This window comes from Streptomyces sp. M41(2017), from assembly GCF_002078175.1.
Taxonomy (GTDB): domain Bacteria; phylum Actinomycetota; class Actinomycetes; order Streptomycetales; family Streptomycetaceae; genus Streptomyces.
Window position 1 is genome coordinate 3,493,097 of record NZ_MWFK01000001.1, and the last position, 57,036, is coordinate 3,550,132.

General features: G+C 68.8%; 58 protein-coding genes and 1 tRNA gene (2 of these 59 only partly in view). 45 read left to right on the forward strand and 14 right to left on the reverse strand.

All coding sequences use genetic code 11. The features are described 5' to 3' along the window. From B0675_RS15485 to B0675_RS15510, 6 genes are all read right to left on the reverse strand, one after another. Positions 1–419: the beginning of a penicillin-binding transpeptidase domain-containing protein gene (locus B0675_RS15485; protein WP_081219405.1), read on the reverse strand. It extends 1,057 nt beyond the left edge of the window; 419 of the gene's 1,476 nt are visible here — the first part of the coding sequence; it begins with the start codon at positions 417–419; its stop codon lies beyond the left edge, outside the window. Beyond that, positions 416–1,792 (reverse strand): FtsW/RodA/SpoVE family cell cycle protein, encoded by a 1,377-nt coding sequence (locus B0675_RS15490; RefSeq protein ID WP_081219406.1) that lies wholly within the window; start codon positions 1,790–1,792, stop codon positions 416–418. The genes B0675_RS15485 and B0675_RS15490 overlap by 4 nt, the downstream gene beginning before the upstream one ends. A gap of 88 nt (positions 1,793–1,880) precedes the next feature. Further along, complete coding sequence (locus tag B0675_RS15495) at positions 1,881–2,390, reverse strand: SH3 domain-containing protein (RefSeq protein ID WP_081219407.1); 510 nt, start codon at positions 2,388–2,390, stop codon at positions 1,881–1,883. 71 nt (positions 2,391–2,461) lie between these two features. Further along, positions 2,462–3,745, reverse strand: coding sequence for a HAMP domain-containing sensor histidine kinase (locus B0675_RS15500; RefSeq protein ID WP_081219408.1), 1,284 nt, complete (start codon positions 3,743–3,745; stop codon positions 2,462–2,464). Then, positions 3,742–4,566, reverse strand: a complete 825-nt coding sequence (locus B0675_RS15505; protein ID WP_081219409.1) for a hypothetical protein — start codon at positions 4,564–4,566, stop codon at positions 3,742–3,744. Before B0675_RS15505 ends, B0675_RS15500 begins: the two co-directional genes overlap by 4 nt. Before the next feature lie 274 nt (positions 4,567–4,840). Next, on the reverse strand, positions 4,841–5,347 hold the full coding sequence (locus B0675_RS15510) for a dual specificity protein phosphatase family protein (protein ID WP_081219410.1): 507 nt from the start codon (positions 5,345–5,347) through the stop codon (positions 4,841–4,843). Positions 5,348–5,444: 97 nt separating this feature from the next. On the opposite strand from B0675_RS15510, the gene B0675_RS15515 reads away from it, so the two are divergent. Then, positions 5,445–6,248, forward strand: coding sequence for a nuclease-related domain-containing protein (locus B0675_RS15515; RefSeq protein ID WP_081221814.1), 804 nt, complete (start codon positions 5,445–5,447; stop codon positions 6,246–6,248). Positions 6,249–6,368: 120 nt separating this feature from the next. Here B0675_RS15515 and ligD read toward each other — a convergent pair whose 3' ends face one another. Then, positions 6,369–7,250, reverse strand: coding sequence for a non-homologous end-joining DNA ligase (gene ligD, locus B0675_RS15520; RefSeq protein WP_081219411.1), 882 nt, complete (start codon positions 7,248–7,250; stop codon positions 6,369–6,371). 62 nt (positions 7,251–7,312) lie between these two features. Here ligD and B0675_RS15525 point away from each other — a divergent pair, with 62 nt between their 5' ends. Continuing rightward, positions 7,313–8,503 carry a Ku protein gene (locus tag B0675_RS15525; RefSeq protein ID WP_081221815.1) on the forward strand — a complete coding sequence of 397 codons (1,191 nt, stop codon included), beginning with the start codon at positions 7,313–7,315 and terminating at the stop codon, positions 8,501–8,503. 253 nt (positions 8,504–8,756) lie between these two features. On the opposite strand, the gene B0675_RS15530 is transcribed toward B0675_RS15525, so the two are convergent. From B0675_RS15530 to B0675_RS15540, 3 genes are all read right to left on the reverse strand, one after another. Further along, positions 8,757–10,520 (reverse strand): beta-ketoacyl-[acyl-carrier-protein] synthase family protein, encoded by a 1,764-nt coding sequence (locus B0675_RS15530; protein WP_081219412.1) that lies wholly within the window; start codon positions 10,518–10,520, stop codon positions 8,757–8,759. Positions 10,521–10,999: 479 nt separating this feature from the next. Then, on the reverse strand, positions 11,000–11,866 hold the full coding sequence (locus B0675_RS15535; RefSeq protein ID WP_081219413.1) for a transferase: 867 nt from the start codon (positions 11,864–11,866) through the stop codon (positions 11,000–11,002). Beyond that, complete coding sequence (locus tag B0675_RS15540; protein ID WP_081219414.1) at positions 11,863–13,152, reverse strand: glycosyltransferase family 4 protein; 1,290 nt, start codon at positions 13,150–13,152, stop codon at positions 11,863–11,865. The genes B0675_RS15535 and B0675_RS15540 overlap by 4 nt, the downstream gene beginning before the upstream one ends. Positions 13,153–14,444: 1,292 nt before the next feature. Here B0675_RS15540 and B0675_RS15550 point away from each other — a divergent pair. The 3 genes from B0675_RS15550 to B0675_RS40555 all read left to right on the forward strand — a co-directional run bounded on the left by B0675_RS15550 (position 14,445) and on the right by B0675_RS40555 (position 17,016). Next, the gene (locus B0675_RS15550) at positions 14,445–15,671 is read left to right on the forward strand and encodes a DUF262 domain-containing protein (RefSeq protein ID WP_081219416.1); all 1,227 of its coding nucleotides are present in this window, start codon (positions 14,445–14,447) and stop codon (positions 15,669–15,671) included. A 41-nt stretch (positions 15,672–15,712) separates the two neighbouring features. Next, entirely contained in the window at positions 15,713–16,165 is a 453-nt protein-coding gene (locus B0675_RS41000; protein ID WP_143661073.1) for a HEPN domain-containing protein, read from the forward strand. A 36-nt stretch (positions 16,166–16,201) separates the two neighbouring features. After that, positions 16,202–17,016, forward strand: a protein-coding gene (locus B0675_RS40555; RefSeq protein WP_107482636.1) for an IS5 family transposase whose coding sequence is annotated in 2 segments (ribosomal slippage) — positions 16,202–16,583 and positions 16,583–17,016 — 816 coding nt in all. Because the reading frame shifts where the segments join, the coding sequence is not laid out codon by codon here. A gap of 568 nt (positions 17,017–17,584) precedes the next feature. Here B0675_RS40555 and B0675_RS15565 read toward each other — a convergent pair. The 3 genes from B0675_RS15565 to B0675_RS15575 form a co-directional block, all read right to left on the reverse strand. After that, positions 17,585–18,358 (reverse strand): type II toxin-antitoxin system death-on-curing family toxin, encoded by a 774-nt coding sequence (locus B0675_RS15565; protein ID WP_179165307.1) that lies wholly within the window; start codon positions 18,356–18,358, stop codon positions 17,585–17,587. Between the two features lie 584 nt (positions 18,359–18,942). Next, entirely contained in the window at positions 18,943–19,599 is a 657-nt protein-coding gene (locus B0675_RS15570) for a YdcF family protein (RefSeq protein WP_081219419.1), read from the reverse strand. Between the two features lie 2 nt (positions 19,600–19,601). Continuing rightward, on the reverse strand, positions 19,602–20,390 hold the full coding sequence (locus B0675_RS15575) for a GntR family transcriptional regulator (protein WP_081219420.1): 789 nt from the start codon (positions 20,388–20,390) through the stop codon (positions 19,602–19,604). Positions 20,391–20,552: 162 nt separating this feature from the next. On the opposite strand from B0675_RS15575, the gene B0675_RS15580 reads away from it, so the two are divergent. From B0675_RS15580 to B0675_RS15635, 14 genes are all read left to right on the forward strand, one after another. Then, positions 20,553–20,882: a hypothetical protein gene (locus tag B0675_RS15580; protein WP_081219421.1), complete on the forward strand. Its 330-nt coding sequence runs from the start codon at positions 20,553–20,555 to the stop codon at positions 20,880–20,882. Between the two features lie 2 nt (positions 20,883–20,884). Then, positions 20,885–22,222 carry an FtsK/SpoIIIE domain-containing protein gene (locus B0675_RS15585; RefSeq protein WP_081219422.1) on the forward strand — a complete coding sequence of 446 codons (1,338 nt, stop codon included), beginning with the start codon at positions 20,885–20,887 and terminating at the stop codon, positions 22,220–22,222. Positions 22,223–22,304: 82 nt separating this feature from the next. Next, positions 22,305–22,478: a hypothetical protein gene (locus B0675_RS41380; RefSeq protein WP_179165308.1), complete on the forward strand. Its 174-nt coding sequence runs from the start codon at positions 22,305–22,307 to the stop codon at positions 22,476–22,478. Between the two features lie 73 nt (positions 22,479–22,551). Continuing rightward, positions 22,552–23,217: a DUF2637 domain-containing protein gene (locus B0675_RS15590; RefSeq protein WP_081219423.1), complete on the forward strand. Its 666-nt coding sequence runs from the start codon at positions 22,552–22,554 to the stop codon at positions 23,215–23,217. A 14-nt stretch (positions 23,218–23,231) separates the two neighbouring features. After that, positions 23,232–23,420 (forward strand): mobile element transfer protein, encoded by a 189-nt coding sequence (locus B0675_RS15595; protein WP_081219424.1) that lies wholly within the window; start codon positions 23,232–23,234, stop codon positions 23,418–23,420. An 8-nt stretch (positions 23,421–23,428) separates the two neighbouring features. After that, positions 23,429–23,584, forward strand: coding sequence for a hypothetical protein (locus B0675_RS40560; RefSeq protein WP_107482637.1), 156 nt, complete (start codon positions 23,429–23,431; stop codon positions 23,582–23,584). A 23-nt stretch (positions 23,585–23,607) separates the two neighbouring features. Next, entirely contained in the window at positions 23,608–23,916 is a 309-nt protein-coding gene (locus B0675_RS15600) for a SpdD protein (RefSeq protein WP_081219425.1), read from the forward strand. Between the two features lies 1 nt (position 23,917). After that, the gene (locus B0675_RS15605) at positions 23,918–24,151 is read left to right on the forward strand and encodes a hypothetical protein (RefSeq protein ID WP_081219426.1); all 234 of its coding nucleotides are present in this window, start codon (positions 23,918–23,920) and stop codon (positions 24,149–24,151) included. Positions 24,152–24,244: 93 nt separating this feature from the next. Continuing rightward, positions 24,245–24,427: a hypothetical protein gene (locus tag B0675_RS15610; protein ID WP_081219427.1), complete on the forward strand. Its 183-nt coding sequence runs from the start codon at positions 24,245–24,247 to the stop codon at positions 24,425–24,427. Positions 24,428–24,432: 5 nt separating this feature from the next. Beyond that, positions 24,433–24,645 carry a hypothetical protein gene (locus B0675_RS15615; protein WP_081219428.1) on the forward strand — a complete coding sequence of 71 codons (213 nt, stop codon included), beginning with the start codon at positions 24,433–24,435 and terminating at the stop codon, positions 24,643–24,645. Next, complete coding sequence (locus B0675_RS15620; RefSeq protein WP_081219429.1) at positions 24,642–25,292, forward strand: DNA cytosine methyltransferase; 651 nt, start codon at positions 24,642–24,644, stop codon at positions 25,290–25,292. The genes B0675_RS15615 and B0675_RS15620 overlap by 4 nt, the downstream gene beginning before the upstream one ends. Next, a complete protein-coding gene (gene repSA / locus B0675_RS15625; protein WP_081219430.1) occupies positions 25,289–26,683 on the forward strand; it encodes a replication initiator protein RepSA in 1,395 nt (464 codons plus the stop codon). Before B0675_RS15620 ends, repSA begins: the two co-directional genes overlap by 4 nt. An 11-nt stretch (positions 26,684–26,694) precedes the next feature. Further along, the gene (locus B0675_RS15630; RefSeq protein ID WP_081221816.1) at positions 26,695–26,865 is read left to right on the forward strand and encodes a helix-turn-helix domain-containing protein; all 171 of its coding nucleotides are present in this window, start codon (positions 26,695–26,697) and stop codon (positions 26,863–26,865) included. Continuing rightward, positions 26,862–28,235 (forward strand): tyrosine-type recombinase/integrase, encoded by a 1,374-nt coding sequence (locus B0675_RS15635; RefSeq protein WP_081219431.1) that lies wholly within the window; start codon positions 26,862–26,864, stop codon positions 28,233–28,235. The genes B0675_RS15630 and B0675_RS15635 overlap by 4 nt, the downstream gene beginning before the upstream one ends. A 233-nt stretch (positions 28,236–28,468) precedes the next feature. On the opposite strand, the gene B0675_RS15640 is transcribed toward B0675_RS15635, so the two are convergent. Beyond that, positions 28,469–28,540 (reverse strand) — tRNA-Arg (locus tag B0675_RS15640). Between the two features lie 151 nt (positions 28,541–28,691). Between B0675_RS15640 and B0675_RS15645 the strand changes: the two genes are divergently transcribed. The 26 genes from B0675_RS15645 to B0675_RS15770 form a co-directional block, all read left to right on the forward strand. Next, positions 28,692–29,210, forward strand: coding sequence for a response regulator (locus B0675_RS15645; RefSeq protein ID WP_081219432.1), 519 nt, complete (start codon positions 28,692–28,694; stop codon positions 29,208–29,210). 432 nt (positions 29,211–29,642) lie between these two features. Beyond that, positions 29,643–30,674, forward strand: a complete 1,032-nt coding sequence (nrtL, locus tag B0675_RS15650; RefSeq protein WP_081219433.1) for an ArgS-related anticodon-binding protein NrtL — start codon at positions 29,643–29,645, stop codon at positions 30,672–30,674. A gap of 19 nt (positions 30,675–30,693) precedes the next feature. Beyond that, positions 30,694–32,085 carry a diaminopimelate decarboxylase gene (gene lysA / locus B0675_RS15655; RefSeq protein ID WP_081219434.1) on the forward strand — a complete coding sequence of 464 codons (1,392 nt, stop codon included), beginning with the start codon at positions 30,694–30,696 and terminating at the stop codon, positions 32,083–32,085. Positions 32,086–32,228: 143 nt separating this feature from the next. Further along, complete coding sequence (locus tag B0675_RS15660; protein WP_081219435.1) at positions 32,229–33,521, forward strand: homoserine dehydrogenase; 1,293 nt, start codon at positions 32,229–32,231, stop codon at positions 33,519–33,521. A gap of 6 nt (positions 33,522–33,527) precedes the next feature. Then, on the forward strand, positions 33,528–34,586 hold the full coding sequence (gene thrC, locus B0675_RS15665; protein ID WP_081219436.1) for a threonine synthase: 1,059 nt from the start codon (positions 33,528–33,530) through the stop codon (positions 34,584–34,586). A 396-nt stretch (positions 34,587–34,982) separates the two neighbouring features. Beyond that, complete coding sequence (gene thrB, locus B0675_RS15670; RefSeq protein WP_081219437.1) at positions 34,983–35,912, forward strand: homoserine kinase; 930 nt, start codon at positions 34,983–34,985, stop codon at positions 35,910–35,912. A 388-nt stretch (positions 35,913–36,300) separates the two neighbouring features. Continuing rightward, positions 36,301–38,358, forward strand: a complete 2,058-nt coding sequence (gene rho / locus B0675_RS15675) for a transcription termination factor Rho (RefSeq protein ID WP_081219438.1) — start codon at positions 36,301–36,303, stop codon at positions 38,356–38,358. A 188-nt stretch (positions 38,359–38,546) separates the two neighbouring features. Continuing rightward, positions 38,547–40,292 carry a trypsin-like serine protease gene (locus B0675_RS15680; protein ID WP_241539793.1) on the forward strand — a complete coding sequence of 582 codons (1,746 nt, stop codon included), beginning with the start codon at positions 38,547–38,549 and terminating at the stop codon, positions 40,290–40,292. 210 nt (positions 40,293–40,502) lie between these two features. Further along, entirely contained in the window at positions 40,503–41,642 is a 1,140-nt protein-coding gene (locus B0675_RS15685) for an LCP family protein (protein WP_081219440.1), read from the forward strand. 203 nt (positions 41,643–41,845) lie between these two features. Next, the gene (gene rpmE / locus B0675_RS15690) at positions 41,846–42,067 is read left to right on the forward strand and encodes a 50S ribosomal protein L31 (RefSeq protein ID WP_081219441.1); all 222 of its coding nucleotides are present in this window, start codon (positions 41,846–41,848) and stop codon (positions 42,065–42,067) included. A gap of 165 nt (positions 42,068–42,232) precedes the next feature. Next, positions 42,233–43,309 carry a peptide chain release factor 1 gene (gene prfA, locus B0675_RS15695; protein ID WP_081219442.1) on the forward strand — a complete coding sequence of 359 codons (1,077 nt, stop codon included), beginning with the start codon at positions 42,233–42,235 and terminating at the stop codon, positions 43,307–43,309. A 79-nt stretch (positions 43,310–43,388) separates the two neighbouring features. Further along, entirely contained in the window at positions 43,389–44,228 is an 840-nt protein-coding gene (prmC, locus tag B0675_RS15700; RefSeq protein WP_081219443.1) for a peptide chain release factor N(5)-glutamine methyltransferase, read from the forward strand. A gap of 101 nt (positions 44,229–44,329) precedes the next feature. Continuing rightward, positions 44,330–44,977 carry an L-threonylcarbamoyladenylate synthase gene (locus B0675_RS15705; protein ID WP_081219444.1) on the forward strand — a complete coding sequence of 216 codons (648 nt, stop codon included), beginning with the start codon at positions 44,330–44,332 and terminating at the stop codon, positions 44,975–44,977. Positions 44,978–45,029: 52 nt separating this feature from the next. Then, on the forward strand, positions 45,030–45,677 hold the full coding sequence (locus tag B0675_RS15710; protein ID WP_081219445.1) for a protein-tyrosine-phosphatase: 648 nt from the start codon (positions 45,030–45,032) through the stop codon (positions 45,675–45,677). A gap of 94 nt (positions 45,678–45,771) precedes the next feature. Further along, positions 45,772–47,010, forward strand: a complete 1,239-nt coding sequence (gene glyA / locus B0675_RS15715; RefSeq protein WP_081219446.1) for a serine hydroxymethyltransferase — start codon at positions 45,772–45,774, stop codon at positions 47,008–47,010. Between the two features lie 129 nt (positions 47,011–47,139). Then, positions 47,140–48,495 (forward strand): MraY family glycosyltransferase, encoded by a 1,356-nt coding sequence (locus B0675_RS15720; protein WP_081219447.1) that lies wholly within the window; start codon positions 47,140–47,142, stop codon positions 48,493–48,495. Positions 48,496–48,792: 297 nt separating this feature from the next. Next, on the forward strand, positions 48,793–49,230 hold the full coding sequence (locus B0675_RS15725) for a hypothetical protein (protein WP_081219448.1): 438 nt from the start codon (positions 48,793–48,795) through the stop codon (positions 49,228–49,230). 225 nt (positions 49,231–49,455) lie between these two features. Next, entirely contained in the window at positions 49,456–50,277 is an 822-nt protein-coding gene (gene atpB / locus B0675_RS15730; protein WP_081219449.1) for a F0F1 ATP synthase subunit A, read from the forward strand. A gap of 74 nt (positions 50,278–50,351) precedes the next feature. Next, positions 50,352–50,582, forward strand: a complete 231-nt coding sequence (atpE, locus tag B0675_RS15735; protein ID WP_024884520.1) for an ATP synthase F0 subunit C — start codon at positions 50,352–50,354, stop codon at positions 50,580–50,582. 41 nt (positions 50,583–50,623) lie between these two features. After that, on the forward strand, positions 50,624–51,169 hold the full coding sequence (locus B0675_RS15740) for a F0F1 ATP synthase subunit B (protein WP_081219450.1): 546 nt from the start codon (positions 50,624–50,626) through the stop codon (positions 51,167–51,169). Continuing rightward, positions 51,166–51,987, forward strand: a complete 822-nt coding sequence (locus tag B0675_RS15745; RefSeq protein WP_081219451.1) for a F0F1 ATP synthase subunit delta — start codon at positions 51,166–51,168, stop codon at positions 51,985–51,987. Before B0675_RS15740 ends, B0675_RS15745 begins: the two co-directional genes overlap by 4 nt. Positions 51,988–52,113: 126 nt before the next feature. After that, a complete protein-coding gene (gene atpA / locus B0675_RS15750; RefSeq protein WP_081219452.1) occupies positions 52,114–53,703 on the forward strand; it encodes a F0F1 ATP synthase subunit alpha in 1,590 nt (529 codons plus the stop codon). 21 nt (positions 53,704–53,724) lie between these two features. After that, positions 53,725–54,639 carry a F0F1 ATP synthase subunit gamma gene (locus tag B0675_RS15755; protein WP_081219453.1) on the forward strand — a complete coding sequence of 305 codons (915 nt, stop codon included), beginning with the start codon at positions 53,725–53,727 and terminating at the stop codon, positions 54,637–54,639. Next, positions 54,639–56,075 carry a F0F1 ATP synthase subunit beta gene (atpD, locus tag B0675_RS15760; protein ID WP_081219454.1) on the forward strand — a complete coding sequence of 479 codons (1,437 nt, stop codon included), beginning with the start codon at positions 54,639–54,641 and terminating at the stop codon, positions 56,073–56,075. The genes B0675_RS15755 and atpD overlap by 1 nt, the downstream gene beginning before the upstream one ends. Positions 56,076–56,203: 128 nt before the next feature. Then, a complete protein-coding gene (locus tag B0675_RS15765) occupies positions 56,204–56,578 on the forward strand; it encodes a F0F1 ATP synthase subunit epsilon (RefSeq protein ID WP_081219455.1) in 375 nt (124 codons plus the stop codon). Between the two features lie 159 nt (positions 56,579–56,737). Next, positions 56,738–57,036, forward strand: the 5' portion of a protein-coding gene (locus B0675_RS15770) for a DUF2550 domain-containing protein (protein ID WP_081219456.1). Its footprint extends 148 nt past the window's final position; 299 of the gene's 447 nt are visible here — the first part of the coding sequence; it begins with the start codon at positions 56,738–56,740; its stop codon lies beyond the right edge, outside the window.

Below are 57,036 nucleotides of genomic sequence, written 5' to 3' on the forward strand. Positions count from 1 at the left end.
CCGTTGAGGGTGGTGACCACCTTGCCGCCCGGGTTCCGGGCCCGCGTGAAGTCGTTCCACAGCGGGAACGGGTCGAGCATCGGGTCGGCGCCGGACAGCACGCCGTCCTCCGTGCCCTCCAGCAGCGTCGTCCCGTAGACCTGGGAGGCGAACCCGGTGACCGGCGCGAACAACGGGCCGTCCCGGTAGGTGCGTTCGTAGCGGAGCTGCTCACCGGTGTCCTTGGATCCGGTGACCGTCCTGCCGTCGACGACGATGTCCCCGCGCGGCTGGCCGTAACGGGCGATCGCCTGACGGCGGTTGGCCGGGTTCCCGTCGTACGACGGGGCCTGGACGACCTGGACGCGGGCGGCGTTGACCAGCAGCGCCACCAGCAGCACGGCGCACAGCCCGACGGCCCGCCGGATGTACTTCGTCATGGTGTCTCCGTCCCGTCGTACTGACCGCGGGCGCTGTCGCTGATCCGGATCAGCAGCGCCACGATGATCCAGTTGGTGACGACCGAGGAGCCGCCCTGGGCCAGGAAGGGCATCGCCATGCCGGTCAGCGGGATCAGGCCGGTCACCCCGCCCGCGATCACGAAGACCTGGAGGGCCACGATCGAGGCGAGCCCGATGGCGAGGAGCCGTCCGAAGGGATCGCGCACCGAGAGTCCGGCGCGGTAGCCGCGTTCCACGAGGAGCGCGTAGAGCAGGAAGATCGCGGACAGGCCGACCAGCCCCGTCTCCTCGCCCGCGGTCGCGAGGATGAAGTCGGACTTGGCGGCGAAGCCGATGAGGATCGAGTGCCCGAGCCCGAGGCCGGTGCCGAGCAGCCCGCCGGAGGCGAACGCGAAGAGGGACTGGGCCAGCTGGTTGGGGCCGTCGCCCGCGGTGATCGAGGCGAAGGGGTCCAGCCAGTCCTCCACCCGGCTGTGCACGTGCGGCTCCAGCCGGCCGACCGCCACCGCGCCCACGGAGGCCAGCACGAGCCCGACCGCGATCCAGCCGGTCCGGCCGGTGGCGACGTACAGCATGATCACGAACAGGCCGAAGAACAGCAGCGAGGTCCCGAGGTCCCGCTCCAGGATCAGGACCACGACGCTCAGCAGCCAGATCGCCACGATCGGGCCGAGCACACGGCCGGTGGGCAGCTGGAGCCGCCGGAACCGCCAGATCTGCCGGCCGCTGTACGCGAGCGCGTTGCGGTTTGCGGCGAGGTAGCCGGCGAAGAACACCGCGAGCAGCACCTTCGCGAACTCGCCCGGCTGGATGGAGAACCCGGCGATCCTGATCCAGATGCGGGCGCCGTTCACCGCCGGGAAGAAGATCGGCAGGACGAGCAGGGCGAGCGCGCTGACCACCGAGACGTAGGTGTAGCGCTGCAGGACTCGGTGATCGCGCAGGAAGAGCACGGCCACGATGAAGAACGTGACACCGAGCGTCGACCAGACGAGCTGGATCGGCGCCGCCTGGTCGTCCGGGGTCTCCAGGTCCAGCCGGTAGATCAGCACCAGACCCAGGCCGTTGAGGAGGACGCCGATGGGCAGCAGCAGCGGATCGGCGTACGGGGCCCGCAGCCGCACGGCCACATGGGCGAGGAGCGCGAGCACACCGAGCCCGGCGCCGTAACCGGCGGCGCCGGGCGGGACGGTGCCGTTCTTGGCGAGACCGACAGCGCAGTATCCGTAGACGCTGAGCAGGACGGCGAGGACGATGAGGGTGAACTCGACGCCACGGCGCCTGGGCAGGCGTACAGCGGGAGGGGCCGGTTCCACCGCCACGGCCGTTCCGGACATTCCGGGCTGGGTCATGTCCGGAACGTAGCAAGTGGCCGACCTGATGTCCCGTTATGAACTGACAAACCGGCCGTACCGGTTCACCTGTGCGGGTGCCGGACCGTCAGCACCAGCGCGGTGCCGCACCGATGTTGTCGATGTAGCGGGCGGCGCCCCAGGCCCAGGTGCCGTCGGTGAGGAGGTACCAGAGCGGGTTGCCGTCGACCTTCTGGCCCGGGGTCTTGCAGTAGATCGAGACGATCTCGCCCTGCCGCGCGACCCGGATCAGCTGGCTGCCGCGGTTGGGCGCGCTGCGCAGGGCGAGGCCGCCGCGCGCGGTGATCCGGCCCTTGTACTGGCGCGGGTTGTCCTGACGGCCGTCACCGCGCCCGTTGGCGGTCTCGCGGCCGCCGCCACCGCCGCCGTTGTTCGACTCGCGGCCGTCGCCGTTGCCTGCACCGGCACCCGCACTGTTGTTGTTCCACTCGTGGCTGCCGGTGCCACTGCTGCTGTTGCTGTTGTTCGCGAAGCCGCCCTCTCCGTCGGCGAGGGCGGGGCCGGCCGCCGTGAGCGCGACCATGCTGCCGGCGGCGAGAGCTACGGCGATTCGGGTGTGCGTGGACCGCAGGGACATGGGGTGCTCCTCCAGAAAGGGGGCGAAGCTGACTAATCGCCACATTAGGAGGGGGAGCCGAGGACCGCAGGTCACACTCCGCCATCGGGGACGCCGGGCTCTTCCCGCCCGTCCTGAGGGAGCGTCAGCGTCGCCACCGCACCCCCGTCCGGCGCGTTCGCGAACTCCAGACGCGCCCCCAGGACCTCCGCCTGGCCGAGCGCGATGGTCAGCCCGAGCCCGTGACCCCTCGCGCCGCCCTCGGTACGGAAACGCTGCGGCCCGTGCTCCACGAGGTAGCCCGGATAGCCCTCGCCGTGATCCCGGACCGTCACGACCGGCCCGTCGACCGTCAGCACCACCGGCCCCGCGCCGTGCTTGTGCGCGTTCGCCACCAGATTCCCCAGCACCCGCTCCAGCCGCCGCCGGTCCGTCTCCACCCGTGTCGCCCGCACCACGCGCACCTCGGTGTCCGTCCCCGACGCCCGCACCACCCGCTCGGCCAGCGGGACAAGCGGCTCCGAGTCCAGCTCCAGACGCTCCCTGCGGGCGTCGAGCCGCGAGATCTCTAGAAGGTCCTCGGTCAGGGTGCGCAGCGTCGCCACCCGGTCGAGCACCAGCTCCGTCGGCCGCCCCGGCGGCAGCAGCTCGGCCGCCGCGTGCAGCCCGGTCAACGGCGTCCGCAACTCGTGCGCCACGTCCGCGGTGAACCGCTGCTCACTCAGCAACTTGCGCTGCAACGACGACGCCATCGTGTCGAGCGCGCCCGCCACCGCCGCCACCTCGTCCTGCGCCCGCCGCGGATTCTGCGCCCGCCGGTCGTCGACCCGCGCGTCCAGGTCACCCGCGCTGATCCGCCGTGCCACCCGCGCCGTCGCGTGCAGCCGCCGCGTCACCCGTGTCACCGCGAACGCGCCGACCAGCAAGGTCGCCCCGATCGCCAGCGCCGACGACCACACGATCGCCCGGTCCAGGGCGTCGATGGTGTGCGCGCCCTGGGCGTAGTCGTACTGCACGGCCAGCGCCCGGCCGCCGTCGGCGGGCCCGGCGGCCCACATCGTCGGATGCGTGTCGTGCTCGCCGACCATCGAACCGCGCCGGCCCGCCACCGCCAGCTCACGCAGCCGCGCCGGCAGCGCGGGCGGGTCCACGGCGGCGCCCGGCGGCAGCCGGTCGCCCGCCTCGTGCGCCGCCGTGACGTCCGTGAGCCGGTCGAGCGCACGGTTCCGTGCCTCGCCCACGGTCTGGTCGGTCACGGACACGTGCACGAGGACACCGAGCAGGGCGGCGAGCCCGCAGCACATCACCGCGATGAACGCGGCCGCCTTCCACGTCAGCGTGGCCGTCCAGTCCGGCAGCCGCAGCCGGGGGCTCATGAACCGCTCGCGGACGGACTCACGGCCGGACTCGCGGACGGCGAGGCCGACGGGGAGGGCCCGGGGGAATGCGTGGGGGAGGGGATCAGAGGTGGCGGCGGGGCGTGCGAACCCCGCGGCGTCGGCGGACCGACCCGCAGGATCTCGTCGCGCGTCGCCAGCATCGCGTTCTGGTGCGCATCCCAGGACCAGACCGTACGGAACTCGTAGCCGGGCAGTGTCGACGGCGACCGGATGATCACGTCCCGGCCGGCCAGCTCCACGCTGACCACGCTGTCCGAGGTGCCCATGACCTCCACCAGCCTGTGGTGCAGGAACGTGTAGACGCGCACCGCCAGCTGGTCCTTCGGGAAGCGGATGCCGAGCACCAGGTCGTCCTTGCCGTCCCCGGTCAGGTCGCGGTAGTACGCCTGGAGGATCGGACACTTCTTCCCCTGCGCCCCGCGCTCACCGCAGTCGTCGAGCTGCTTGACGGTCTCCGCGTACGGCGCGTGCGGCCCGGTGTAGTCGTCCGGATGGGCGGCCACCTCGGCGCGCACCACGGCGACCGGATCGACCTTGTGGATGTCGTCACCGGGCGCGGTGACGCCCTTGACGGTCTCGGTGTCCGCCTCCCCGTAGTCGATCGCGGGGGTCGAGGCGGGCGCGAGCTGCGGCCACAGCCTGCTCGGACCCACGGCGGTCGGCGTCGCACCCGCGCCGCGCAGGTCCCCGGAGTCCCCGCAGGCCGTCAGGGCGACCGCCAGCACGACGGTGACCGCGGTTCCGAGAACGGCACGCGCCGGCCCGGAGGCCGTACGCGCGCGGCGGCTGTGGATCACTGCGCTCCTGCGTCCGGGCCGACCGTCCGGGGGTGCGGGCGCGCCGCTGCCCCACCTGGCCGACGAAGAGAATGCTGCCGTCGGGGCGGCGGCCGTCCTCGACGGACCCGCCCCGGACGTCTGGGCACGACCCCGGACGGCCGGTCGCCCCGTACACCTTATTCATACGGAAGTCCTTTTTGTTCACCCGGACCCCGAGGCACCCCGCGCCGTCGACAGGCGGATGCCCGCTCGGCCCGCCGCCCCGCGCGCACCGCCGATCCCGTGAGCGCCGCTACTCCGCGAGCTCCTCGAGAAGCCGCGCCGTGGTGAGCCCGGCCCGCAGGTACTCCACGAACAGCTGGTTGTGCAACGCCCACGGCGAGCGCCGGGCCCTGATCAACCGGATCGCGTCGTCGGCGGAGTGCCCGGCGAGGACGAGCGCGTGCGCGACGACCAGCCCCGACCGGTTGTACCCGTGATAGCAGCGGACCAGCACCCGCCGCCCGTCCTCCAACGCGTCGTCCGCCGCCCGCGCGAGCCGCATGACTCCCGTCAGCTGCGTCCCGTCCAGCGGCCCGTCGGGAATCGCCCACACATGGTGCTCGACGCCCGGGTCGGGCCCGTGCCCCGGCAGCCGCAACAGCGTCAGGACCAGGTCGAACTCGTCCCGTACGACCACGGCCTCGGCCGCTCCGGCCCGTCCCGCGAACTGGTGCCCGCCCATCCACAGGCCCGGCACGATCTCGCTCCACGGGCTGTCCGGAGCCGGAACATCCGGATGCTTTCTGCGACCCCGCAACGGCGCCTCCCACCCAACTCCCCCAACTCCCCTCAAAGGTAACCGGGTTCTTGCCCCTGGAGCACCCCGCCTGTTCCCATGGACGGGGGTGATGGGCATGAACCGACTGCGCGTCGTACCGGCCCGGCGCCACGGACAGGACCGCCTGTACGTGTGCGGGACCGACGGAAGGAACGTCGCCTGGTACGACCGTGAGGCGGCCCGGGTCAACCTGCTGAGCGAGGACCGGCGCGACGACGTCCTGCACGCACTGGGCCCCTTCCTCACCGGCCCCGTGACGATCGGCCCGCCCCCTGTCCCGACCCCGGCCGAGCTGGCCCGGCTGACCCTCCACCCGGACGACGACCTCGCGCCGAACCGGCCCGGCGAGGCACTGGTCGTCGACCTCGACCGCGACCCCGGCCCCCCGCACCGCCTGCGCCCCGACCCGCGCCGCCGGGCACTCGCGGCCGAACAGGCCGTCGGCGCGGCCCTGGACGCCCTGGAAGGCGGCGGCTGGCACACCCTGCACTCGCTCCCGCTGCCCGGCGGCGACCGTGTCCACCACTTGGTCGTGGGGCCCGCCGGACTTTTCTGCGTGCGTGCCCTGCACGCCCGCGGACGACGCGTCCTGGTCGCCGACCCGATGGTCACCGTCGGCCGCGGCGAACCCCAGCCGCTGCTCCGCCGGGTGCGCGCGGACGCCGACCGTGCCGCGCACGCCCTGACCGCCCAGGTCCACGCCGTCCTCGCGGTGGTCGAGGCGGGCCGGCTCGACGTCCTGGCCGCACCGCGGCGGATCCGCGTCCTGCGCGACACCGACCTGCCCGGTCTCGCCCGGCTCGGCGGGGTCCTCAAGCCCGCCGACGTGGAGGCGCTGCACGCGATGGCCCGGGACCGTCACACCTGGCTGCGGGTGTGAGCGGGCGGGGGCGCGCCGGGCCCCCGAGGCCGAGGCCACTGTCGCCGCCGTCCCTGATGCCGCCGTCGCTCCCGTTCCCGTTGCTGCCGCTGCCGCTGCCGCTGCTCCCGCCGCTGCCGCTCAGGGCAGCGGGTGCCTGTGCTCCGGGTCGAGCAGCGGTGCCATCAGGTCGCCGAACCCGGCCACGCGCTCGGTGACGTCCTGCGCCCGGAACACCAGGGCCGCCGGCTTCCGGCACCCCTCGACCTCCTCCCAGGTCACGGGTGCCGACACCGTCGGCTCGTCCCGCGCCCGCAGCGTGTAGGGCGTCGCCGTCGTCTTCCGGCCCGCGTTCTGACTCCAGTCGACGAACACCTTGCCGGGCCGCAGGCTCTTCGTCATCCGGTGCACGACCAGCCGGGGCAGTGCCTTCTCCGCCTCCACGGCCAGATCCTTCGCGTAGTCGCTGACCTCGTCGGACGGCGTCGGCGCGACGGTGGCCAGCAGGTGCAGCCCCTTCGAGCCGGACGACTTCGCGTACGCCTCGAACCCGTCCGCGGCGAGCCGCTCACGCAGCCACAGCGCGACCTCGCAGCAGTCCACGACCGACGCCGGCGCCCCCGGGTCGAGGTCGAACACGATCCGGTCGGCCACCCCGGGCGTACCGATCGTCCACTGCGGCGTGTGGAACTCCGTCACGAGGTTCGCCGCCCACATCAGCGACGCCAGGTCCTGGAGGAGGACCATCCGGGCCGGCCCCTCGGTGCGGGGCACCTCGGCGGTCCTGACCCAGCCGGGCGTACCGGGTGGCACGTTCTTGGTGAAGAACACCTGCCCGTCGGGCCCGTCGGGATAGCGCAGAAAGGAGACGGGCCGGTCGCGCAGGTGGGGGAGAAGCACGTCCGCCACCGTGGCGTAGTAGTGCAGCACCTCGCCCTTGGTGAACCCGGTGGCCGGATACAGCACCTTCTCCAGGTTGCTCAGCGCGAGCCTTCGCCCCTCCACCTCCGTGATCGGCGTCATACGATGAGAATCCCACGAAAACGGTACAAAAACGGCTCACGGTGATCGGAAGGGTGCGGCACGTGCGATCCATATGGAACGGCGCGATCTCCTTCGGCCTGGTCAGCATCCCCATCAAGCTCATGAACGCCACGGAGAGCCACTCGATCTCCTTCCGCCAGATCCACCTCGACGACGGCGGCCGCATCCGCTACCGCAAGGTGTGCGAGCTGGAGGACACCGAGGTCGAGACCTCGGAGATCGGCAAGGCCTACGAGGAGGCCGACGGCACCCTGATCCCGATCACGGACGAGGACCTCGCCGCCCTGCCCCTGCCGACCGCCCGGACGATCGAGATCGTGGCCTTCGTGCCGGCCGACCGGATCGACCCGCTCCAGATGGACACGGCCTACTACCTCTCGGCGAACGGCGTCCCGGCGACCAAGCCGTACGTCCTGCTCCGCGAGGCCCTCAAGCGCAGCAACAAGGTGGCCGTGGCCAAGTTCGCGCTGCGCGGCCGTGAGCGGCTCGGCATGCTGCGCGTCGTCGACGATGTGATCGCCATGCACGGCCTGCTCTGGCCGGACGAGATCCGCGCGACCGACGACGTGGCCCCGGACGACGGCGTCACCGTCCGCGACAAGGAACTCGACCTGGCCGACGCCCTGATGGACACGCTCGGCGAGGTCGAGCTCGACACCCTGCACGACGACTACCGCGAGGCCGTCGAGGAACTCATCACCGCCAAGGCCGAGGGCCACGAGGCTCCGGCGGCCCCCGCGGAGAAGGACGGCGGCAAGGTGCTCGACCTGATGGCCGCCCTGGAGAAGAGCGTGAGCGCCGCCAAGCAGTCCCGGGGCGCGGACGGCGAGGGCGACGGCGACGCCGAGGTGCACCCGCTGCCGGCCGGCAGGTCGGGAAGCCGCAGGTCGGCCCGTACGGCACCCAAGGAGGTCGGCGGCAAGAAGTCGACGTCCACGTCGAAGAAGACGACCGCAAAGAAAACCGCAGCGAAGACCATGGCGAAGACCGCGACGAAGACCGCGACGAAGACCGCGACGAAGACCGCGACGAAGACCGCGGCGAAGAAGACCCCGGCTCGGAAGTCGACCACCAAGTCGACCACCAAGACGGCGGCCAAGACCTCCACGGGCAGCTCGGCCAAGTCCTCCGGGAGCTCGACGGGCTCCAGGACGGCGGCCAAGAAGACCGCCGCCGCGAAGAAGACGTCGGCGAAGAAGACGACCGCGGCGAGGAAGAAGGCGTCGGCGTAGGGCTCCGCGCGGAGGCCCGGGCTCCGGGACCGTCCGGAGGTGTCCGGTCGGGGAGGGGCCCGGGCCGGCGTGCTGACCGCGATGGATTCGCTGGCTTGTGCATGCCGGGATGCGCATGCCGGGATGTGCAGGGTGGGATGTGCACGTCCGCTGCCACCGGTGAGCGAACCGCCCGCCGGGCCGCCGTTCTCGCCTACAAGCGCCGTCCGTGTGCGAACGGTGCCACCCGCGCACGGAGCCCACGTCGCTCCGCTCAGGCCGTGCGGCGCAGCGCCAGCACCGCGTTGTGGCCGCCGAACCCGAACGAGTTGCTGAGCGCCAGGTCGCCCCGTGCGGGTAGCGACCGCGGGGACTCGGTCACCACGTCCAGCCCGATGGCCTCGTCCTGCTCCTCGCACCCGATGGTCGGCGGGATGAGCCCGTGGTGGAGCGTGAGGACGGTGGCGACCGCCTCGACCCCGCCCGCCGCGCCCTGTAGATGCCCGAGGTGCCCCTTGAGCGCCGTCACCGGAACGTCCCCGCCCAGCACGGCCCGCACCGCGGTGGCCTCGGCGAGATCGCCCTCGGTGGTGGCGGTGGCGTGCGCGTTGACGTGCACGACGTCGACGGCGTGGCCGCCCGCGTCCCGCACCGCGCGCCGCAGCGCGAGGGCGACCCCACCGCCGGACGGGTCCGGCGCGGCCATGTGGTGGGCGTCGGCCGACAGTCCCCAGCCGGCGGCCTCGCAGTAGATCCGCGCGCCCCGGGCCCGCGCGTGCTCCTCCGACTCCAGGAGCAGGAAACCCGCGCCCTCGCCGTTCACGAAGCCGTCGCGGTCCTTGGCGAACGGCCGGGACGGACTGACCGACCCCAGGTCGTGGGTGGACAGCGCGCGCATCGAGGCGAACGAGGCCATGATCGCCGGTGTGATCACGGCCTCCGCACCCCCGGCGAGCGCCACGTCGACCCGTCCGTAGCGGATGCGGTCGATGGCCTGTCCGATGGCCTCGGTGCCGGAGGCGCACGCGCTCGTCACCGTGCGGGCCTCGCCGGTGATCCGCAGCGCCAGCGACACCTGCGACGCGGGCTGCGACGGCACGGTCATCGGGGTGGTGAGCGGCGACACCGCGCGCGGTCCCTTGTCCCGCAGCTTGCGGTCACCTCCGACGAGCACGGAGGCGTCCCCGATGATGGCGCCGACGCTGACGCCGACCCGCTCGGGATCGAGACCGCTCTCGACGGTCCCCGCCTCGTCGAAGCCGCCGTCGCGCCACGCCTCGCGCGCGGCGAGCACCGCGAACTGCGCGGCCCGGTTCATCCGGCGCGCCTGGGGCCTCGGCAGCAGCTCGGTGGGGTCGACGGGCACGCGGCCGGCGATCCGTACCGGCAGGCCGTCGAACTCCTCGTCCGCCAACTCCGTTATCCCGCACCGCCCGTCGACCAGTCCCTGCCACAGCTCCCCGACGCCGACGCCGAGCGGGGTCACCGCGCCGACCCCGGTGACGACGACCCGCCGGGGCACCACTCCGCCGGCGACGGTACGACGCGGACGCGGGACGTGTCGTACGACGTGACCGCTCTCGACGGCCCGCCCGACCTCCTCGCGCAGCCCCGCGTCGGAGACGGGCTCCGCGCCCCGGTCCTCCAGATCCCGGTGCCAGCGGCCCCAGCGCCGGGTGTACGACACCTCGACGGCGGCGGGGTCGACGACGCGCAGCGAGGTGACCCGGTCACCGTCGCGGAACTCCACGCCGTCGAGGTCGGCCGAGGCGATCTCGGGGATGCCCGCGACGTCCATCCGCCGACAGGCCACGGTCACTTGGTGGCCACGGTCGAAGACGTGGTCGTGGTCTCTTCCCCCGAGCGGGGGCCGGAGGGTCACCCGGATCGTGTGCGGCGTCTCGGGAAGCGTGTGCATCACCACGTACCACTCGTCCCGCGCCACATCGCTCTCGGACAGGGCGAGAAGGTCACCCGGAACGAGCTCCGCGACAGAGACGGCGTGAGGCTGCACGGGAACGTCGGAAGAATTGCGCATTGGTTCGCCTGCCTTCGCTGTGGGGGGTGGGAGAAAAATCCCGCCACAACACTCGGCGAAAAGTCCGAATTTGCCTAGACGTACCCCCTGTATTTGTGCGAAAGGTCACGAAAGCGTGCGCTCAATTATCGGCGCCCGAGAATTGGCACCGACGGGTGATCGGGCACAATTGAATTCTGAACCAACAGTGTCGACTCCCAGGTGGGCGCGTGTTCAGGCGGGCGCGCGATGTGTCGAACTCGGCATCGGTCGAGCACTCACGCATATGCCGAACGCATATGCAAAACGTGACGTGAGACTCACGTAAAAGGCGCGGAAATCGGTAGCGCAGCGCTCCGCCGAAGAATAGGGAGCGCCGGCTGTCGAAATAAGTGATCCCGGTCACGAGTATCAGCACGGACATCAAGCGCAGACGTCCATCACGGACATCAATCCGAGACGTGAAGCACGGACATGGGTGTCGCCGTCGGGCGCGGGCGTCAGGCGGCCTGGGTCCGCGCGATCCCTGCCGTCCCTGCCGTCCCCGCGGCCCGTGCGATCCGGGCCACCTCCACCGACAGGTCGTTGTCCATGGTGTAGTACGGCCTGACCTCGCACCCGTCGACCTCGGCGGACGGGTAGACGAAGACCTCCTTGCGGTCGGCGACGTCGTCGAGAAGGCGACCGACCCGGACCGCCGGCGCGGAGGCGGCCGGCCGTACGTGCACGTCCCAGACGCCGTCACCGGACACGGGACCGGCCAACTCGTCGCAGCCGACGGTGAAGGAGAAACCGAGCCCGTCGTCCTCGACGCGCGGCTCGACCTTCCGGACCGTGTCGGTCCCGCGCACCCGCATCCGTACGACGGCACCGGCGCCGAACGCAGCTCCGTGCAGCCGGCCCGTGACGTCGATCGTCCCGTCGTCGGTGACCACGATCCGGTCGGCCTCGGCGTGCGCGGCCCGCACCCACGTACGGACCGAGAGATAACCGGACTTGGTCACGTACGGCACCCGCACCTCGACGGGTGAGGACCGGTCCCGGGCACCACCGTCGACGAGTACCCGCAGGTCCCTCGGTCCCGGGCGCAGCCGCTGCCGCTCCCCGTCCGGCTCGTCGAGGAGATAGACGTCCCAACGCCCCTCGGCGAGTGCCGTGTTGTCGTCCAGGACGCCCACAAGACGCCCGTCCTCGGAAGGCTCCAGGTCGAGCACGTGCGGCGCCTTCTCCGGCTGTCCCTTCTTGGGCCGCGGCTGCAGGAGCAGTCGGGGACGGCCGGCCGAAGGCAGCCGCACACCGAAGGTGATCCGTCCGTCGGCGTCCACCGCGCACCCGACACGGGGCTCCGGCTCGATCGACGTGGTCATAGCTCCACCTTCCGGCTCAAGTCGTCATCACTGCTCATACTGCTGCTTCTGCCCTTGTTCTTCCGGGCGTCACGGGCGTCGCGGAAGGCGAAGCGCCGGGCCACGAGGCTCTGGTAGAGCCCGTCACGGCGCGGCTCAGCAGGCTGTCCCTCCCGCTTCGCGGCCAGCACCTCGGTGAAGAACCGCTCGGCCTGCTCGACCACGGGCTCGGGCGCGAAGCGACGGGAGTTCTCCCGGGCGGCCAGGCCCATACGGCGGCGTCTCTCGTCGTCGTTCACGAGCTCCAGCAGGGCAGCGCCGATGGCCTTCGGGTCCCCGACCGGAACCAGCCGGCCGTCGACGCCGTCGCGGATGATCTCGCCGGGACCGTGCGGGCAGTCGGTGCTCACGACGGGCAGGCCGTTGCGCATCGCCTCGACGATCGTCATGCCGAAGGCCTCGAAACTGGAGGAGGCCGCACCGATCGACGCCTTCACCCATTCCCCTTCCATGTGGGGCACCGCCCCCATGAGGAACACGTTGTTGACGAGCCCGAGTTCGGTGATGATCTCCCGCAGCCGGGCGTGTTCCTGACCCTTGCCGTAGATACGCAGTTGCCAGTCGGGACGTTCAGCGACCACATGGGCGAACGCCTGAACGAGCAGGTCGTACCGCTTCACCCGGACCAGCCGGCCGGCGGCCACGACCACCTTCGACGTCCCGTCGGAGGGCGGCAGTTCGGGGTCGGGGACGCTGTTGGGCAGAGCCTCGACCCGCACCCCGGGCAACCGCATCTTGCGCGCGTAGGAGGCGGCGTCGGCGGAGGTGACGGTGGTGAGCGCGTCGAGCCGCCGATAGGCACTCCGCAGGACCGTGCGCAGCTCGGGCGAATGACTGTCGAGCGTGAGGTGCTCCTGCCCGACCCGAACGACCCGCTCGGGACCCTGGAGGGCGAGATGCACGTTGAGCCCGGGCCGCGTCCCCACGACGACATCGGCGTCGACCTTGTCCAGGAACGCCGCGATGCGCTGATCGGTCAGCTCGCTGTACTGCCCGTACCGCCGCTCCGATTCCGGGAACACCCGTGCGGGCCGCAGATGCAGCGGATGCTCCTTCTCCTCCCGCAGATCGACCAGCCCACGCAACGAGACCCGGTGATCCAACACGAGGCTCGGACGCTCCCGCGTCCGCAAGACCGAGACAACCTCCACACTGTGCCGCTCCGCCAACGCAGCGGCCAGATTGAAGGTGGTACTGATCGTGCCCCCTATCCCATAGGCGTTATGGATCAAGAACGAGATCTTCATGCCGTACTAGACGGACGCAACCCCCAAAGGGTTGCCGTTCGATACCAATCCTTACCCATGCCACACCTCGGGCCGTGATGTTCCGGTTGGGGGGAGGGGGTGAGGGGTCAGGGGTGCGGGGACCGGGGGAGGGCCAGCCTCCGCATCCGGTCCCCGCACGTCTCACTCCCTCGCGAAGTCCCGCGGTCCCCACCGGGTGACGCCGGCACGGCGGGGCCATGACGGCCGGACTCGGCGCAACCTCTCAACCGCACGCCCCGTCGGCCACGGCGAGGTGCCGGCCGCCACCTGCTGGCAGGCGCCCTCAAGCGGGAACCCAGTTCCACGGCCCGGCCCGCCCGGCCGACAGGCCAAGAAGGGCAAGGCGTTGCGGAAGGCTCCTCAGCTAAGCGGTCTCCCCATGCGCGCAGAAAACCTCTCGGTCCCCTTCGTGTGCCACCACTCGAACAGATGGGTGCGCACGAGGAGTCCGAGGTAACTCAAGCTCTCCTCGGTGAGGTCTCCACTCACGAGACTCGCTTCATACCCCTGGTAGTCAAGCGACACTTCCCAATTCTGCCCGGAGACGCCTACCCGTACTTTCAACACCAGGTCAGGGAAAACGGACGACACCGCCACCTCAAGGACATCGAGGGAGGTCCCTCCCCCCTCGCTCTGCGGTCCTGAGACCTTTCGGGCGAGTGCTCCCTGAACTTGCTCAAGGGTGGCCATACCAGTCCTCTCAGCACGCGACCTGGTGACGTGAAGGACGACTATGGCGCAGGGCCCGCTCAGGGAGGCATACGGCTGAGCAGGGCGGTAGATACGCGAAGACCCCGGCCGCAGCGTTTCCGCTGGTGACGGGGTCTTTGGGCACCTTATGAAGGGTGCCCCCGGCAGGATTCGAACCTGCGCACACGGCTCCGGAGGGCCTTTGAGTCTGAGTCCTATCCGCAGGTCACGCTCTTCTGCGGGGCCGCATGGTGCCCCTTGGTCCACACATAGTCCATGACGCCTTACTGCTGGCCGCACGGGAAGGTGGCCTCATTCTGCAACCGGCTGTACAAGCAAGCTGAGACTAGCTCTATAGCCAGACGGTACCTCCACCGCGCGTACCCGCCTCGTGGTTCAGCTGCTCCTCTCCAGGCAACACGCGGTTCGTCCGCGATGAGTCATACGCTGCTTCGCGTGACGATCTATGGCATATGCGGATCATCTGGGCAATGATGATAGTCGCGTCCATGAAAGATCGACACAAGGCCCGAGGAACCTCATAAGATGCTAAGTCGGCAGTCGACGAAAGGTAGTACAGGGTGGGTCACGCGGACGAGAATGCGAATTTGGCATCGAACTCTGACGAAGAAGCCGAGCAAACGGTAATTCTCGATCCTGAGCAGGATGAGGACGAGGATGGCGCCGACGTTGACCTTGACATCGAGGTTGAGGTTGGCCCCCCCTCGGCGCAGGAGTCGCTCCGCTACTTCGGAGTGGACTTCGACGTTGAAGGTCTGGTGCGCAGGTTCAAGCAAAAGGAAATTATCGTCCCGCGATTCGATCCTGAGGAGCCCGAAAATTCGGGGACTGGTTATGCCGGATTTCAGAGGAACTTCGTCTGGAAAAAGCGGCAGATGGATCGGTTTGTCGAATCCATTCTCTTGGGGTATCCAGTTCCGGGTATTTTTCTCGTTGAGCTGCAGAATCGGAGATATATCGTACTAGACGGGCAGCAGCGACTCACCACACTGCGGGACTTCTTCAATGGTTCGTACGGGGTTAAGAACGGTGAACGACCCTTCGCTCTCGATTACGCTGCTCCACCATTCCAGGGCCAAACCTATGCCACCCTGCAGCCCGCAGACCGCCGCCTCCTGAACAATGCTTTGATTCAGGCCACGGTTGCCCTTCCCATTGGCGAAAGTGGGAAGCTTGCCGTATATACACTTTTTGAGAGGATCAACAGTGGCGGTACTAAGCTAAACGAACAGCAGATCCGGGTCGCCATCTTCCCGGGAGGTGCCACTCAACTTGTGCGTCGCTTGAACAAGGATCCGAATTGGCGTCAGCTGTTCGGTAATGTACACAGGGACCTTAAGGATCAGGAGCTGATTCTCCGCTATCTCGCGCTCAAGCGAGTGGCCGCTGGAGGAGTTGATCTCAAGGGTGAACCTGTCCAGTACAGGGCCCCAATGGCCACCTTCATGAGTCAGTACCTCAGTGACAACGAGGACATGAGCGAAGAAAGGGCCGGGGCTGAGGAGCGGGATTTCGCTGCTGCATGTCGAATCCTTGTGGAGGCTGAGGGGGCGAGCGCGTTGAAACGCAACCGAACGATCAACGCCGCGCGAGCCGATTCGGTTCTAGTCGGTCTCTCTCTTGCGGTCAGTGAGAATCCGGGTATGAATACTGCCGCCGTTCGCTCCGCCATGGCAGAGCTAGAGGCGAATGACGATTATGTGGAGAAGACGCAAAAGAGCACCTCGCACAAGCTGAGCGTGACGGGGCGGCTGAGCGCGGCAGTTTCTGCATTCATGGGACGCTAATGATAACGACCAGAGCTGCTGTTCGTGTCGAGATCCATCGCATGAAATCTGCGCTGGACGCTACGTACGACCGGTACAGAAGATCTCTTTTGGAGGTGCCACTTGACCTGCAACAGGACTTGCATCTCTACATGTGTATCCGCCTGTCTGGTTACCTTGAACAATTGATGTACCAAGCGATCTGCGGGTACGTCTCGGACGCTTCTGGCGGGGCTGCTCGAGAGTTTGCTCTGTCATGGTTCAGAAACGCGCCAAACCTCGGCCCTACTGCACTTGAGAACCTCATTGAAAGATTTGGTGAGGGTTGGCGCAACGATCTGAGAGACTTCCTGAGCAAGGAGAATAATCGTAGTTCACTTGGGACGTTGATTAAGATCAGAAATGATACCGCGCATGGCAAGAGTTACGGTGGCGCTCTGGCCAACGTGGCCTCATATAAGGAATTGGTTGATGACATACATGAGTGGGTGCATCAAAGAATGATCGATAACTAAGACCGTCCTACATGGTCAGTTGGCGTTGTGCTGGGTATGGGGAGTGGACGGTGGGGATGGATTGTTCCGGACGGATTATGGGAGCTGGCGGAGCCGCTGTTGCCGTCGGCCCGAGTTCGTCCGCAGGGCGGCGGGGTGGCGAACATCGATGATGAGGCGGTGTTTGCCGCGGTCATCTACGTATTGGTCAGCGGCTGTGCATGGCGGGCGTTGCCACCCTGTTTCGGAGCGTCGAAGTCGACCGTGCACCGCCGCTTCGCCATCTGGTCCCGTGCCGGCGTCTGGGGCCGACTCCATCAGAGGGTCCTCCAGCTTTTGGACGAACAGGACCTGGTCGACCCGTCTCGCGCCGTCCTTGACTCCGCTTATGCCCGCGCTAAAAAAAGGGGGGAACTTGCAGGTCCGAGCCCCGTGGACCGGGTAAGCCCGGTTCCAAGATGCACGTCCTGTCGGATGCGAACGGACTGCCTCTACGCGTCGGAGTCTCCGCGGCCAACACCCACGACAGTCTCGCTCTGAAGCCGAGGCTGTCCCATTTCCACATGGGACACGAATCCCACGCGACCGAGTCCAAGCCCCAACGGCTCCACGCCGACAAAGCGTACGGCGTGCCTCACCTGCGGCGATGGTTATGGGGCAAGCACATTGGCGTCCGGATCGCCCGCAAAGGCGTCGAGTCCAGCGAGCGGCTCGGCCGACGCAGGTGGGAGATCGAACGCACCACGTCCTGGCTGACCGGCTACCGCAGACTCAACCACCGCTACGAGCGGAATCCGGGCAACTACCTGGCATTTCTCGGACTGGCAGCCGCTCTCTGCTGCTACAAACGGTTGCTCAAACTGACCATGTAGGACACGGTCTAAGCAGACGTCGGCCCCGATGCAGTCCCGCAACCTGCGCCAGCACGTCATGCCGACATCCCGGATCCCGCAGAGCACCTCCCGGTATCCCTGCCATGGCTTGCAGCTGGGATACCGGGAGCGCCGCTCGCGCTGCGGTCGTAACGGCTCCAAGCGGTCACTCTGTCCATCCGACACGATCCACGGCAATCCCCACGCCGGGCGGAACACTCAACCTGCAGCCCTGGCCCGCCGTTACGTCTGCTCCCCTCCGCGTCGAGGACGTCATGACCATCAAGGAGGATCTGGAGGGCTACGCCCGCCGACGGAAGGAAGAGCTACGGGTCAGGGACAACACTTGATCTGGAGCTCTGTGTGGATCGGTCGTTGACGATCCATTCAGCTACGCACCGGTCTCGTACGGGTGCCAGCACCCGGTACGGGTCGTTGCGGTTGCTGTACGACCGCGCCAGACAGGGGTGGCCTCGGCCAGACGTATCAGGACTCGGTCTCCTAACCGACCATCAGCTCCCGGCTTGCTGAACATAGGAAACGACAGGGGCTCGAAGTGGGCGTGCGTCTATGCATCAGCGAGCCGTTCCAATAGATCACGATACTCGCTCACGAAATTGTCTACCGCGTTTTCGATGTCATAGAATTCTCTACTGCTGCCGAGTTTATCTAGCTTCAGTCTTCGGCGAATCTTTTTAATTTCCGAAACGGCTACATCGAAGTTCTCCCTCGGGTATCCCGTTTTTACCGTCAGTGATCCCCGGCGAATTCTGATGAAATTGTTTTCATGTGTATCGAAGGTGCAGCCATGGGCGATGAGTAGCCTACGGAGATTCTTGAAGCTCATTACATGATCCCCGAAAGATTTTCTTTGGACCCTCTTTCTTATCCAAGTGCTCAGAGATCGCACCTCCGACTCCGAGTCTCTGACCTCTGCCTTGCCGATGGGAAAGGTGCCGGCGACCACCGACGTTGCCATCTGATACAAGTCTTCCTCGGTGGTATTGCAGAGATCGAATCCGTTGCGCTCCAGAGATACCAAGGCGCACACTAGGGCTGTACGCTTATTTCCATTCTCGAAAGCGTGATTTTTGGCGATTCCATAAAATAGAGTGGCCGCTTTCTCGTGAGGTCTTTCATACTTGGCGCGGTAGATGCCTCGACCATCTGTCATTCCGGTATTCTGGCGCTCCACGGCTGAAGAGAGCTTGTTTTCGTCGAGCGGCTGCTCTCCACCGAAATCTTTAGACCCTAATGCGCTCTCCGTTAGCTTCTTCCGGATCGCCAGCACTTCTTCTAGCGTGAGAGAAATTCCGTTCCCCGCGTAGTTGGTCTTGGCCATAAATTCCTTCTCCGGTCGTACAGTCGCGTTACGGTCTCGAGGAAGCATGATTTTGGCACGAAGCGGGCGATCTGGAAGGGGGGTTGGCTGTTTTGGCCTCGACCATGTCTCCAGTTCCCCCTTCCACTCACCCCGGCTCCCATCCCGTCCGCCTTCGACCCACACACCGTGGAGCGGTCGTGGTTCAGGGCGTCAAGGTGGAGCGCGCTACTGTACGAACGACCTTGACGCCCTGGGCCGCGACTGCTCGGCTCTGCCTGGGTCGAAGGCGGACGGGATGGGAGCCCCGCGACGCTCGCCATGCTCCGGCCGGCACTCGCGAACGGTGCTCCGTACATCCCGGAGTCTGAGCGCCCCCGCCGGAGGCATCGTCTTGAAGCCGCGGGCTTGGTTCTCGTCTTATGCCTCTCGGACCAACTCAACCCAGGGCGCGCGTCGGCGCAGCCCGCGCGGAGCGGGCCGAAGGCAGGAGCGTCGCGCGGAGCGGAGCCGGGAGCGCGCCCGGCGGAGCGAAGCGCAGCCGGGGCTTGATGAAGTAGAGAAACTCGTAACAGCTCACTGCTGATGCGCGGCGACGCGACAGGCTACGGGTTGGTGGCGAGCAGTCGACTAGTGAAGCCCTGACGGCACAGGCGCTCGTACGCTTCCCGCACGTCATCCGGTACAGGCTGGCTGATCATGAAGCCTTGCTCCGGGTAGACCAGGAGCCGCTGCAACGCACCAACAAGCATGTCGATAACCAGATGGGCATCCTGGATAGAGTCGACGTACTCGTCGAACGTCATCGGAGTGGATGCGCTGACGAACTCGATTCCGGGCCACAGCTTGCACGCGGTGGCATACGCGCGCCTCTCCTCGTACGGCTTGCTGATCAAGAGCACAGACGTCACCTGCACGCCGGCTTCTTCGAGCACGGCTCGGGAGAACTTGATGTTTTCGCCTGTGTTGCGTGCGTTGGGCTCGACGAGCACGGCTGAGCTAGGCACTCCGAGTTCCAGTGCCCGCTCGCGGTAGTGAACCGCTTCGCCCCTGGGCATTCGTTCTTGCGTGGTCGGGCTCGTGGCTCCTGTGAAGACAAGCAATGGAGCCATCCCTTGCTTGTAGAGGTCCACTGCCGTGTCGGCCACGCCCAAGTCGTGGCTGCCCAGGCCGATCGCGACTGAGCATGGCCGCGGGGTGTGGCCCACCTGGTGGTAGTCCCACAGGCGTCGCGCGTCTGCCCATGCCTGTGTCGAGATCATGACTAGCCCTTTCCATCCTTCGCCGAGTCCGGGACCTTGAAGGCGTATTCCCAAGCGAAGCGCGAAGCTGCGTGCACACCGACGGCGAACTCGACCACTGTGTCAGAAGCTGTGTAGGTGGTTCGGTGCAGCTCGACTACCGGTTCGCCGGGCGGTAGCTGCAAGAGCTTCACCTCGTCCGGCGTTGCGGCCCGAGCGAAGATCTCTTCCGTCATGTGATCGATCTCGTAGCCGGCGTCGTAGAGCACCCGGAAGCCACCGCCGCGGCCCGCCGGCCCAGGAGTCGGGTCTACCAGTCGCGTGCCTTCAACATGCTCGGGCCGGTAGTAGCTGGTGAGGCTATGCGTGGGTTGGTCGCCTTCTTTGACCAGTCGTGCGCGGGCGTAGACCTCTGTGCCCTCCGGTAGGCCGAGCGCGTTCGAGACGAGTGGTGACGCTTCTACTCGGCTGACCGTCTGGGTCTGCTCGTTCCGCCGGTAGCCGCGGCCGGACGCCACGCGGTCCGCGATGAACGCGACTTCGTCGCCATCCCGCCACTTCGCTTTGTCGTACCGGGCGACGCCGAGCCGCTTCAGCGGGACCTGTTGGCGTACGACGGTGCCGTGCCCCCGGGACGAAGTGACGAGCCCTTCCGCCTCCAGCGCCTTATATGCCTGGTGGACAGTGGACTTGGAGCCTTCGCCGGCCGCGACCAGTTCCCTGATCTGCGGAAGCTGCTGTCCCGGCGCGTACTGACCGTTCCTGATCTCTTCAGCCAGCCTGTCCGCTAGCTCCCGCCACTTGGGCGCCATCACGCGACTCCTCTCGACCCCCTAAGTCAAACACAGTCCCAGGACTGTTGACAGTCCTAGGACTGCGTGCCACAGTCTCTCTCAAGGCGCTCGCAGTCCTAGGACAGCGAGCGGAAGTGGCCCTCGGGCTGCTCTCAACGCACCTACTCGGGGAGTAGTTTCATGCCGTCCTTCAAGATTGATGTCTCGACTGCGGTGGTGTTCGTGGCGACCGCGCCGGTGCCGAAGCTGGTCAACAAGCAGACCGGTGAGCGGGCGGTGGATCGGGAGACCGGTGCCGGCCTGACCACGGTGGGCCTGCTCATCTCGGATGAGGGGGAGGGCAACCTCTACCAGGTGACCGTGCCGGAGACCGGTCTGCCGGAGGGTCTGGCGCCGGGTACGCCCGTGAAGGTGATCGGACTGAAGGCGCGGGACTGGGAAAACGAGTTCAACGGGCAGAAGCGGCACGGGATCTCTTTCCGCGCGGTCGCTGTCACGGCCGGGGTCTGATCATGACGGATCTGTCCCTGTGGCTGGAGGCGTCGGGCGCGTTAGCGGGTGCCGGTGGTCTGGGCTTGGCGAAGGTCCGCGCTCCGCGCGTGTACTGGTCGCTGGTCGGACTGCCGGCCACCTGGGGCCGCTTCACGCTGTCCTACCGCTCCACCATGGATGTCTGCGGGCTGACGGTGCAGCCGTCGGGACTGCGGGCATTCATGGTCCGCAACGTCGCCCGCCGTGAGGTCCAGCCTGTACCGCCGAAGGTTCGCCGCGTCCGGGCCACTTCGACCGGTCTGCGGGTGACGCTGCGACTGCCTGCCGGCCTGGAGCCGATGGACGTCGTCGCTTCCTCGGAGCGGCTCCGTCACGCCTGGGGCGTGCACTCGGTGACCGTGGCGGAGACGAAGCCCGGGTTCGTGGAACTGCGCATGACCGGCTATGACGTGCTTCGTCGGGTGCGCATGCCCCGCAACGCAGGGCCTCAGGGGCTGACGGTGCCGGTCGCGCTGCGGGAGGACGGGACCGTCTTCGTCCGCGACTATCGCAAGGTTCCGATGGGCTTGACCGTGGGTGCCAACCTGTCGGGCAAGTCGATGTTCCAACGCGGCTTGGTCAAGGGGCTGGCTCAACTGCCCGTGGCTATCGCGGGGATCGACTGCAAGCGCGGCGTCGAGCACTCCGCCTACGTGCCCCGGCTGTCGGCCCTGGCCACGGACCCGGATACCGCGTCCTCCCTGCTCGATGTCCTGGTCGCCGAGATGGAATCCCGCTTCGACCTCCTGAGCCTGCACGGCGTCTCCGACGTGTGGGAGCTGCCGGAGAAGATCCGGCCGGTGCCGATCGTGCTCCTGGTGGACGAGATTGCGGAACTCTTCCTGATCTCCTCCAAGAAGGACGAGGAGCGCCGGGAACGCCTCGTCACTGCCCTGATCCGGCTGGCGCAGATGGCCCGTGCTGCGGGGATCTTCCTGGAGATCTGCGGGCAGCGCTTCGGCTCCGAACTCGGCAAGGGCGCAACCATGCTCCGCGCGCAGCTCACCGGGCGTGTGGTGCACCGGGTCAACGACAAGCAGACCGCCGAAATGGGCCTCGGAGACGTCGCCCCGGAAGCTGTCCCGCTCGTCACGGCATTCCCGCCGGACAGGCCCGGTCTAGCGATTGCCGCGGACTCCTCCGGTGGCTGGTCCCGCATCCGAACCCCGATGACCACGCGTGCCGAAGTTGCCGCCGCGTGCCGGCAGTTCGCCCACCTGGTCCCGGACCTTCCCGCTCTCGACCCGTTCCGGCCCTACGTGCCCGCGCCGGTGGTCGACAGCCCGTCGCTGGTCAAGCCGATCCCGGCGACCGACTAGCCCACTGATCCATCCCGGTTGGCGTGACCGTCTCGCGCCAGGTCCCTACCCGAACCATGCCGGATTCCGGAGGACCCACCCCATGGCCACCAAGAAGCGCACCCCACGGCCCGCCCCTGCTCCGCCCAAGTGCGGGCCGTGCAAGGGCACCGGTGAGGTCGCTCGCCCCGTCCACGTCGGCCGCAAGCGCCGCCAGGTCGGCGAACAGGCCGGTATCTGCCTCGCCTGCTTCGGCACCGGCGAAGCCACCGACTGAACACGCCGGGACCGGGCGGCCGGACACCGATCCTCGCCCGCTCCCGGCCCAACTCCGCGAAGGAGGTGAAGATATGTCCCGCTCGATGCGACCGGATGCCGTTCTCGTTCAGGCTGTGATCGCCGGTGCGCTGTCCTTCGCCCACCTGCACGACCTTGCCGAAGCCGCCGGCCAATCCGGCTGGAAGGCCTGGGCCTACCCGATCAGCGTTGATCTGCTGCTCGTCGCCGCCTGGCGCCGACTGCGGACCGCACGCCGGGACCGGTCTGCTTGGACCTGGTTCGTGATCGCCCTGTTCGCCTCACTGGGCGCGAACATCGCCACCGCCGGACTCCTCGACCTGAAGCACGTCCCGGACTGGCTGTGCATTCTCGTAGCCGGCTGGCCCGCCCTCGCCTTCCTCGGCGGCACCCTCCTCGTCCACGCCCCCACCGACACCCCCGCCTCGGCGGCGGTCGTGGCTCCTGCACAGCCTGTGGACGAACCGGCCGAGGTCGATGTGCGCCGTGATGACCCGGCCCCGCCGGCGGCCCCGGAACTTCCCGCCTCACCTGCTCCGGCTCCCGCTGCTGCTCCTGCGGTGACGGTGCCCGTCGCGCTCCTGGACCACGCACGGAAGATCGCCGACAGCCACCGCGCCACGACCGGTACGCCGATGCCCGCGGACGCGCTCACGGCTCGGCTCGGACTGCCTGGCCCGATGTCCGCGGCCATCACTGCCGAACTCCAACTCACCTGATCGAAAGGACCGTCATGCCCGTCCACCGGCGCTTTCGCAACGTGATCCGCATCGGCCCCGTACAGGTCGCCACCTACTTCGACGGACACGGCCGGGACAAGCACACCGCGGCCTGCTCCGCCCCCGGCTGCGGCTTCTCCGCCGACTACCCCGACCGCTCCGGCGCCGAACTCGCCGCCCGCACCCACCGCTGCAAGGCCTAGGAGAAGCCGTGGACGTCCCGCTCTGGCTCGCCCTGATCGTCGTCGGCGCCCTCGGCGTCAAGCTCGCCCGCCCGCCCTGGTGGCTCGTGGCCGTGCTCCTCCTCGGCGGCTACCTCATCGCCGACAGCTTCCTCAGCCCTGCCATCGCCACCGTCGTCAAGTAACCCAACCAGGAGGGACAACCGCCATGTTCACCCCGAAGTACCCGACCCCCGACACCGCCCCGCCGCCGGCTCCCATCGCCCCGAGTGCCGCCGCGGTGCCCGCCGTGCAGGCCCCGGCCCCGGTCGCCCCGGTCGCCCCGGTCTCCAACCGTCCGACGGTGCAGCTCACCGCGGGCAGCACGCTCGCGCTCGTCGGCGGTGGCACGGCCGTGGTCCTCGTCGTTGGCGCGGTCCTGGTCTCGCTGCTGCTGGCCGTGGCCATCACCGGGATGTCGGTGGCCGTGGTCGCGGTCGTTCTCCGCTCGATCCTCAACCAGGAAAGGAACCGCTGACATGGGCTTCTTCAGCCGCAAGAGCGACACCACCCCGAGCAATCCGGAAATGGCCGAACTGGGCCGCGAGTTCGCCATCGCCCGCCGGCACGGTGACCGCAAGACCATGCGCCGCATCGGCCGCGAGTTCTCCAACACCGCCAACGGCGACACCGACGCCGCGTCGTTTCAGCACGGCCAGGAGTCCTACGACTCCATCCCGCCCATCCCGCGCGGACGCAACCGCCGCAAGTAACACCCGTCCGGGGCGGCCTCAACCGCCAAGTATCCGCCGCCCCGGACGGCTCCACCACTTCCAGATCTCTCGACCCGAAAGGGCTCCCTCATCATGCCTCAGCACGTCCCGAACACTCCTGTCTGCCGCGACTGCGACGGGTTCCCCGTCGTCGCCATCACCACCGGCACCCGAAACTCCGACGGGTCCCGCGCCACGCTCCGCATCACCTGCCGGGCCTGCCGCGGCACCGGCTGCACGGTCCGGCGCTCCGCCCTCGTCCGGGCCGGGAGGTGACCGGGATGGCTCGCAAACTCCCCGCCTACCTCAACCCCACCCCGGAAAGCCCCGGTCTCCGAGTCCGCGGCGGCACGCAGCACACCCGGTCCCAGGGGGACTACGTGTGCGGCGGCTGCGGTGCTGAGGACCACGCCAACGGCGACAACGACGTAAAGGCGCTGGTCGAGGACTACACCGACAACCACGGCCCCGCCCACCGAGGGGGCCGACGATGACCGCCCCCAGGGTCCTGGACCTGTTCTGCTGCCAGGGCGGCGCCGGCAAGGGATACGCGGACGCCGGATTCGACGTCACCGGCGTCGACTCCACCCCGCAGCCCCGTTACCCGTTCCGCTTCGTCCAGGCGGACGCGCTCGACTACCTGCGCGAGCACGGTGCCGGCTTCGACTTCATCCATGCTTCCCCGCCCTGCCAGTTCGACAGCGACTGCCAGCGCCTGCGGGGCAACGCCCACCCGGATCTGATCGGCCCGACCCGCACCGCTCTCGAAGCGACCGGCAGGCCCTTCGTGATGGAGAACGTCCGCGGCGCCCTGCCCAAGCTCCGCACACCTGTCCTGCTGTGCGGCGCCATGTTCGCCATGGCCACCTACCGGCACCGCTACTTCGAGACCGGCGGCGGCTTCCACCTCGTCCAGCCCCGCCACCCCCGGCACACCGCGCCCCAGGCCAAAATGGGCCGTCCCGTACCGCCCGGCCACTACGGCCAGTTCATCGGCAACTTCTCCGGCGTCGCCCTCGCCCGGCAGGTCATGGGCGTCCCATGGATGAACCGCGACGGCATCCGCGAGTGCATCCCCCCGGCCTACACCCAACGGATCGGCACCGCCCTGCTCGCCTCCCGCCTGGAGGTGGCCGCGTGAGCTACACCGCCACCCCGGCGGGCCTGGACGCGGCCACCTTCAGCGACGTGCTGAGGGTGGCCGGCTCCGCCGACTTCGACCGCTGGCAAGAACAGATCCGCCGCACCGGAGGATGCTCCGACCCCATCCGCCTGACCGGCGCCACCAAGACCATCGACCCGACCACCAAGACCGTCCTGCACTACTACAGCACCGACGAAGAGCCGGGCGGCATGCTCCGCATCGCCTGCGGCAACCGCCGCGCCTCGCGCTGCCCGGCCTGCGCCTGGACCTACGCCGGCGACACCTACCACCTGATCCGCGCCGGCCTCACCGGTGACCCGGACAAGGGGACCCCGCACACGGTCCGGGATCACCCGCGGGTCTTCGCCACCCTCACCGCCCCCAGCTTCGGCCCCGTGCACAACCGGCCCGGAACCCGGCCCTGCCGCTGCGGCACCCGGCATGGTGAGGACGCTCCCGAACTCGGCACGCCGCTCGACCCGGGCACGTACGACTACGCGGGCGCGGTGCTGTGGAACAACCACGCCTCGGACCTGTGGCGGTACTTCACGATCTACCTACGCCGGGAGATCGCCCGCCGGGCCGGCCTCACACAGAAAGCTGCGCGGGAAGCGTCCCGGCTGTCCTTCGGCAAGGTCGCCGAATACCAAAAGCGCGGCGCCGTGCACTTCCACGCCGTGATCCGCTTCGACGGACCCGACGGACCGGACACCCCGCCGCCGTACTGGGCCACGCTCGACCTCCTCACCGATGCGATCCATGCCGCCGCTGCCCGGGTCGCGGTCGACGTCCCCGCGGCCGGCCCGGAGCCGGCTCGCACGCTGGGCTGGGGGACACAGCTCGACGCCCAGCGGATCAAGGCCTTCGGGGACGGCTCGGAGATCACCGAACAGGCCGTGGCCTCCTATGTCGCCAAGTACGCCACCAAGGCCGCGGAGACCACCGGCACCGTTGATCGCCGGATCGGCAACAAGGAAGCCCTGGTCCTGCTCGACGTGCCCGACCACCCCCGCCGGCTCATCGAAGCCTGCCTGGATCTGCACGGGCTCTACCCGGACCGGAAGTTACGCGACTGGGCGCACATGCTCGGCTTCCGCGGCCACTTCTCCACCAAGTCCCGCCGCTACTCCACCACCTTCGGCGCCCTGCGCCAGGTGAGGGCCGACTACCGCGCCGCCCAACAACGCGCCGCCCTCGGCCTGCCCGACCCAGACGACAATCCCGAGGCCACCACCCTCGTGCTCGCCCACTGGACCTACGCCGGCCACGGCTACACCCCCGGCGAATCCTGGCTCGCCGCCAACATCCGCCGCGACCTTCAACTCAACCGCGAAACCGCACGCGAAGCCCTGTGCGACGAACTGGCCCTGGAAGGAGCACACCCGTGAGGGATGAACTGATGACGGTTCCAGAGATCCTCACTGAGTTGGGGAAAGTCTCGCGGCGTACCTTCTACCGCTGGCGAGAGCTGGGCCAGGCACCGAAAGCGCTGAAGCTGCCGAATGGCGAGCTGCGGGTGTGGCGAAGCGACTTTACGGCGTGGCTGCACGAGCGGGAGGAAGCCGCGTGAAATCCCTGAACGTGAAAATCTGGGGAGTTCGCAAGCGGGCCTCAAAGCGACCCTCGTACGACGTCCGTTGGTCCGTCTCAGACAAGGTCTTCTCCGAGACCTTCCGGACCAAAGCGCTCGCAGATCACTACCGAACCAAGCTCATGAGCGCAGCTCGTGACGGTGAAGAGTTCGACGACGTCGGCGGCCTTCCGGAATCGATGTCCGAGAAGAAGGCAGAACTGACTTGGTACGCCTTTGCTCTGAAGTACCTGGCCATGAAATGGCCACACGCCGCACCCAACACTCGCGACGGAATGAACGAGTCTCTGGCGTCCGTGACGATCGCGCTGCTCAATGACGTTCCTGGGCGGCCGGGAGCTCCGGTGCTTCGGCAGGCTCTGCGCAACTGGGCTTTCGTGCTGCCTGGCCCGGCTGAGCGGGAGGTGCCGACAGAGGTTGGAAACGCCCTGCACTGGATTGCCAAAGCGTCGCGCCCCTTGAATGATCTGGCTGATCCTGTGACGGCACGTGAGGTACTCGACTCGTTCAGGATCCGTCTTGACGGGAAGTCTGCTGCGGCGGAGACCGTACGCCGCAAGCGATACACCTTCGTCAACGCTCTCCACTACGCCGTGGATCTCGGTGAATTCAGGGAGAACCCCCTGACCTCGGTGCGTTGGCAGAAGCCCAAGGTGTCCGGTGAGGTGGACCCGCGGGTGGTTGTGAATCCGCGGCAGGCTCTCTCACTTCTTCACGCAGTGTCCTACGTGGGCGGCTACAGCAGGGCGCGCGGCCGTCGTCTGGTGGGGCTCTTCGCCTGCATGTACTTCGCCGGTCTTCGTCCTGCCGAAGCGGTCGGCCTGACGGACGCCGGCCTGACCCTGACGGAACAGCGGTGGGGCACCATGCTTCTCCATCGGACACGCCCGAGCGTCGGACGACAGTGGACGGACTCCGGTGAGAGCCACGACGACCGCGGGCTGAAGAATCGCCCGGCGGAGGACGTGCGCCGCGTTCCGATTCCGCCCCAACTCGTGGCAATGCTCCGTGAACACCTCGACACCTTCGGGACTGCGGCGGACGGGCGCCTCTTCTTCAGTGAGGGCGGGGGAGTGGTCGCTTCCTCGACCTACTCGCGAGCGTGGCAGGAAGCTCGCACCCTGGCGCTTCCGCCGGCCGCGGTGGTCTCGCCGTTGGCGCGTCGGCCGTACGACCTTCGCCACTCGGCCCTGTCGACCTGGCTTAACGCGGGTGTCGACCCGACGGAGGTCGCAGAGAGGGCGGGCAACAGCGTTGAGGTTCTGCTCGGCCGCTACGCAAAGTGTCTGGATGGGCGTCAGGAGGTGGCCAACCGACGCATCGAGGACCTGTTGAACGAGTACGACTGACCGGGCGCCAACGTCGCGCGTCCTACGCTGGGCCCCTGGAGCTTTCCGGGGGCCTTCGCCATTTGCGGGGGTTGACCAGGGGAAACGTCCCAAGATCCTGTCCACGAATAGTCCACAGACGCTGACATGGGGCCGCTCAGGGCGGCATACGGCTGCGCAGGGCTGTAGATACGCGAAGACCCCGGCCTCAGCGTTTCCGCTGGTGACGGGGTCTTTGGGCACCTCATAAGGGGTGCCCCCGGCAGGATTCGAACCTGCGCACACGGCTCCGGAGGCCGTTGCTCTATCCCCTGAGCTACGGGGGCGTGTCGGGCGCTTTGTGCGGCGACGGGTAGAACCCTACCAGCTCTTTCAGGGGTGATCGCCACCGGTTTTGGGGTGCGGCCGGGTCGCGTCGGCGCGGGCGCGGGACCGGCGGCCGTTCGCGGAGCGTGGTCGGGTCCGCACGGGGTGGAAGTGGGGAAAACCCGGACGCGGTGGCTCGCCCGGACCTACTCTCGAGTTGTGCCAGGCGCGTCCGGCCGGGTGCTTGTTGTGGACGACAACAAGGTCATCCGGCAGCTGATCAGGGTCAACCTCGAACTGGAGGGTCTCGAGGTCGTGACCGCCGCTGACGGTGCCGAATGTCTGGACGTCGTCCACCAGGTTCGGCCCGATGTCGTCACCCTCGACGTCGTGATGCCCCGCCTCGACGGACTGCGCACCGCCGCCCGCCTCCGCGCCGACCCCCGCACGCGGAACCTTCCGCTCGCCATCGTCAGCGCCTGTACCCAGTACGAGGTCGAGAGCGGCCTCGACGTCGGAGTCGACGCCTTCCTCGCCAAGCCGTTCGAGCCCTCCGAACTGGTGCGGCTCGTCAAGCAGTTGGTGGAGCGCGGGCAGGCGATCGGTGGTGACGGCGACGGGTTCGGTGGCAGCGCCGACGCCGGCGAAGAAGTCGAGCGCGCCGAACGCGCCGGTCGTACTGGCTCCTGACGGCCCGGTCCGTTCTCCGTATCAACCCGTCGACATCCACCCGTCGACCTTCACGCTTCGGCATTCATCATTCGACCGGCACCAGGCAGGCCCGGTGCCGGCCGAGGGGCAGGTCGGGGGAGCGGCCGACCGAAGCCCGATGCCAAGTCCCATGTCTCTCCCCGCGGCCACGCCGCGACCTTCGACAAGGTCACGCCGACCACCTCGACCCGGGCTCCCCCCCCCACACCCAGCGCCCCACATGCACCCCCAGCGTCAGTCCCCTCCACTTTCTCTGTAGCCGCCGTCTTCCTCCGCAGCCGTCGCCGCCCCCGTGGAAGGACCCGATCCCACCCCCGCCCCCTCGTGCCCCGCTACAGCCCCCGTCCACATCCCGGACGATCCCCCAAACCGGGTCGCAAACCCACCCCCCTTCTCCCCTAGGCTTGTCCCGTGACCCCCGTCGAGCTCTCCCGTACCGTGCTGCGCGCGGTGCGTCGTGCTGTCGACGTGGGGGAACTGAGCGTTTCCGTGCCGGTCAGTGCCGGGGTGGGTCCGCCCGGGCCCGGGGGATGCGGGGACTATGCGACCAACGTCGCCCTGCGGCTCGCCGGGCCGGCGGGGCTGCCGGCGCTCGACGTCGCCGAGATCCTCCGGCCGCACATCGGTGACGAGCCCGGTGTCGCCGAGGTGACCGTCACCGGGCCCGGCTTCCTCAACATCACCCTCGGGGGTGGAGCCGCCGCCGCTCTGGTGGACGAGGTGCTGACCCGGGGTGAGCGGTACGGGTACGGCGACAGCCTCGCCGGGCAGGTCGTCGAGTTGCGCGTCCCCTATGACACGCGCGCCGAGGTCGTCGCCGACACGCTCGTACGGATCGTCGCGACCCAAAGTGGACGGGCCGAGGTGCGGCACGGCGAGCCGGTGAACCTGCGGCCCGTGCCCGCCCCGGAGGATCCCGCTCCGCTCGGTGCCGACGCCGCCCGCTGGGCGCTGCTGTACCCGGCGTCCCACGACCGGCCCCGGATCAGCGCCGATCACCTTCTCCAGCGCGAGGGCAACCCCCTCTTCCGGGTCCGCTACGCGCACGCCCGCTGCCGTGCCCTCCGCCGGAACGCCGACGCCCTCGGGTTCGGCGTCCGCGTGGGCGGTGACGTACGGGCCGAGGGAGAGGTTCGCGGCGACGGCGACCTGCCCGACCGTCTCGATGACACCGCCCGCGGAGGCGCCGAGCTCCTCTCCGTTCTCGCCGAGTACCCCCACACCCTCCGGCTCGCCGCCGCGCACCGGGCGCCCGACCGGCTCGCCCGGCACCTTGTCGGGGTCGCCGACTCCCTTCTTCTGTTCCAGCACCTCGTGCTGCCGCTCGGGGACGAGAAACCCTCGGCCGCCCACCGCGCCCGGCTCGCGCTCGCCGAAGCCGCCGGGACGGTGCTGGCCGGTGGCCTGTCCCTGCTCGGCATCAGCGCACCCGAATATCTCTGAAGCAGAAAGCCCTACCGACATGAGCCGTTCCGCACACCCCGCCGGGCCCCGTCACGCCGACGTCTTCTCCGAGGGGCACTACAGCGCTCCGCCGGCCGACCTCAACGCCCTCGACCCGAAGGTGTGGTCGCACACCGTCCGTCGTACGGAGGACGGGGTCGTGACCGTCGGCGGGCTCGAAGTCACCGCGCTCGCCGAGGAGTTCGGCACGCCGGCGTACTTCGTCGACGAGGCGGACTTCCGGGAGCGGGCACGGGCGTGGCGTACCGCGTTCGGTCACGACGCCGACGTGTTCTACGCGGGCAAGGCCTTCCTGTCGCGTGCCGTCGTGCGGTGGCTGCACGAGGAGGGGCTCAACCTGGACGTCTGCTCCGGGGGCGAGCTGGCGACCGCGCTGTCCGCCGGAATGCCCGCCGACCGCATCGCCTTCCACGGCAACAACAAGTCGACCGCGGAGATCCACGCGGCCGTCGAGGCCGGGGTCGGGCGGATCGTGCTCGACTCCTTCCAGGAGATCGTCCGGGTCGCGCACATCGCGCAGTCGCTGGGCAGGCGGCAGCGGGTGCAGATCCGGGTCACCGTCGGCGTCGAGGCACACACGCACGAGTTCATCGCCACCGCGCACGAGGACCAGAAGTTCGGCATCGCGCTCGCCGACGGGCAGGCCGCCGAGGCCGTACGGCGGGCGCTGACGCTCGACGGGCTCGAAGTCGTCGGGATCCACTCGCACATCGGGTCGCAGATCTTCGACATGGCCGGCTTCGAGGTCGCCGCGCGGCGCGTCGTGGGGCTGCTGGCCGCCGTCCGTGACGAGCACGGCGTCGAGCTGCCCGAGATCGACCTCGGCGGCGGTCTCGGCATCGCGTACACCAGTGACGACGACCCCCGTGAGCCGCACGAGATCGCCAAGGCGCTGAGCGAGATCGTCACTCGGGAGTGTGAGGCCGCGAAGCTGCGCACTCCGCGTATCTCCGTCGAGCCCGGGCGCGCCATCGTCGGGCCGACCGCGTTCACGCTCTACGAGGTCGGCACGATCAAGCCGCTCGAAGGGCTGCGGACGTACGTCTCCGTCGACGGCGGCATGTCCGACAACATCCGGACCGCGCTCTACGACGCCGAGTACAGCGTGGCGCTCGTCTCGCGCACCTCGGACGCCGAACCGATGCTCGCGCGGGTCGTCGGCAAGCACTGCGAGAGCGGCGACATCGTGGTGAAGGACGCGTTCCTGCCGGCCGACCTGGCGCCGGGCGACCTCATCGCCGTACCGGCGACCGGCGCTTACTGCCGGTCGATGGCCAGCAACTACAACCACGCGCTGCGGCCGCCGGTCGTGGCCGTGAAGGACGGTGCGGCCCGGGTGATCGTGCGCCGCGAGACGGAGGACGACCTGCTGCGTCTCGACGTCGGCTGACCGGATGAACCGGGTGGAAGATCTCCTGTCACCACCTACCAGAAAAATGAAATAGACGTCTCACGATCCGGACGAAGGGTAGAAACTCCCGTCCGGTGAGTGAGACTGGTCCAACCGAAGACGGTATGAGGAAACGAGGTCGGATGATGCGTACGCGTCCGCTGAAGGTGGCGCTGCTGGGCTGCGGGGTTGTCGGCTCAGAGGTGGCGCGCATCATGACGACGCACGCCGACGACCTCGCCGCCCGGATCGGTGCCCCCGTCGAGCTGGCGGGCGTGGCCGTCCGCCGCCCGTCGAAGGTGCGCGAGGGCATCGACCCCGCGCTGGTCACCACGGACGCGACCGCCCTCGTCAAACGCGGCGACATCGACGTGGTCGTCGAGGTCATCGGCGGGATCGAGCCCGCCCGGGCGCTCATCACCACCGCGTTCGAGCACGGCGCCTCCGTCGTCTCCGCGAACAAGGCGCTGCTCGCGCAGGACGGCGCGGCGCTGCACGCGGCCGCGGAGGAGAACGGCCGGGACCTCTACTACGAGGCCGCCGTCGCCGGTGCCATCCCGCTGATCCGCCCACTGCGCGAGTCCCTCGCCGGCGACAAGATCAACCGCGTGATGGGCATCGTCAACGGCACGACCAACTTCATCCTCGACAAGATGGACTCGACGGGCGCCGGCTACCAGGAGGCCCTCGACGAGGCCACCGCCCTCGGGTACGCCGAGGCCGACCCGACCGCCGACGTCGAGGGCTTCGACGCCGCGGCCAAGGCCGCCATCCTCGCCGGGATCGCCTTCCACACGCGCGTGCGCCTCGACGACGTCTACCGCGAGGGCATGACCGAGGTCACCGCCTCCGACTTCGCCTCGGCGCGGGGGATGGGCTGCACCATCAAACTGCTCGCCATCTGCGAGCGGGCCGCCGACGGCGGGTCCGTCACGGCACGCGTGCACCCCGCGATGATCCCGCTGACCCACCCGCTCGCCTCCGTGCGCGGCGCGTACAACGCCGTGTTCGTCGAAGCCGAGGCCGCCGGCCAGCTGATGTTCTACGGGCCGGGCGCGGGCGGCGCCCCGACCGCCTCCGCGGTCCTCGGCGACCTGGTGGCCGTCTGCCGCAACCGGCTCGGCGGTGCGACCGGGCCCGGCGACTCGGCGTACACCCAGTTGCCCGTCTCGCCCATGGGCGAGGTCGTGACGCGGTACCACATCAGCCTCGACGTGGCCGACAAGCCGGGTGTCCTCGCCCAGGTGGCCACCGTCTTCGCCGAGCACGGGGTGTCCATCGACACCGTGCGCCAGTCCGGCAAGGACGGCGAGGCCTCCCTCGTCGTCGTCACCCATCGTGCGTCCGACGCGTCCCTCGACGGGACCGTCGAGGCGTTGCGTGGCCTCGACACCGTGCGGGGCGTCGCCAGCATCATGCGGGTTGAAGGAGAGTAACCAGCAATGACCCACCAGTGGCGCGGAATCATCGAGGAGTACCGGGACCGGCTGCCGGTATCCGACAGCACGGCCGTCGTGTCGCTCCGCGAGGGCGGAACGCCGCTCGTGCCCGCGCAGGTGCTCTCCGAGCGCACGGGCTGCGAGGTCCACCTCAAGGTGGAGGGCGCCAACCCGACCGGGTCCTTCAAGGACCGCGGGATGACCATGGCGATCACGCGGGCCAAGGAGGAGGGCGCGAAGGCGGTCATCTGCGCCTCCACCGGCAACACGTCGGCGAGCGCCGCCGCCTACGCCGTGCGTGCCGGGATGGTCTGCGCCGTCCTCGTGCCGCAGGGCAAGATCGCGCTCGGCAAGATGGGCCAGGCCCTCGTGCACGGCGCCAAGATCCTCCAGGTCGACGGCAACTTCGACGACTGTCTGACGCTGGCGCGCTCGCTGTCCGACAACTACCCGGTGGCGCTGGTCAATTCGGTGAACCCGGTGCGTATCGAGGGCCAGAAGACCGCCGCCTTCGAGATCGTGGACATGCTCGGCGACGCGCCCGACATCCACGTCCTTCCGGTGGGCAACGCGGGCAACATCACCGCGTACTGGAAGGGGTACACCGAGTACGCCACCGACGGCATCGCCCGTCGCACCCCGCGCATGTGGGGGTTCCAGGCGTCCGGCTCCGCGCCCATCGTGCGCGGCGAGGTCGTCAAGGACCCGTCGACGATCGCCACCGCGATCCGGATCGGCAACCCGGCCTCGTGGAAGTTCGCGCTGGCCGCGCGGGACGAGTCGGGCGGCTTCATCGACGAGGTGACGGACCGTGAGATCCTGCGCGCCTACCGGCTGTTGGCCGCCCAGGAGGGTGTCTTCGTCGAGCCCGCGTCCGCCGCGTCGGTCGCCGGTCTGCTGAAGGCGGCCGAGCAGGGCAAGGTCGATCCGGGGCAGCGCATCGTCTGCACCGTCACGGGCAACGGTCTGAAGGACCCCGACTGGGCGGTCGCGGGTGCTCCGCAGCCCGTCACCGTCCCGGTGGACGCGGCGACGGCGGCGGAGCGGCTCGGACTGGCGTAACGCGGGCGATCCCGTCTGGCGTAAAGCCGCCAGGCGTAAACCCGCCAGGCGGGGCCCAGGGCCCCGCCGACCACGCCCGACGGAGTGGGAACCGCGGGGGAAGCGGGCGGAAAAGCGTCAGAAGCCGATGAAATCCGGCCGCTTCGAGGGCCGTTCCCGCGGTGAACCGACGGGGGGTGCACAGGGGGCTTACGACACGCATCGTGCGCCTCCCGTGCGCCCTATGTCGCCACAGAACCTTCCTTCGATAGGCTGTACCGAACCCGCCCGCCGCATATGCCGCGGCGCCGTGACGTCCCTGCGGCCTCCGGGTCCTCGTGTCCCTCCGCCGCAGTTTTCTTCCGCAGTTCATCGAACACCTCGTACATCACGCAGCTCAAGGAGAGTCATCGAGCGATGGCCGGTCCAGCGTTCCGCGCCGCCGCCGTCCGGGTGCGCGTCCCCGCCACCAGTGCCAACCTCGGCCCGGGCTTCGACGCCTTCGGCCTGTCACTGGGGCTCTACGACGACGTCGTCGTCCGGGTGGCCGACTCCGGGTTGCACATCGACATCGCAGGTGAGGGCAGTGAGACGCTGCCGCGCGACGAGAGTCATCTCCTCGTCCGCTCCCTTCGCACCGCCTTCGACCTGCTGGGCGGCCAGCCGCGCGGTCTGGAGATCGTCTGCGCCAACCGCATCCCGCACGGCCGCGGTCTGGGCTCCTCCTCCGCCGCCATCTGCGCCGGTATCGTCGCCGCCCGCGCGGTGACGATAGGCGGGGACAGCCGGCTCGACGACACCGCGCTCCTCGAGCTCGCGACCGAGATCGAGGGACACCCCGACAACGTCGCGGCCTGTCTGCTCGGCGGTTTCACGCTCTCCTGGATGGAGTCCGGCGCGGCCCGGGCGATCAGGATGGAGCCCGCCGATTCCATCGTTCCGGTGGTTTTCGTACCGGGAAAGCCCGTGCTCACGGAGACCGCGCGGGGTCTGCTTCCGCGCACCGTGCCGCATGTCGACGCCGCCGCCAACGCGGGCCGCGCCGCACTGCTCGTCGAGGCACTGAGCCGGCGTCCCGAATTGCTGCTGCCCGCGACCGAGGACCGGCTGCACCAGGATTACCGGGCCCCCGCGATGCCGGAGAGCGCCGCGCTCGTCGACCGTCTGCGCGCCGACGGAATCCCCGCGGTGATCTCCGGAGCGGGCCCCACGGTGCTCGCTCTCGCGGACCGCGCCGCGGCCGACAAGGTCGCTGATCTCGCAGGTCAGGGGTGGGCCGCGAACCGATTGGACCTCGACGCCCAGGGGGCGTGCGTGCTGCCGCTCGCACCCGTCGGCGTTGGTTGACGACGCACGGTTGCCGGATTTCGAGAGGGGGAATGTTTGTTGGATCCGGTAGTGTTAACCTCAAGTCTGCACCCGACCCCACCATGGCGAGGTGCTTCGCGTCCCCGTCCGGGACACCCATTCTTCCGGGAGCCTCCCAAACTGCTTTGTGCCTTGCATTGGGTGCTATGCGCTGAGCAGTGCTGAGCACGCTCCGGAACCGGCGTGACCATGCCGATGACACCGCAATTCAGTGCCTCGGCCCGGGAATCGTCATCACCAGATATGTCTTCCGCCGCTTTGGCGGACCACCGCCCCGGCACGGTCCACACAGCAAGGACCAAATCCGGACAGCACAACCGGTCGCCGAGCCAGACAGGCCGACGTCCGCTCCAGGGAAGGACCCTTCGTGAGCGACACCACCGATCTGATGGGCGCACGTGTCGAGGAGACCGCTGCCGCGCCCGCCACGGACGCCTCCGCGCCTGCCACCGGTGCCGGCTCCAGGCGACGCCGCGGTACCGGCCTCGACGGCATGGTGCTGGCCGAGCTGCAGCAGGTCGCATCCGGCCTCGGGATCAGGGGCACGGCGCGTATGCGCAAGAGCCAGCTGATCGAGGTCATCAAGGAGGCGCAGGCGGGAGGCGGTGCTCCGGCCAAGGCGGCATCCGCCGACGTGGCCACCGAGACCAAGCCGAAGCGTCGCGCCACCTCGAAGGCGCGTACGGGTGACGAGGCCGACGCTCCGGCCGAGAAGAAGGCGGAGAAGGTCGCGGCCGAGAAGGCCGTGGCCCAGCAGCAGATCGAGATTCCCGGCCAGCCGGCCGGCGGCCCCGCCCGTTCGGGCGACACCGAGCGTGCGGGTGAGGACGCCCCCGCCGAGCGCCGTCGTCGCCGTGCCACCGCCGAGGCGGGCAGCCCCGAGACGGTCGTCGCCGAGGCGAAGGGCGACACGCAGACCCAGGTCGACGCCGACGGCGCCGAGGGCCGGCGTGAGCGCCGCGACCGCCGTGACCGCGACCGGGGCGGCCGTGACCGCGACCGCCGTGGCGGCAAGGGTGACGAGCAGCAGGGCGGCCAGGGCGGCCAGGACCGTCAGCAGCAGGGCGGCGGACAGCGCCAGGACCGTCAGGACCGTGACCGTCAGCAGCAGGGCGGCGGCCGTCAGGACCGCCAGCAGCAGCGTGACAACGGCCCGCGGGACAACGGCCCGCAGGACGACGACGACTTCGACGGAGGACGCCGCGGCCGGCGCGGACGCTACCGCGACCGCCGTGGGCGTCGTGGACGCGACGAGATCGCCGAGCCGCAGGTCGCCGACGACGACGTGCTGATCCCCGTCGCGGGCATCCTCGACATCCTCGACAACTACGCGTTCATCCGGACGTCGGGCTACCTCCCCGGCCCCAACGACGTGTACGTCTCCCTCGCCCAGGTCCGCAAGAACGGTCTGCGCAAGGGTGACCACGTCACCGGTGCCGTCCGTCAGCCCAAGGACGGCGAGCGCCGCGAGAAGTTCAACGCGCTGGTCCGCCTGGACTCCGCGAACGGCATGGCGGCCGAATCCGGCCGCGGGCGCCCGGAGTTCAACAAGCTGACGCCGCTCTACCCGCAGGACCGCCTCCGTCTGGAGACGGACCCGGGCGTGCTGACGACGCGGATCATCGACCTCGTCGCGCCGATCGGCAAGGGCCAGCGCGGTCTGATCGTGGCCCCGCCGAAGACCGGCAAGACCATGATCCTGCAGGCGATCGCCAACGCGATCACCGTCAACAACCCCGAGTGCCACCTGATGGTCGTCCTGGTCGACGAGCGTCCGGAAGAGGTCACCGACATGCAGCGGTCGGTGAAGGGCGAGGTCATCTCCTCGACCTTCGACCGTCCCGCCGAGGACCACACCACGGTCGCCGAGCTCGCCATCGAGCGTGCCAAGCGTCTGGTGGAGCTGGGCCACGACGTCGTCGTGTTGCTCGACTCGATCACCCGTCTGGGCCGTGCGTACAACCTCGCCGCCCCGGCCTCCGGCCGCATCCTGTCCGGTGGTGTCGACTCGACCGCGCTCTACCCGCCGAAGCGCTTCTTCGGTGCGGCGCGCAACATCGAGGACGGCGGTTCGCTGACGATCCTGGCCACCGCGCTCGTCGACACCGGCTCGCGCATGGACGAGGTCATCTTCGAGGAGTTCAAGGGCACCGGCAACGCCGAGCTCAAGCTCGACCGCAAGCTCGCCGACAAGCGCATCTTCCCCGCGGTGGACGTCGACGCGTCCGGTACCCGTAAGGAAGAGATCCTGCTCGGCAGCGACGAGCTCGCCATCACCTGGAAGCTGCGCCGCGTGCTCCACGCGCTCGACCAGCAGCAGGCGATCGAGCTGCTGCTCGACAAGATGAAGCAGACGAAGTCGAACGCCGAGTTCCTGCTCCAGATCCAGAAGACCACGCCGTCGCCGGGCAACGGCAACGACTGAGGTCCTCCGGGCCAGTAGCACCAGGGCCGCCCCCGTCACGCGCGTGACGGGGGCGGCCCTTTGCGCTGATGGGGACACATGTACGATCACGCCCTTGAACGTCTGCTGAAGCAGATCTGAACTCTTGACTCTGAGGGGGGACTTGAGTGGAAACACCCATGTCTGGAGGCGGTCGTCACAGACGCCGCATGCGGATAGCCGTCCCGGTCGCCGCAGCCGGCCTCGCCGCCGCCGTCGCGGGCGCGCTCCTGATGTCGTCCGCGAACGCCGCGCCCAGCTCGACGCCGCCCACACCGACCGTGCGGCCCGCGCACGCGACGCCGTCCCTGGCCGAGCTGGAGAAGCGTGTGGCGGGCGCCGTCGCCGGTGACGACACCGCGGGACGTACGGCGCAGAAGGCGTCCCTGAGCGCCGACACGAACGCGGCGAAGGCCGACCCGAAGATCATCGGCGGCACCACGACCAGCATCAGCACGGCCCCGTTCATGGCCCAGCTCTGGTACTACGACGAGGCCAAGGACATCGGCTTCTTCTGCGGCGGATCCGTCGTGTCGCCGACGAAGATCCTCACCGCCGCGCACTGCGTCAAGGGATACGACTGGAAGGCCAACGGCGCGGTCATCACCGGCACCTCCCAGCTGGCGAGCGGCAGCACCCTGCCGCAGGGGGCCACGGTCAGCGCTCCCTGGCGGCAGTGGAACCACGCGTCGTACAACGCGACGACCTTCGACAACGACATCGCGGTCATCACCCTGGCGAGCCCCATCACCGCCAAGCCGATCCGCATGACGACGTCCGGGGACACCGCCTCCTACGCCTCCGCCACCAAGGCGACGCTCTACGGCTGGGGCCGCACCACCTCCACCACCCAGGACATCTCCGAGACGCTGAAGACGGCCACGCTGCCGGTCAACTCGGACACCACCTGCAAGAGCGCCTACGGCAGTGAGTTCGTCGCGGGCCACATGGTCTGCGCGGGCACCAAGGCGACCGGCACGGACGCGGGCACCACGACGGCCTGCAACGGCGACTCCGGCGGTCCGCTGATCGTCAACAGCCGCATCGTGGGCGTCGTCTCCTGGGGCGTCAAGGACTGCGTCGCCAAGGGCGCCTACAGCGTCTTCTCGAAGGTCAGCACCTACGTCGGCGCGGCCTGGCCGCACGTCGAGGACACCAACCTCAGCGGCGACAGCAAGGCCGACGTGTGGCTGCGCAGCGCTTCCAGCAAGAAGGGCTACCAGAAGGACTCCAAGGGCACCTCGCTCGCCACCCGCGTCTCCTGGGGCGACTGGAACGGCGTCAACGTCGTGCTCCAGACCGACCTGAACCGCGACGGCTACCAGGACCTCGTGGTCCGCGACAGCGCCAGCGGCGACGTCTTCTGGTCCCACTTCCTGCCCGCGACCGGCAAGTGGTCCACCGACAGGATCTTCAGCAGCTGGGGGACCCGCCTGCGCGTCATCGCGCCCGGCGACCTCACCGGCGACGGCCTCCCCGACATGCTCTCCGTCGACTCCTCCGGAACGATGTGGGAGTACCCCGGCAAGGGCAACGGCACCTTCTCCTCGCGGGTGCAGGTCGGCACCGGCTGGAGCCAGTACAACTCCGTACGCGGACATGGGGACTTCACCGGTGACGGCAAGGCCGACCTGATCGCGCGCAGCAAGTCCGGCTCGTACATCTACCTCTACAAGGGGACCGGCAAGACCGGCAGCGGTGCGTTCTCCAGCCGCATCAAGGTGCGCACCTGGAGCACCTACAACGCCTTCGACGCCGTCGGGGACGTGACCGGCGACGGCAAGGCCGACTTCCTGGCCCGCAGCTCCGGCGGCACGCTCTACCTGTACCCGGGGACCGGAAAGGCCACCAGCGAGATCTTTGCCACAAGGGTCTCGCTCGGCACCGGTTTCGATCAGTACGACATCTTCGGCTGAAATCGCAGGTGAGCGGGTTTTCGCCCGGTCTCGCCGGTGACGCTCTGTGTCCATCGAGCCACATGATGGGCACAGAGCGTTGTGCAACCCTTTCCCGAGTTTCCCCGTCTGACCGTACGGAGTGACCATGGAGCGGTACGCCTCGTCACGACCAGATGGGCCTAGCCCTGAAAGCAGGGGGTAACCGACCGCAAAGGGACTGAGGAGCACATGCCTGCCGAGAGCACACCGGAGCCCGAGATACCGGGAGAACCGGGCAAGAGCGCCCCGCGCCGGGGCACGAAGGGCCGCCGCCGCAAGGCGCGCAGCACACGGAGCAAGGCGCTGCTCATCACGGCGTGGAGCGCCGCGGGCATCGTGGTGCTCGGCGGCACCGGAGCCGGCTACCTGTACTTCAAGCTCAACGGCAACATCAAGAGCGTCGACATCAACCAGGCGCTCGGCAGCGACCGGCCCACGAAGGTCGACAACGGCTCCGAGAACATCCTGGTCCTCGGCTCGGACACCCGTGCCGGCGGCAACAAGAAGCTGGGCGGCGGCACCGACGACGGCAGCGCCCGCTCCGACACGGCGATGATCATCCACGTGTACAAGGGCCACAAGAAGGCCGGCGTGGTCTCCATCCCGCGCGACACCCTGGTCGACCGGCCGTCCTGCACCGACGCCGAGGGCACCACCCACGACGCGGCCTCCGGCGTGATGTTCAACTCCGCGTACTCCACCGGCGGCGCCACCTGCGCGGTGAAGACCGTCGAGTCCGTCAGCGGCATCCGCATGGACCACTACGTCGAGGTCGACTTCACCGGCTTCCAGAAGCTCATCGACGACCTCGGCGGCGTCAAGGTCACCACGACCAAGAGCATCAAGGACCCCGACAGCCATCTGCACCTGACGGCCGGCACGCACACCCTCGACGGTGAGCAGGCGCTCGGCCTGGTGCGCACCCGCCACGGCGTCGGCGACGGCTCCGACCTGGGCCGCATCCAGCTCCAGCAGGCCTTCATCAAGGCCCTGGTCGACCAGGTCAAGCACCTCGGCGTGCTGTCCAGCCCGAAGAAGCTCTACGACCTGGCCGACACCGCGACCAAGACGGTCACCACCGACTCCGACATCGGTTCGGTCACCGACCTCGCGTCCTTCGCCAACGGACTCAAGGGCATCAGCTCGTCGCACATGACCATGGTGACGATGCCGGTCCAGTACGACCGTGCCGACGCCAACCGCGTCCTGGTCGACAAGGACAAGGCGGCGCAGGTCTGGAAGGCGCTCAAGGACGACCGGCCGATCCCGAAGTCGGCCACCGAGGGCACCGCCACCGGCTCCGCGAAGAACGTCGTCAGCTCCGGCTGACCCCGCCCGGGAGGCCGCCCGGCGCCGCTCCGCCCCTGCTCACCGGGCCGGGGCCGGCCCCGCGGCGCCCGGGGGGAATAGATCATCGCGTCCCCCGGTTTTGGGGGATACGGCCAGTGCTGGCAGACTGGTACGTCGGCCCCGGTTCACGCACCCGCATCCCGCGGCGGCGACCCGGAGCCCTCCCGAAACTAGGAGACACCTTGAAGCGCGACATCCACCCCGAGTACGTCGAGACGCAGGTCAGCTGCACCTGTGGCGCGTCGTTCACCACCCGGAGCACCATCGACTCCGGCACCATCCGTGCCGAGGTCTGCTCCGAGTGCCACCCGTTCTACACGGGCAAGCAGAAGATCCTCGACACCGGTGGCCGCGTGGCCCGCTTCGAGGCCCGCTTCGGCAAGGCTGCCGCTGCCAACAAGTAGCGAGCCCACAGCGCCGGTCCTCGGCGTCCCCGGCACGGGGGCGCCGGGACCGGCGCTTTGCGGTGCAGCCCTTTCCCCGGGTTCCGGCCACGCCGGTAACAGGGGCCCCCATGCCGTACCCCACGTCCCCGAGTCCATGACGGGGACAGTCCATTGGAGCCGGAGATGTTCGAGGCGGTCGAGGAACTGATCGGTGAGCACGCCGATCTGGAGAAGAAGCTCGCTGACCCGTCGGTCCACGCCGACCAGGCCAACGCGCGCAAGCTCAACAAGCGCTACGCCGAGCTGACCCCGATCGTCGCGACGTACCGCTCCTGGAAGCAGACCGGGGACGACATCGGCACGGCGAAGGAGTTCGCCGCCGACGACCCCGATTTCGTCGCCGAGGTCAAGGACCTGGAGAAGCAGCGCGAGGAGCTCACCGAGAAGCTCCGCCTGCTCCTGGTCCCGCGCGACCCGAGCGACGACAAGGACGTCATCCTGGAGATCAAGGCGGGCGCCGGCGGCGACGAGTCCGCCCTGTTCGCCGGTGACCTCCTGCGCATGTACCTCCGCTACGCCGAGCGCATCGGGTGGAAGACCGAGATCATCGACTCCACCGAGTCCGAGCTCGGCGGTTACAAGGACGTCCAGGTCGCCGTGAAGACCAAGGGCGGCCAGGGTGCCACCGAGCCCGGCCAGGGCGTCTGGGCCCGCCTCAAGTACGAGGGCGGCGTGCACCGCGTGCAGCGCGTGCCCTCCACCGAGTCGCAGGGCCGCATCCACACCTCCGCCGCCGGCGTGCTCGTCACCCCCGAAGCCGAGGAGGTCGACGTCGAGATCCACGCGAACGACCTGCGGATCGACGTCTACCGCTCCTCCGGCCCCGGCGGCCAGTCCGTCAACACCACCGACTCCGCCGTGCGCATCACGCACATTCCCACCGGAGTCGTCGCTTCCTGCCAGAACGAGAAGAGCCAGCTGCAGAACAAGGAGCAGGCGATGCGTATCCTGCGCTCCAGGCTTCTCGCGGCGGCCCAGGAAGAAGCGGAACGGGAGGCCGCGGACGTCCGCCGCAGCCAGGTCCGCACCGTCGACCGCTCCGAGAAGATCCGTACGTACAACTTCCCGGAGAATCGCATCTCGGACCACCGCGTCGGCTTCAAGGCGTACAACTTGGACCAGGTCCTGGACGGCGACCTCGACGCGATGATCCAGGCCTGCGTCGACGCGGACTCGGCAGCCAAGCTCGCCGCCGCGTAAGCAGCTCACGACAACAGCTCAGCCCCGGAGGACCAGCGTGCAGCAACATTTTGGGGGTCGACCCCCGAACTCCCGCAGCGTGCTGCTCGCGGAAGTCGCCCAGGCCACCCAGCGGCTTGCCGACGCCGGCGTGCCCTCGCCGCGCAACGACGCGGAGGAACTCGCCGCCTTCGTGCACGGCGTGAAGCGGGGCGAGCTGCACACCGTCAAGGACGCGGACTTCGACGCCCGCTACTGGGAGGTCATCGCGCGCCGCGAGGCGCGTGAACCGCTCCAGCACATCACCGGGCGCGCCTACTTCCGCTACCTCGAACTCCAGGTGGGGCCCGGTGTGTTCGTGCCCCGGCCGGAGACCGAGTCGGTCGTCGGCTGGGCCATAGACGCCGTCCGCGCGATGGACGTCGTCGAACCGCTGATCGTCGACCTGTGCACCGGATCGGGCGCCATCGCGCTCGCCCTCGCGCAGGAGGTCCCGCGCTCCCGTGTGCACGCCGTGGAGCTGTCCGAGGACGCCCTCAGGTGGACGCGCAAGAACGTCGAGGGGTCCAGGGTCGACCTGCGCCAGGGAGACGCCCTGGAGGCCTTCCCGGACCTCGACGGCCAGGTGGACCTGGTGATCTCCAACCCTCCGTACATCCCGCTCACCGAGTGGGAGTACGTGCAGCCGGAGGCCCGCGACCACGACCCCGAACTCGCCCTGTTCTCGGGGGAGGACGGACTCGACCTCATCCGCGGCATCGAGCGCACCGCGCACCGGCTGCTGCGCCCCGGAGGCGTCGTCGTCGTCGAGCACGCCGACACCCAGGGCGGACAGGTTCCGTGGATCTTCACCGAGGAGCGGGGCTGGGCCGACGCGGCCGACCACCCCGACCTCAACAACCGGCCCCGCTTCGCGACCGCCCGCAAGGCGATGCCGTGAGCCCGGCCCACCGCGTCCCGGCGCCCGGCGACAGGGCACGCGCACGCATCGTGTTCCCCCCGTTTCCCCACCAGCAGTACGTGTACGAGGAGGCCCGCTAAATGGCACGGCGATACGACACCAACGACGCGACCGACCGCACCACCGGTCTGCGCGAGGCAGCGTCCGCCGTCCGCCGTGGCGAACTGGTGGTCCTCCCGACGGACACCGTCTACGGCGTCGGCGCCGACGCGTTCACCTCCGAGGCCGTGGCCGACCTGCTCGACGCCAAGGGACGGGGCCGCAACATGCCCACTCCCGTCCTCATCGGCTCCCCGAACACCCTGCACGGCCTCGTCACGGACTTCTCCGAGATGGCGTGGGAACTCGTCGACGCGTTCTGGCCCGGTGCCCTCACGCTCGTCGCCAAGCACCAGCCGTCCCTCCAGTGGGACCTCGGCGACACCCGCGGCACGGTGGCGATCCGCATGCCGCTGCACCCCGTCGCCATCGAGCTGCTCACCGAGGTCGGCCCGATGGCCGTCTCCTCGGCCAACCTCACGGGCCACCCCTCCCCGGAGACCTGTGACGCCGCGCAGGACATGCTCGGGGACTCCATCTCGGTCTACCTGGACGGCGGCCCCACCCCGGGCAACGTGCCCTCCTCGATCGTCGACGTGACCGGCAAGGTCCCGGTGCTGCTGCGCGCGGGCGCCCTGTCGGCGGAGGAGCTCCGGAAGGTCGTACCCGACCTCGAGGTGGCGAATTGACCGCCCCTGCCTCCTCCCGGCCCCCCGCTCCGCACGACCAGGGGGACCCCCCATGCGTGGCATAGGCACGGGGATCACGGGGACCGACGGGTCCCCCAGGGAGTCCTTCCGCATCCTCCACGTCAGCACCGGCAACGTGTGCCGCTCGCCCATCACCGAGCGGCTGACCCGCCATGCCCTCGCCGACCGGCTCGGCGACCCCCGGTGGGGCGGCCTCATCGTGGAGAGCGCCGGCACCTGGGGCCACGAGGGCGCGCCCATGGAGGCCAACGCGGCGACCGTCCTCGCCGACTTCGGCGCGGACCCCTCCGGCTTCGTCGGGCGTGAACTGCTCGACGACCACGTCATCCGCGCCGACCTCGTCCTGACGGCCACCCGCGACCACCGCGCGCAGGTCATCTCCATGGGGCACTCGGCGGGCCTGCGCACCTTCACCCTGAAGGAGTTCACCCGCCTCGTCCGCGCCATAGACCCGGCGACCCTGCCGCCCCTGGAACACGGCGTCGTCGAACGCGCCGTCGCCCTGGTGCGCGCCGCCGCCGCCCTGCGGGGCTGGCTGCTGGCCCCGACGGCGGAGGCGGACGAGGTCTTCGACCCCTACGGGGCGCCGCTGCCGTTCTTCCGGTCCATCGGCGACGAGATCAACGAGGCGCTCGACCCGGTCGTCACCGCCCTGACGGGGGTACGCGCCCGGACCTGACATCGGGCGTCCCGGGAGACGGACATCAGGCGTCGCGGGGCCCGCGGTCCTACATTGGACATAGCGCGCGTCCCCGCCGAGTCCGGAGTCCACCATGCCGGTCACCCAGATGCCCGAAGCGGATGTCCTCCTGCGCCAGGACCCCGAGATGGCGGAGATCCTGCGCGGTGAGCTGGACCGGCAGTCCACGACGCTCCAGCTGATCGCCGCCGAGAACTTCACCTCGCCCGCCGTGCTGGCCGCGCTCGGCTCCCCGATGGCGAACAAGTACGCCGAGGGATACCCCGGCGCCCGCCACCACGGCGGCTGCGAACTCGTCGACGTCGCCGAACGCGTCGCCGTCGACCGCGCCAAGGCCCTGTTCGGCGCCGACCACGCCAACGTGCAGTCCCACTCCGGGAGTTCGGCCGTCCTCGCCGCGTACGCCGCCCTGCTGCGCCCCGGTGACACCGTGCTGGCGATGGGCCTGCGCTCCGGCGGTCACCTCACCCACGGCTCGCCCGCGAACTTCTCCGGACGCTGGTTCGACTTCGTCGGATACGGGGTCGAGGCGGAGACCGGGCTCATCGACCACGAGGAGGTGCGCGCGCTGGCCCGCGCCCACCGCCCCAAGGCCGTCGTCTGCGGATCGATCTCCTACCCCCGGCACATCGACTACGCCTTCTTCCGGGAGATCGCCGACGAGGCCGGCGCCTATCTGATTGCGGACGCCGCCCACCCCATCGGGCTCGTCGCCGGGGGAGCGGCACCCCATCCGGTGCCGTACGCCGACGTGGTGTGCGCGACGACGCACAAGGTGCTCCGGGGGCCGCGCGGCGGGATGATCCTGTGCGGGAGCGAGCTGGCCGAGCGGGTGGACCGGGCGGTCTTCCCGTTCACCCAGGGCGGCGCGCAGATGCACACCATCGCGGCGAAGGCCGTCGCGTTCGGCGAGGCGGCGACCCCGGCGTTCACGGCGTACGCCCATCAGGTGGTCGCCAACGCACGGGTGCTGGCCGCCGGACTGGACGCGGAGGGGCTCGCCGTCACCACCGGTGGCACCGACACCCACCTCGTCACGGTGGATCCGGCGCCGCTCGGTGTCGACGGGCGCACGGCGCGTGGCCGGCTCGCCGCCGCCGGTATGGTCCTCGACACGTGTGCGCTGCCCCACGGCGACGCCCGTGGCCTGCGGCTGGGCACCGCGGCGCTGACCACCCAGGGAATGGGCGAGGCGGAGGCCGCGCGGGTCGCGGTGCTGTTCGCCGGGGTGCTGCGGGACGAGATCGAGGCCAGGCGGGCGCGTGAAGAAGTGCGGGAGCTGACCGGAAGATTTCCCCCATATCCGGACTGACCGCGGGTACATGTGCACAGGTGCACGGCCACTCGTGCAACCATCGTCGCTACCCGGAAGTCCCCAACCATATGCGTGCATCGCTAGGGTGTGGGGCTGTGATGGCCAGCGAGACCTGTGGGGAAGCCCGTGCGTGAATACCTGCTGACGCTCTGCATCACGGCCGCGGTGACGTATCTGCTGACAGGGCCGGTACGGAAGTTCGCGATCGTGGCCGGAGCCATGCCGGAAATCCGTGCGCGCGACGTGCACCGTGAACCCACGCCGCGGCTCGGCGGCATCGCGATGTTCTTCGGCCTGTGCGCCGGTCTGCTGGTGGCGGACCACCTGACGAACCTCAACGAGGTCTTCGCCAACTCGAACGAACCGCGTGCCCTGCTCTCCGGAGCCGCGCTGATCTGGCTGATCGGCGTGCTGGACGACAAGTTCGAGATCGACGCCCTGATCAAGCTGGGCGGGCAGATGATCGCCGCCGGCGTGATGGTGGTGCAGGGTCTGACGATCCTGTGGCTGCCGATCCCGGGCGTCGGCCTGGTCGCGCTGACCCAGTGGCAGGGCACGCTGCTGACGGTGGCCCTCGTCGTCATCACGATCAACGCGGTCAACTTCGTGGACGGCCTCGACGGACTGGCCGCCGGTGTGGTGTGCATCGCGTCCGCCGCGTTCTTCCTGTACGCCTACCGGATCTGGTACTCGTACGGCATCGAGGCGGCCGCCCCGGCGACGCTGTTCGCGGCGATCCTGATGGGCATGTGCCTGGGCTTCCTGCCGCACAACATGCATCCCGCGCGGATCTTCATGGGTGACTCCGGCTCGATGCTCATCGGCCTGGTGCTGGCCGCCGGCGCGATCTCCATCACGGGGCAGATCGACCCCGACGTGATGAACCTCTTCTCCGGTTCCGAGCGCAACACCGTCCACCAGACGGTGCCCGTGTTCATCCCGCTGCTGCTGCCGCTGACGATCATCGCGATCCCGGCCGCCGACCTCGTGCTCGCCATCGTGCGGCGCACCTGGCGCGGACAGTCGCCGTTCGCGGCGGACCGCGGGCACCTGCACCACCGCCTCCTGGAGGTCGGCCACTCGCACAGCCGCGCTGTGCTGATCATGTACTTCTGGTCGGCGCTGATCTCGTTCGGCGCTCTCGCCTACTCGGTCAACTCCGGGGCCATGTGGAGCGTGCTGGCCATCGCGGCCCTCAGCGCGGTCGGTCTGGTGCTGCTCCTGCTGCCGCGCTTCACACCGCGAGCCCCGCGCTGGGCGGAGCACCTCCTGCCGCCCCGCTACCGCCGCCGCAGGGCCGCTGCCTCGGCCGCCGGGGACGGGTCGCCCGTGACGCACGAGACGGCCGTCACGGACGGGCCGGACGAGGCACGTGAACACCGTGCCGCCGCGGTCGCCGGAGTCTCAGGAGTCAACGGGGCAACGGCAATTGGCGCCCGTTCGAGACTCCTGGACCGGCGTGAGGCCGAGTCGTCGCGCTGACGTGAAGGTAAGAATCTGACTAACGCGTGACCAAGTCGTGGGGGAGCAAAGAACCCCAATACCAGACAAGTTGACCCCTTGGGCGCGCAGACGCGCACTGTCACTCTCATGTGTGACAGTGAGCACACCAACCAGGTAAAGACCTCATCAAATAGTTTGTGATACGGTTCACGAGAACCCGGGACAGAGCCGAAGGACCCTAGTGCGACGGTCCCTTGGCGTGAGGTTCTCTCTCCACCCGGGACTACGCTCGTCCATGACGACACCCTGCCCCCCTGAGCAAGCGGAGTTGCCGCCATGCCGTCCAATGACGCCCGGATTCTCCTTCAAGCCGCTGTACCCACAGCTGCCGTCGGCGCGATTGCCGCCGCGGTCAGTGGTGTGGTCGCCGGCGGCAAGGGAGCGGTCGGGGCGGTCGTCGCGACGCTGGTCGTGATCCTCTTCATGGGGCTCGGGCTCTACGTTCTGCAGCGCACCGCCAAATCGCTTCCGCACCTGTTCCAGGCGATGGGTCTCTTGCTCTACACGGCGCAGATTCTTCTGCTGTTCATCTTCGTCGCCGCGTTCAAGAACACGTCGTTGTTCAACCCCAAGTCCTTCGCGCTCACCCTGGTCGTCACCACGCTCGCGTGGATCGGCGCACAGGCGCGTGCCCACATGAAGGCCAAGATCCTCTACGTCGAACCCGAGTCCTCGAAGGGCGACAAGCCCGAGAAGACAGGGCACTCGTCGTGAACGGTAGGGCCGGGATAAGTGCGCGTAAGAGATCCTGCTATCGTCCGGTGCCAACTGCGGCATCGCGGGCGCGGGCATCTGAGCTGACGCCTGCTCAATCGCGAGGCTTGATGCCCCACAGCCGCCCCCACATCCGTAACACCAGTCCAGTGCCGAACCGCGGCTGTGCGCCGCGCCGACACAACGAGGTTGCCGTACCTATGCGCCACGCTGAAGGAGCCCGCGGTGAGTGCTGACCCGACGCAGGTGCTCGCCTTCGAGACCGACTGCCACATCTTCGACGGCTGTGGCTTCCCGGCTCCCGGCCTGCACTCGTTCCTGTTCGAGCCCCTCTGGGGCGACGGTGACAGCAACGTCTACTTCAACAAGACGATGCTCCTGGCGCTGCTCGGTTCGATCGTCATCGTCGGCTTCTTCTGGGCCGCCTTCCGTAAGCCGAAGGTCGTCCCGGGCAAGCTGCAGATGATCGCCGAGGCGGGCTACGACTTCGTCCGCCGTGGCGTCGTCTACGAGACGATCGGCAAGAAGGAAGGCGAGAAGTACGTTCCGCTGATCGTCTCGCTGTTCTTCTTCGTCTGGATGATGAACCTCTGGTCGATCATTCCGCTCGCCCAGTTCCCGGTCACCGCGATCATCTCGTACCCGCTGGTGCTGGCCCTGATCGTCTATGTCCTGTGGGTCTCGCTGACCTTCAAGCGGCACGGCTTCGTGGGCTTCTTCAAGAACGTCACCGGATACGACAAGTCGCTCGGCCCGGTGCTGCCGCTCGCCATGGTCATCGAGTTCTTCTCGAACCTGCTCGTCCGCCCGTTCACGCACGCGGTGCGACTGTTCGCGAACATGTTCGCGGGCCACACGCTGCTGCTGCTGTTCACCATCGCCAGCTGGTACCTGCTCAACGGCATCGGCATCGCGTACGCGGGCGTCTCGTTCATCATGACCCTCGTCATGACCGCGTTCGAGCTGTTCATCCAGGCCCTGCAGGCCTACGTCTTCGTCCTGCTGACCTGCACCTACATCCAGGGCGCACTGGCCGAGAACCACTGAGCGCCTCCCCTCTCGACCCCGCAGTCGTCCGGTGGCCAACCCCCACCGGTCCGTAAAGAAAAGGAAGAACTGGCATGTCCCAGACCCTTGCCGCTGTCTCCGGCTCGCTCGGCTCGATCGGTTACGGCCTCGCGGCCATCGGCCCCGGCGTCGGCGTCGGCATCATCTTCGGTAACGGCACCCAGGCCCTCGCCCGTCAGCCCGAGGCCGCCGGTCTGATCCGCGCCAACCAGATCCTCGGCTTCGCCTTCTGTGAGGCGCTCGCCCTCATCGGTCTGGTCATGCCGTTCGTCTACGGCAAGTGATCTTCGGATCCACGACAGCCCACTAGACGAAAGGCACTGACATGAGCCAGCTGCTCATTCTGGCGGCCGAGGAGACGGAAAACCCCCTCGTCCCGCCGATTCCCGAGCTTGTCATCGGCCTGATCGCCTTCGTCATCGTCTTCGGCTTCCTGGCCTGGAAGCTTCTCCCGAACATCAACAAGGTTCTGGAGCAGCGTCGCGAGGCCATCGAGGGCGGTATCGAAAAGGCCGAGGCCGCTCAGACCGAGGCCCAGAGCGTTCTTGAGCAGTACAAGGCTCAGCTCGCCGAGGCCCGTCACGAGGCCGCGCGCCTGCGCCAGGAGGCACAGGAGCAGGGCGCCACGCTCATCACCGAGATGCGCGCGGAAGGCCAACGGCAGCGCGAAGAGATCATCGCCGCCGGTCACACGCAGATCGAGGCGGACCGCAAGGCCGCGTCCCAGGCGCTGCGTCAGGACGTCGGCCACCTGGCCACCGACCTGGCCGGCAAGCTGGTCGGCGAGTCCCTCGAGGACCACGCCCGCCAGAGCCGTGTCATCGACCGTTTCCTCTCCGAGCTTGAGGAGAAGGCCGAGGCGGCTCGATGACTGCGCACGGAGCGAGCCGCGAGGCAACCGCAGCCGCACGTGAGCGTCTCGACGCGCTGACGGACTCCACGTCCGTGGACGCGGCGCAGCTCGCCGACGAGCTGGCCGCGGTCACCGCGCTGCTCCACCGCGAGGTGTCGCTGCGTCGGGTCCTCACCGACCCGGCGCAGCCCGCCGAGGCCAAGGCCGAGCTGGTCCAGCGCCTGCTGGGCGCCCAGGTGAGCGGTACCACCGCCGACCTGGTCACCGGCATGGTGCGTTCCCGCTGGTCGCAGCCCCGCGACCTGGTGGACGCGCTCGAGGAGATCGCCGCGACCGCCGACCTCACGGCGGCCCAGCGTGCGGGCGCGCTCGACGACGTCGAGGACGAGCTGTTCCGTTTCGGCCGGATCGTCTCCTCGAACACCGAGCTGCGCGCCGCGCTGACCGACCGGGCCGCCACCACGGCGGCCAAGAGCCAGCTGCTGCGCAGCCTGCTCGGCGGCCGGGCCAACGTGACGACCGAGCGTCTCGTGACGCGCCTTGTGACCGCGCCACGCGGACGTAGCCTGGAAGCGGGACTCGAGTCCCTGTCCAAGCTCGCCGCCGAGCGCCGCAACCGCATGGTCGCCGTGGTCACCTCGGCGGTGCCGCTGAGCGACGGCCAGAAGCAGCGCCTCGGCGCCGCGCTGGCGAAGCTCTACGGCCGTCCGATGCACCTGAACCTCGACGTGGACCCCGATGTCCTCGGCGGGATCCGGGTGCAGGTCGGTGACGAGGTCATCAACGGTTCGATCGCGGACCGTCTCGAGGACGCCACTCGCCGTATGGCGAGCTAGCAAGCCCATAAGCAGGACGCAATTACGGCCCATGTTGGGCCGTGCAGAGGATTCACCTCTTTCAGGGGGGAGTCCCCATCCCCCCAAGTGAAACTTCGGGCCCAACAAGGAGAGCAGGGAACCCAGATGGCGGAGCTCACGATCCGGCCGGAGGAGATCCGGGATGCGCTGGAGAACTTTGTCCAGTCGTACAAGCCGGACGCGGCCTCGCGCGAGGAGGTCGGTACGGTCACCGTCGCCGGCGACGGTATCGCCAAGATCGAGGGTCTCCCCTCGGCCATGGCGAACGAGCTGCTGAAGTTCGAGGACGGAACTCTCGGCCTCGCGCTGAACCTGGAAGAGCGCGAGATCGGTGCGGTCGTCCTCGGCGAGTTCAGCGGTGTCGAGGAGGGCCAGCCGGTGCAGCGCACCGGTGAGGTGCTGTCCGTCGCCGTGGGCGAGGGCTACCTCGGCCGCGTCGTCGACCCGCTCGGCAACCCGATCGACGGCCTCGGCGAGATCGAGACGTCCGGACGACGCGCCCTCGAGCTGCAGGCTCCGGGCGTCATGGTCCGCAAGTCGGTGCACGAGCCGATGGAGACGGGCTACAAGGCCGTCGACGCGATGACCCCGATCGGCCGTGGCCAGCGTCAGCTGATCATCGGTGACCGCCAGACCGGCAAGACCGCCCTGGCCGTCGACACGATCATCAACCAGCGTGACAACTGGCGCTCGGGCGACACGAAGAAGCAGGTCCGCTGCATCTACGTCGCCATCGGTCAGAAGGGTTCCACCATCGCCTCCGTGCGTGGTGCGCTCGAAGAGGCCGGCGCCCTGGAGTACACGACCATCGTCGCCGCTCCGGCGTCCGACCCGGCCGGCTTCAAGTACCTGGCGCCGTACACCGGTTCGGCCATCGGCCAGCAGTGGATGTACGAGGGCAAGCACGTCCTCATCATCTTCGACGACCTCTCGAAGCAGGCCGACGCCTACCGCGCCGTGTCCCTGCTGCTCCGCCGTCCGCCGGGGCGCGAGGCCTACCCCGGTGACGTCTTCTACCTGCACTCCCGTCTGCTGGAGCGCTGCGCGAAGCTCTCCGACGACCTGGGCGCCGGTTCGATGACCGGTCTGCCGATCGTCGAGACCAAGGCGAACGACGTGTCGGCGTTCATCCCGACCAACGTCATCTCCATCACCGACGGCCAGTGCTTCCTGGAGTCCGACCTGTTCAACGCCGGCCAGCGTCCGGCCCTGAACGTCGGTATCTCGGTCTCCCGTGTCGGTGGCTCCGCCCAGCACAAGGCGATGAAGCAGGTCTCCGGCCGGCTTCGCCTCGACCTCGCCCAGTACCGCGAGCTGGAGGCGTTCGCCGCCTTCGGTTCGGACCTGGACGCCGCGTCGAAGTCGCAGCTGGAGCGCGGTCAGCGTCTGGTCGAGCTGCTCAAGCAGGCTCAGTACCAGCCGATGCCGACCGAGGACCAGGTCGTCTCCGTCTGGGCCGGCACCACCGGCAAGATGGACGACGTTCCGGTCGAGGACGTCCGCCGCTTCGAGAAGGAGCTCCTGGAGTACCTGCACCGCAAGGAGCAGGGCCTCATGACCTCCATCAAGGAGGGCGGCAAGATGTCGGACGACACGCTCACCGCCGTCGCGGACTCCATCGCGGACTTCAAGAAGCAGTTCGAGACCTCGGACGGGAAGCTTCTCGGCGAGGACGCTCCGGCCGCGGCCAAGTGACGTAAGGAAGGGACCTGACTCATGGGAGCCCAGCTCCGGGTCTACAAGCGTCGCATCCGATCCGTCACCGCGACCAAGAAGATCACCAAGGCGATGGAGATGATCGCCGCCTCGCGTGTCGTCAAGGCGCAGCGCAAGGTGGCGGCCTCCGCGCCGTACGCGACCGAGCTCACTCGCGCGGTCACGGCGGTCGGTACCGGTTCGAACACCAAGCACCCGCTGACCACGGAGGCGGAGACGGCGACCCGTTCCGCGGTGCTGCTCCTCACGAGCGACCGCGGACTGGCCGGCGCCTTCAACTCCAACGCCATCAAGGCCGCCGAGCTGTTGACGGCGCGCCTCGAGGGCGAGGGCAAGGAGGTCGACACCTTCATCGTCGGCCGCCGCGGTCTGGCCCACTACAACTTCCGCGAGCGCAAGGTCGTGGAGTCGTGGTCGGGGTTCACCGACGAGCCCACCTACGCGGACGCGAAGAAGGTCGCGGGTCCGCTCATCGAGGCCATCGAGAAGGAGACGGCGGACGGCGGCGTGGACGAACTCCACATCGTCTACACCGAGTTCGTCTCGATGATGACGCAGTCGGCTGTCGACAGCCGGTTGCTGCCGCTCCGCCTCGAAGAGGTCGCGGAGGAAGCGCCCAAGGGCGAGATCCTTCCGCTGTTCGAGTTCGAGCCGTCGGCGGAGGACGTCCTTGACGCCCTGCTGCCGCGCTACGTCGAGAGCCGTATCTACAACGCGCTGCTCCAGTCGGCTGCCTCCAAGCACGCCGCCACGCGCCGCGCGATGAAGTCGGCGACCGACAACGCGGGAGACCTGATCACCACGCTCTCCCGACTTGCCAATGCGGCCCGCCAGGCCGAAATCACCCAGGAAATCAGCGAGATCGTCGGTGGCTCCGCAGCCCTTGCCGACGCGACCGCGGGGAGTGACAAGTAATGACGACGACTTCTGAGACGGCCGTTGCCACGGGCCGCGTCGCCCGGGTCATCGGCCCGGTCGTCGACGTGGAGTTCCCCGTCGACGCGATGCCGGACATCTACAACGCCCTTCACGTCGAGGTGGCCGACCCGGCCAACGCCGGCGAGAAGAAGACGCTGACCCTGGAAGTCGCCCAGCACCTGGGTGACGGCCTGGTCCGCACGATCTCCATGCAGCCCACCGACGGTCTGGTCCGCCAGGCCGCGGTCACCGACACGGGTACCGGCATCACGGTCCCCGTCGGCGACTTCACCAAGGGCAAGGTGTTCAACACCCTCGGCGAGGTGCTGAACAGCGACGAGAAGTACTCGGGCGAGCGCTGGTCCATCCACCGCAAGGCCCCGCGCTTCGACGAGCTCGAGTCGAAGACCGAGATGTTCGAGACCGGCGTCAAGGTCATCGACCTCCTCACCCCGTACGTCAAGGGTGGAAAGATCGGTCTGTTCGGTGGTGCCGGTGTCGGCAAGACGGTGCTCATCCAGGAGATGATCTACCGCGTCGCCAACAACCACGACGGTGTCTCCGTGTTCGCCGGTGTCGGCGAGCGCACCCGTGAGGGCAACGACCTCATCGAGGAGATGTCCGAGTCGGGCGTCATCGACAAGACCGCGCTTGTCTTCGGTCAGATGGACGAGCCCCCGGGCACCCGTCTGCGCGTGGCCCTCGCGGGTCTGACCATGGCGGAGTACTTCCGCGATGTGCAGAAGCAGGACGTGCTGTTCTTCATCGACAACATCTTCCGCTTCACGCAGGCCGGTTCCGAGGTCTCGACCCTGCTCGGCCGTATGCCCTCCGCGGTGGGCTACCAGCCGAACCTGGCCGACGAGATGGGTCTCCTCCAGGAGCGCATCACCTCGACCCGTGGTCACTCGATCACCTCGATGCAGGCGATCTACGTCCCCGCGGACGACCTGACCGACCCGGCCCCGGCCACCACGTTCGCCCACCTCGACGCGACGACGGTTCTCTCCCGTCCGATCTCCGAGAAGGGCATCTACCCGGCCGTGGACCCGCTGGACTCCACGTCCCGCATCCTGGACCCGCGCTACATCGCGGCGGACCACTACGCCGCCGCCATGCGGGTGAAGTCGGTCCTCCAGAAGTACAAGGACCTCCAGGACATCATCGCGATCCTCGGTATCGACGAGCTGGGCGAAGAGGACAAGCTCACCGTCCACCGTGCCCGTCGCGTGGAGCGCTTCCTGTCCCAGAACACCCACGTCGCCAAGCAGTTCACCGGCGTCGACGGGTCGGACGTGCCGCTGGACGAGTCGATCACCGCGTTCAACGCGATCATCGACGGCGAGTACGACCACTTCCCGGAGCAGGCGTTCTTCCTCTGCGGTGGCATCGAGGACCTCAAGGCCAACGCCAAGGAACTCGGCGTTTCCTGAACCTCGTGTTCTGAATGAGGGGGGAGGGGCCGCGCCTCGTGGGGCGCGGTCCGTCCCCCTCCGTTCGCCTACTAGACTTTGACCCAACACCCGGCAGCAACGCCGGGTGGTGACCCGAGGAGCCCACCTTGGCTGCTGAGCTGCACGTCGAGCTCGTCGCCGCGGACCGTAGTGTCTGGTCCGGCGAGGCCACCCTGGTCGTCGCGCGTACCGCGTCCGGCGACATCGGCGTCATGCCCGGTCACCAGCCGCTTCTCGGTGTGCTGGAGTCGGGCCCGGTGACCATTCGTACGAGCGATGGCGGAACGGTCATCGCGGCGGTGCACGGGGGTTTCATCTCGTTCGCCGACAACAAGCTGTCGCTGCTGGCCGAGATCGCCGAGCTGTCGGACGAGATCGATGTCCAGCGTGCGGAGCGGGCGCTCGAGCGCGCGAAGTCGGACGCCGACGCGTCCGCCGAGCGTCGCGCGGACGTCCGCCTGCGTGCGGTGTCGACGCGCTGACGACCGTGCGACCCCAGGCCCTTAGGTGCTGGGGCCGCACTGTGTGAAGCTTTGCCTCAGCCGCGGCTGGGACCGGATCACTCCGGCCCTGGCCGCGGCTGAGGCAAATCCGGAAGTTTTTTCTTTTCCGTTACCTAGGAGACGAGGAGGTCGGTGTCGATGGTCCTCGCTCTGACTGTGTGCGGAATCGTGGTGGCGCTCGTGGTGGTGGGGCTGTTCGTCTTCGGCCTCCGCCGCCGGCTGATCCAGCGTTCCGGCGGGACGTTCGACTGCAGCCTGCGCTGGGACGTCCCCGAGAAGGGCGACGCCGGCGGCAAGGGCTGGAGCTACGGAGTCGCCCGCTACAACAGCGACCGCGTCGAGTGGTACCGCGTCTTCTCCTACGCCCCCCGGCCGCGTCGCGTTCTCGAACGCTCGGCGATCGAGGTGGCCGGCCGCCGTGCCGCCGAGGGCGAGGA

Coding starts and splice junctions, on each gene's coding strand:
- B0675_RS15495 (WP_081219407.1), bottom strand. CDS start 2,390: ATGTCCCTGCGGTCCACGCACACCCGAATCGCCGTAGCTCTCGCCGCC.
- B0675_RS41380 (WP_179165308.1), top strand. CDS start 22,305: ATGGCCACCAAGAAGCGCACCCCACGGCCCGCCCCTGCTCCGCCCAAG.
- B0675_RS15745 (WP_081219451.1), top strand. CDS start 51,166: ATGACTGCGCACGGAGCGAGCCGCGAGGCAACCGCAGCCGCACGTGAG.
- thrC (WP_081219436.1), top strand. CDS start 33,528: ATGACCCACCAGTGGCGCGGAATCATCGAGGAGTACCGGGACCGGCTG.
- B0675_RS15500 (WP_081219408.1), bottom strand. CDS start 3,745: ATGAGCCCCCGGCTGCGGCTGCCGGACTGGACGGCCACGCTGACGTGG.
- B0675_RS15585 (WP_081219422.1), top strand. CDS start 20,885: ATGACGGATCTGTCCCTGTGGCTGGAGGCGTCGGGCGCGTTAGCGGGT.
- B0675_RS41000 (WP_143661073.1), top strand. CDS start 15,713: ATGAAATCTGCGCTGGACGCTACGTACGACCGGTACAGAAGATCTCTT.
- B0675_RS15660 (WP_081219435.1), top strand. CDS start 32,229: ATGATGCGTACGCGTCCGCTGAAGGTGGCGCTGCTGGGCTGCGGGGTT.
- B0675_RS15685 (WP_081219440.1), top strand. CDS start 40,503: ATGCCTGCCGAGAGCACACCGGAGCCCGAGATACCGGGAGAACCGGGC.
- B0675_RS15725 (WP_081219448.1), top strand. CDS start 48,793: ATGCCGTCCAATGACGCCCGGATTCTCCTTCAAGCCGCTGTACCCACA.
- B0675_RS15740 (WP_081219450.1), top strand. CDS start 50,624: ATGAGCCAGCTGCTCATTCTGGCGGCCGAGGAGACGGAAAACCCCCTC.
- B0675_RS15610 (WP_081219427.1), top strand. CDS start 24,245: ATGCCTCAGCACGTCCCGAACACTCCTGTCTGCCGCGACTGCGACGGG.
- B0675_RS15490 (WP_081219406.1), bottom strand. CDS start 1,792: ATGACCCAGCCCGGAATGTCCGGAACGGCCGTGGCGGTGGAACCGGCC.
- B0675_RS15570 (WP_081219419.1), bottom strand. CDS start 19,599: ATGATCTCGACACAGGCATGGGCAGACGCGCGACGCCTGTGGGACTAC.
- B0675_RS15540 (WP_081219414.1), bottom strand. CDS start 13,152: ATGAAGATCTCGTTCTTGATCCATAACGCCTATGGGATAGGGGGCACG.
- B0675_RS15680 (WP_241539793.1), top strand. CDS start 38,547: ATGCGGATAGCCGTCCCGGTCGCCGCAGCCGGCCTCGCCGCCGCCGTC.
- B0675_RS15705 (WP_081219444.1), top strand. CDS start 44,330: ATGGCACGGCGATACGACACCAACGACGCGACCGACCGCACCACCGGT.
- atpA (WP_081219452.1), top strand. CDS start 52,114: ATGGCGGAGCTCACGATCCGGCCGGAGGAGATCCGGGATGCGCTGGAG.
- thrB (WP_081219437.1), top strand. CDS start 34,983: ATGGCCGGTCCAGCGTTCCGCGCCGCCGCCGTCCGGGTGCGCGTCCCC.
- B0675_RS15535 (WP_081219413.1), bottom strand. CDS start 11,866: ATGACCACGTCGATCGAGCCGGAGCCCCGTGTCGGGTGCGCGGTGGAC.
- B0675_RS15590 (WP_081219423.1), top strand. CDS start 22,552: ATGTCCCGCTCGATGCGACCGGATGCCGTTCTCGTTCAGGCTGTGATC.
- prfA (WP_081219442.1), top strand. CDS start 42,233: ATGTTCGAGGCGGTCGAGGAACTGATCGGTGAGCACGCCGATCTGGAG.
- B0675_RS15515 (WP_081221814.1), top strand. CDS start 5,445: ATGAACCGACTGCGCGTCGTACCGGCCCGGCGCCACGGACAGGACCGC.
- B0675_RS15710 (WP_081219445.1), top strand. CDS start 45,030: ATGCGTGGCATAGGCACGGGGATCACGGGGACCGACGGGTCCCCCAGG.
- B0675_RS15620 (WP_081219429.1), top strand. CDS start 24,642: ATGACCGCCCCCAGGGTCCTGGACCTGTTCTGCTGCCAGGGCGGCGCC.
- B0675_RS15605 (WP_081219426.1), top strand. CDS start 23,918: ATGGGCTTCTTCAGCCGCAAGAGCGACACCACCCCGAGCAATCCGGAA.
- B0675_RS15615 (WP_081219428.1), top strand. CDS start 24,433: ATGGCTCGCAAACTCCCCGCCTACCTCAACCCCACCCCGGAAAGCCCC.
- B0675_RS15530 (WP_081219412.1), bottom strand. CDS start 10,520: ATGCGCAATTCTTCCGACGTTCCCGTGCAGCCTCACGCCGTCTCTGTC.
- B0675_RS15755 (WP_081219453.1), top strand. CDS start 53,725: ATGGGAGCCCAGCTCCGGGTCTACAAGCGTCGCATCCGATCCGTCACC.
- atpD (WP_081219454.1), top strand. CDS start 54,639: ATGACGACGACTTCTGAGACGGCCGTTGCCACGGGCCGCGTCGCCCGG.
- B0675_RS15595 (WP_081219424.1), top strand. CDS start 23,232: ATGCCCGTCCACCGGCGCTTTCGCAACGTGATCCGCATCGGCCCCGTA.
- B0675_RS15580 (WP_081219421.1), top strand. CDS start 20,553: ATGCCGTCCTTCAAGATTGATGTCTCGACTGCGGTGGTGTTCGTGGCG.
- B0675_RS15565 (WP_179165307.1), bottom strand. CDS start 18,358: ATGGCCAAGACCAACTACGCGGGGAACGGAATTTCTCTCACGCTAGAA.
- atpE (WP_024884520.1), top strand. CDS start 50,352: ATGTCCCAGACCCTTGCCGCTGTCTCCGGCTCGCTCGGCTCGATCGGT.
- B0675_RS15600 (WP_081219425.1), top strand. CDS start 23,608: ATGTTCACCCCGAAGTACCCGACCCCCGACACCGCCCCGCCGCCGGCT.
- B0675_RS15575 (WP_081219420.1), bottom strand. CDS start 20,390: ATGGCGCCCAAGTGGCGGGAGCTAGCGGACAGGCTGGCTGAAGAGATC.
- glyA (WP_081219446.1), top strand. CDS start 45,772: ATGCCGGTCACCCAGATGCCCGAAGCGGATGTCCTCCTGCGCCAGGAC.
- B0675_RS15630 (WP_081221816.1), top strand. CDS start 26,695: ATGACGGTTCCAGAGATCCTCACTGAGTTGGGGAAAGTCTCGCGGCGT.
- ligD (WP_081219411.1), bottom strand. CDS start 7,250: ATGACGCCGATCACGGAGGTGGAGGGGCGAAGGCTCGCGCTGAGCAAC.
- lysA (WP_081219434.1), top strand. CDS start 30,694: ATGAGCCGTTCCGCACACCCCGCCGGGCCCCGTCACGCCGACGTCTTC.